Origin of the sequence: Pseudomonas sp. NFACC13-1 (genome assembly GCF_900104425.1) — a bacterium.
GTDB classification, from domain to species: Bacteria; Pseudomonadota; Gammaproteobacteria; order Pseudomonadales; family Pseudomonadaceae; genus Aquipseudomonas; species Aquipseudomonas fluorescens_AA.
Genome location: NZ_FMXV01000012.1, coordinates 114,860 through 172,530 on the forward strand (window position 1 = coordinate 114,860; position 57,671 = coordinate 172,530).

A 57,671-nucleotide genomic window follows, 5' to 3' on the forward strand; every position below is an offset into this window, starting at 1 on the left:
GGTGTACGGCGGCATGGGCATGCCCAAGGCCGTTTCGGCCCAGGTCGAGGAAATGGTCAACTCCGCCAGCCTGTCCTTCGGCCTGTACCCGATGCTGACCGCCGGCGCCTGCCTGTCGATCAATGCCCATGCCAGCGAAGAACTGAAGGCGGCGTACCTGCCGAACATGTACGCCGGCGTCTGGGCCGGTTCCATGTGCCTGACCGAGCCTCACGCCGGTACGGACCTGGGGATCATCCGCACCAAGGCCGAACCTCAGGCCGACGGTTCCTACAAGGTCAGTGGCACGAAGATTTTCATCACCGGTGGCGAGCACGACCTCACCGAGAACATCATTCACCTGGTGCTGGCGAAACTGCCAGACGCACCGGCGGGCCCCAAGGGTATCTCGCTGTTCCTGGTGCCCAAGTTCATGGTCAATGCCGACGGCAGCCTGGGCGCGCGCAACGCGGCCAACTGCGGGTCGATCGAACACAAGATGGGCATCCAGGCGTCCGCCACCTGCGTGATGAACTTCGATGAAGCCGTGGGCTACCTGGTGGGCGAGCCGAACAAAGGCCTGGCGGCGATGTTCACCATGATGAACTACGAGCGTCTGGGGGTTGGTATCCAAGGCCTGGCCTCCGGCGAGCGCTCCTACCAGAACGCCGTCGAATATGCCCGTGACCGCTTGCAAAGCCGTTCGCCCACTGGTGCGCAGAACAAGGACAAGGTCGCTGACCCGATCATCGTCCACCCCGACGTGCGTCGGATGCTACTGACCATGAAGGCTTCGAACGAGGGTGGCCGGGCATTTTCCACCTACGTGGCGATGCAACTGGACACCGCCAAGTTCAGCGAAGACCCGCTCACCCGCAAGCGCGCCGAAGACCTGGTGGCATTGCTGACCCCAGTGGCCAAGGCGTTCCTGACCGACCTGGGCCTGGAAACCACGGTCCATGGCCAGCAGGTGTTCGGCGGCCATGGTTACATTCGTGAATGGGGCCAGGAGCAACTGGTGCGTGACGTGCGCATCACCCAGATCTACGAAGGTACCAACGGTATCCAGGCGCTGGACCTGGTAGGGCGCAAGATCGTCGGCAGTGGCGGCGCGTTCTACCGGTTGTTCGCCGATGAAATCCGCCATTTCACCGCCACCGCGAGCAGCGACCTGGCGGAGTTCACCAAGCCACTGAACGACGCGGTCGGTACGCTGGATGAGTTGACCGATTGGTTGCTGGAGCGGGCGAAGCACAACCCGAACGAAATCGGCGCCGCGTCGGTGGAGTACCTCCAGGCGTTCGGCTACACCGCTTACGCTTACATGTGGGCGTTGATGGCCAAGGCGGCCTTTGGCAAAGAGAACCAGGATGATTTCTACGCGAGCAAACTGGGCACGGCGCGGTTCTATTTCGCTCGCCTGTTGCCGCGCATTCATTCCCTGAGTGCTTCGGTGAAAGCTGGCAGCGAGTCGCTGTTCCTGCTGGAGCCCGGGCAGTTCTAAAAACTGACAGTGTGTAAGCAAAAGCTTACACGCTGTGCTGGCGTTTTCCCTCTATCGGCAGATTGGATCCAGGGCTAATCTACTTCACATGGACGCCGCGCAGGACGCGCAAAAGTAACAACATGGACACGTAGGATTCTGCCAGGACGGCGGAGTGAAATGGATGTCAGGGAAACAGTCTGCAAAGCCCCGCTTCGGCGGGGTTTTCTTTTGCCTGCGTTTTTTGTTCCTTGGCAGCGTGCCTACACTGAGGCTGCTTCTGGTTGCGTTTCACTGAACCCTGACGAGCGGCTTGGGGTCAATGAGCTATGTGGCAATTTGGCCATCGTCGATCAGGGAGTCATCCATGGATTTCATTCGCATTATTATCGCCATCCTGCTGCCGCCACTGGGGGTATTCCTGCAAGTCGGTTTCGGCGGGGCGTTCTGGCTGAATATCCTGCTGACGCTGTTGGGTTACATCCCTGGCATCGTGCATGCGGTGTACATCATCGCCAAACGCTGAATTCATCGGTCATGAAGTCCCGTGTGGGAGCGAGCTTGCTCACGATAACGGTGTGTCAGTCCACGGAAATATCGACTGGACCACTGCTATCGCGAGCAAGCTCGCTCCCACAGTGTGTTTGGCTTCCTATAGATCGCCCTCCATCACCTTGCGATAGAACAACCACTCATGCTCCAGCGCATGCGCCTGGTTCGCGGCCTTGCGAAAGCCATGGCGCTCATCCGGGTAGTAGTGTGCCTCGACGGCCACGCCGTTGGCCTGTAAGGCACTGACCATGTCGCGGGTCTGCTGCGGGACCACCACGGCGTCCAGTTCACCCTGGAAAAAGATCACTGGCACACGGATGTTCCCGGCGTGCAGCAATGGGGTGCGGGCGCGGTAGCGTTCGACGTCCTGTTGCGGATCGCCGATCAGCCAGTCCAGGTAATCACCTTCGAACTTGTGCGTGGCCCGGCCGAGGGCGACAGGGTCGCTCACGCCATAGAGGCTGGCGCCGGCACGGAAGACGTCATGGAACGCCAAGGCGCAGAGGGTCGTGTAGCCACCGGCACTGCCACCTCGGATGAACGCATGACGGCCGTCGATCAGGCCTTGTTCATCCAGGTAGGCAACCACCGAGCAGGCATCCTCGACATCCACCACGCCCCAGTTCAAATGCAATGCCTGCCGATAGGCCCGGCCATAGCCGCTGCTGCCGCGGTAATTGAGATCGGCAACGGCAAAGCCACGCTGGGTCCAATACTGGATACGCGGATCGAACAGGGGATAACAGGCCGAGGTGGGGCCGCCGTGAATGAACACCACCAGGGGCGGCTTCGCCTGTACATGCATGGCCGGGTAAAAGAACCCGTGGGCCTCGCCTGACCCGGATGGATAACGCAGGGTTCGAGGACGGCTGATCTGTTCGGCGGGCAATGGCGCGACGCCGCCGGCCAGCACCGCGACTTCATGGCCATGCCGCTCGATGGCAACGACCGCCGACGGGCCGGTCGGCGAGGCGGCAATGGCATAGATGAACCGCTCATCCAGCGCCAGGCTGCGAAAGCGGGTATAGGTGCCGGTAAAGTCCTCGCTGGGGTCGTCACCACGGCACAGGCCCAGGCGCCCGAAACCCGCTTCGGTCCAACTCGCCAGGTACGTGTGTTCATCCAGCGGCAGCCAGGTACAGCCACCCAGTTGCCATGGCGCCGGGGCGTGATCGGCTTCGGTGGCGGGCAGTGGTTCCAGACCTTGGGCCGACTCCTTCCAGGGCTGCCAATAACCACCGCGATCACTCAGGCAATAAAGGCGACCGGCCGCGTCGAAGCGCGGTTGCTGAATGGACTCTTGCTGACCGTCGCCAGCCACACAGCGTGGCTCGCCCCAACCCGAAGCATTGCGTTCGGCCAACATCAACCGCGTGGCCGTCCAGGGTTGATGCGGGCGGCTCCACTCAACCCAGACGAGCCGCTGGCCGTCCGGGCTCAGGGTCGGCGAAGCGTAGAAATCGGCGCCTTCAGCCAGTAGATGCCGTTGATGATCCGCCAACCCGATCGACACCAGGCGATGCTGGTTGGCTTGTTCTTCCACCGCCAACACCTCGCCGCCGGCGAAGCCAAGGTCCCCGTAGCGGCACTCACCGGAGGTCAGCGCCACGGGCTGCTCGTCGCTCAGCGCGTGGTGGTACAACTGCTGGTCGGTCTCATTGACGAACAGCACGCCGTCATGGCTCAGGCAGAACGATCCGCCGCCGTATTCATAGACCCGACTGCGCGCGCTGAAGCCGTCCGGTGTCAAACAGCGAGCCTCGGCTTCTTGCCAATGCCAGATCCGGCAGGCGCCGTCCGCGGGGCGGTATTCATTCCAGAACAAGCCCAAGGGCCCGACCTGCAGTTCGGCGAAGTCAGTGCCGGCGGCAACGGCCTGGGCGGCGCTGAAAGGCTCAGCCTTTGGCGATGAGGCGCGAGTTTCGTTCATTGCGAAAGGCCAACTGTTCAATGGTTTGCGTGGCGTGCTCGGCGTCTTCACGCGCCTGGAGAATTACCCCGTGGTGTTCGGACTTGCTGCACACCGGGTCGGCGTTGCTGGCATCCCCCGTGAGCATGAACGCCTGGCAGCGACAGCCGCCGAAGTCCTTTTCCTTTTCATCGCAGGAACGGCATGGCTCGGGCATCCAGTCATAGCCGCGAAAGCGGTTGAAGCCAAACGAGTCGTACCAGATGTGCTGCATGCTGTGGTCGCGTACATTGGGAAACTGCACCGGCAACTGGCGGGCACCGTGACAGGGCAATGCCGTGCCGTCCGGCGTGACGGTGAGGAAAATGCTGCCCCAGCCGTTCATGCAGCCCTTGGGCCGTTCTTCATAGTAGTCCGGTGTGACAAAGATCAACTTGCACGGATTGCCTTCCGCTTCCAGTTTGGCGCGATATTCATTGGTGATGCGCTCGGCGCGTACCAGTTGCTCCCGGGTAGGCAGCAGGCCGACGCGGTTCAATTGCGCCCAGCCGTAGAACTGGCAGGTGGCGAGTTCGACGAAGTCGGCCTCCAGGGCGATACACAGCTCGATGATACGGTCGATCTTGTCGATGTTGTGCCGGTGGGTCACGAAGTTCAGCACCATCGGATAGCCGTGGGCCTTCACCGCCCGGGCCATTTCCAGTTTTTGCGCGAAGGCTTTCTTCGAGCCGGCCAGGAGGTTGTTCACCTGCTCGTCGCTGGCCTGGAAACTGATCTGGATATGGTCCAGCCCGGCCTTCTTGAAGTCGCTGATTTTCTGTTCGGTCAAACCGATGCCGGAGGTGATCAGGTTGGTATAGAAACCCAGCCTGCGCGCCTCGCCGATCAGCTCGGCCAGGTCCTGGCGCACCAGCGGCTCGCCACCGGAAAAACCCAACTGCGCGGCGCCCATTTCCCGGGCTTCGCGAAAGACCTTGAACCACTGCTCGGTGCTCAGCTCCTTGCCCTGCTCGGCGAAGTCCAACGGGTTGGAGCAGTACGGGCATTGCAACGGGCACCGATAGGTCAGCTCCGCCAGCAGCCACAGCGGCAGGCCGACTTCCGGCCTGGGCGGCAGGGCAAGGGTGTCAGGCAAGTTCGATCCAGTGCTGTGCACGGGCGACCTCCATGAATTGCTCGATGTCGTCACCAAGTTCCGGCACGTCGGGAAACTGCTTGGCCAACTCGTCGATGATGGCCGCGACATCCCGTTCGCCGTCGATCAGGCCGCCGATCAGCGCAGCGCTGTCGTTCAACTTGATCATGCCTTCAGGATAGAGCAGCACGTGGCCTTTCTGGGCCGGTTCGTACTGGAAACGATAGCCGGGGCGCCAGCGCGGGGTTTGGCTGCGGTCGAAACTCATAAGGTAATTCCTTTGTGCCAAACCCGTTGGTCGGTCACGCTGTGATAGGGCGGGCGGTTCAATTCGTAGGCCATGCTCATGGCGTCGAGCATGCTCCAGAGAATGTCCAGCTTGAACTGGAGAATCTCCAACATGCGTTCCTGCCCTGCGCGGGTGGTGTAGTGCTGCAAGGTGATCGCCAAGCCATGCTCCACATCGCGCCGGGCCTGGCCCAGGCGGGTGCGGAAGTACTCATAGCCGGCCGGGTCGATCCACGGGTAATGCTGGGGCCAACTGTCCAGGCGCGACTGGTGGATCTGCGGGGCGAACAGTTCGGTCAGCGAGCTGCTGGCGGCCTCTTGCCAACTGGCCCGGCGGGCGAAGTTGACGTAGGCGTCCACCGCGAAGCGTACCCCAGGCAACACCAGTTCCTGGGAACGCAGCTGGTCGGGGTCCAGGCCCACCGCCTGGCCCAGCCGCAGCCAGGCTTCGATGCCGCCGTCTTCGCCGGGCGCGCCGTCATGGTCGAGCAGGCGCTGGATCCACTCGCGACGGATTTCCCGGTCCGGGCAGTTGGCCAGGATCGCGGCATCCTTGAGCGGGATGTTCACTTGATAGTAGAAACGGTTCGCGACCCAGCCCTGGATCTGCTCGCGAGTGGCACGGCCTTCATACATCGCCACGTGATAGGGGTGATGGATATGGTAATACGCGCCTTTGGCACGCAGGGCCGCTTCGAACTCGGTGGGGGACAGGGGGGTGTCAGTCATTTCGGTCTCCGGGGAATAACCGTTGGGTTCTGTGGCGTCAGGGCTGGCCCCATCGCGAGCAAGCTCGCTCCCATACGGGTTGTGCTGTGAATCAGATATCCGGACTACTGTGGGAGCGAGCTTGCTCGCGATAGCGTCCTACCAGTCGCCACGGATACACCGCAGCACACCCCACATTGGTTCCGACCTTCCTACAACTCAATACTCATTCCGTCGTAGGCCACTTCAATCTTTCGACGTACAAGCTCGGCCCGTTCGGGCGAATCTTCATCCAGGATCGGGTTGGTGTTGTTGATATGGATAAGGACCTTGCGCTGTTCGGGCAGTTGCTCCAGCACTTCCAGCATACCGCCGGGGCCGTTCTGGGCCAGGTGGCCCATTTCCCGGCCGGTGCGGGTGCCAACGCCACGGCGCTGCATTTCATCGTCGTCCCACATCGTGCCGTCCACCAGCAAGCAGTTGCTGCCGGCCATGATCGCCAACAATGACTCGTCGACCTTGCCCAGGCCCGGGGCATAGAACAGCTTGCCGCCCGTGCGCAGGTCTTCGACGATCAGCCCGATGTTGTCGCCCGGGTGCGGGTCGAAGCGATGGGGCGAATAGGGCGGTGCGGCGCTGCGCAGGGGCAGCGGGGTGAAGCGCAGGTTCGGGCAGGCGGCGATGGTGAAGCTCTGGTCGAGCTCGATGCGATTCCAGCTCAACCCGCCGTTCCAGTGGGTCAGCATGTTGAACAGTGGAAAGCCCGTGCTCAGGTCTTCATGAACCATGTCGGTGCACCAGACTTGATGCGGGCAACCTTCGCGCAGGCTGAGCAGGCCGGTGGTGTGGTCGATCTGGCTGTCCATCAGGATGATCGCGCCAATGCCGGTGTCGCGCAGGGCCCGGCCAGGCTGCATCGGGGCGAAGCCCTGGAGCTGGGCGCGAATGTCCGGGGAGGCGTTGCACAGCACCCAGTTCACGCCGTCATCGGACAGGGCGATGGACGACTGGGTCCGCGCCTGGGCCCGCAGGCTGCCGTTGCGAAAACCTGCGCAGTTGGCGCAGTTGCAGTTCCACTGGGGGAAACCGCCACCGGCGGCGGAACCTAGAATCTGGACGAACATGGCTGCTCCATCTGCAAACCGAAATAAAAACGCCTCGGCTGGCCGAGGCGTAGTGCTGCGTGCTTAATCGCCTGCAGCAATCAGCGGCTGGCGAAGTACATGGTGACTTCGAAACCGATACGCAGGTCGATATATGCGGGTTTGGACCAGGACATGGGAATACTCCTTTGGTGGGTGGGCTTTGGTTCGATGGAACGGTGAAGACTTATACATATAGTCCACCTCCGTTCGGAGATGTTCAGATGCTTAGGCGCCTATGTTACTAAATCTGACAAATTCGTTCGCCGCGATTCTCGAAGAAAGCTCGTTACAGCGCCTGCAATGATCACTGCGCCGCTTGCCAGTGTCCTGGCGGGCAAGCGCCGTTGCTCAGGCAATGCCATCCCCCTTGCGCATCGAGCAAACCCTGGGCGGCAACCTCGAGCTGGGCGCGTTCCAGGCACAGGATGGCAGCGGACAGTTGCTCAAGATAATCCGACGGACGGCTGGCCAGCTTGCCCTGCCAGAGCAATTCGGCGGCTTGGGCGAAGGGCAGGGCACTGCTCTGGAGTTGGGCGGCGAGTGCCTGCCGCTGACGGACAAGGGACGCATCATCAAGCTGCTGGATCAGCGCCGGTAACCCGGCCAGGAACTGCTCGAGGTGGGTGATCAGTTCCGCCATCGAGAGGCTGGGCGATTGGACGCCGAACAACACCCCTGTTTGCCCATCGACCTGCTTCAAGCCGCTGAACACCGCATAACCCACCTGCAACTCGACGCGCAGGCGCTGGTAGAACGGCGTCTGGCACAACTGTGCCAGCCACCGCCAGGCGGCTTCGTCGGCCAGCGCCGAGGTGGCGGTCGGGCAAAACAGCAACACGGCCGATTCTTCACCGTGGGTCTGGAGCCTATGCCAGACGCGTTGCCCGTGCGGCGCCGTCGCCAGGCTGACGTCCTCGCCGGCAATGCCCGGCACACGGGCCAACGCCGGGCCAAGCGCCCCTTGGGTGGCGGCCGACAGACCGATGGACAGCCCGCCCCAGCGGGCCGTTGTCCAAACGCTTCGATCGCTGTCGGGCATTGGCAACGTTGATGTTTGCCGGCAATGATCCGGCAGCGCCTTCAACAGCTGTCGAATCGGCATCGACGGTGTTTCGTCACCGGCCTGGGCCATTGGCAGTGGTTGGGCAAGCTTCGCCAGAACGTGTTCGAGCACCAACGGCATCGGTGGCTGCAAGCCGACCAGTTTCAACAGCCATTGCTGGGTGGACGCTTCGAAACTGACGTCCACGCCGGCCTGCCGAGCCTCTTCGCGTACATCCTGCAGGTGCCGGTCGAGCCTGGATTGAACGTCGGGCGGCGCCTGGGTCGTCAGTTGCCAGCGCAGGTACACCGCGCCTTCACGACCGTTGTCTGGCAGCGCCTGGCTGAACTGCATGGGCGAGCGTTCCCGCCGGCCTCGGGAGCGATCCTGGGCGAAGGTTCGCAAGCCGCGGTGGGCGCTGGTCTGGCCGCGTATCAGCCCGGCGCGAGGCGCTTCGCTTGGTGTTTGCAGGAACGGATTGGGCGCGGGCAGTTGCCAGGGTTCCACGACGTTATCGGCGGGGTGCAGTTGCCTGAGGATTTCTCTGAGCCTCACGAGGTCGTTTGCCAGCAGTGGCGTGTCACGTCCTTCACAATCCCAGCGGGCCAACTGCAGGGCCGAACCTGTCTCCTGCCGTCGCTGCAACAATGCGGTGAACTCCTGGCGCAACGGCGCCCAGTCATCCTGGGCGGCAAAGAATCCCAACCAGTCGTGCAGCAACGGCTGGATTTGCGCGGCTGTAGGAGCGTTGCCGTGCTTGAATTCGATGTGCAGCAGCCCTTGTCCGGCAAACTCATACAGCGCAGTGGCCTTGAGGCTGTCCGCCAGGTCGCGCTGACGCAACGTGGCGAGCAGGCCGCCCGGTTTGCTGGAGTTCAGCCACGTACAGAGAAATTCCAGGGCTTGAGGGGAGGCGGCGGGCAACGCTTCGAAGGCGAACAACAGGTCGAGACAACCTTCCCGGGCCTGTTGATAACGCGTCTGGGTCGATGCCATCAGCCTTGGCGGCAACGATCCAGCGACCGCTTCACCGGCCGATACATGGCTGCCGAACCGTTGCGCCAGCGCTTTCAAGGCGTCGATGCTTTGTGGGCCGACCAAGCTCAACGTCATCTGGCCGCTCTGGTAAAAGCGGCGATAGAAGTCGTGCAATGCGCTCTGGAATTCGGCGTGCCCCACGGCGAGGCTGTCGCGATTGCCGGCGTGAAAACCCCGCAGTGGATGGGACGCTGATACGCCGTCATACAAGGCAAGCTGCCGTTGGGCGGCCGCATCCCGGGACCAGGCGATGAACTCCGCGTGCAACACTTCCCGTTCCCGCAACTGCTCGGCTTCATCCAGGCGTGGCTGGGCGAGCATGTCCCACAGCCGCTCCAGTCCGTCGGCGAAGGTGGCGGGAGGGAGTTCGAAGAAAAAATCCGTGGTGCGTTCACTGGTGCGCGCATTGACCTGACCGCCGTGCCGCTGCACGTAGGCCATCAGATTCTCTCCGGCGGGAAACCGTTCGGTACCGAGGAAGAACAGATGTTCGAGCAAGTGCGCCATGCCCGGCCAGGCCAGGGGGGCGTCATGGCTGCCAGCGGCGACGCGCAGTACCGCGGCGCTGCGCTTGAGGTCCGGGACATGACGCAATGTCACCCGCAAGCCGTTGGCCAGGGTTTCGGTGTGGGGGCGGAGGGAATCGGGGACCGGCATGGGCGCTTCCAGAACAAGGATGCGCCCATGCTAGCGGATCAGGGCCCTTTCTCAATCCTCATCAGTGTTTGTGCAGGTCGTCGTAAAGCTCGGGGCGGCGATCGTGCAGGTAGTTGTAGGCCGCGCGGGAGTTGTCCAGCAGTTGTCGATCCAGTTCACCGACGATCAAGGCCTCGTCCAGCCCCGCCAGCGCCGGGCGACTGCCATTCGGTGCGGCGATGCTGCTTTGGCCGCAATACTGCAATTCGGCTTCATGGCCGCAGTAATTGGCGTACGCCACGAAACACTGGTTCTCGATGGCCCGGGCGCGCACGGTGACGTCGGCGATGAACTCGTAGGGTTGCATGTTGGCGGTTGGCACCAGGATCAGCTCGGCACCGGCCAGGGCCAGGCGTCGGGCGTTTTCCGGGAATTCCAGGTCGTAGCAGATCAGCAGGCCGAGCTTCCAGCCGTTTAGTTCGACGATGGGCAGCGCTGAGTCGCCGGCGCTGAACATGGCGTGATCAAGGTCGCCGAACAGGTGGCTCTTGCGGTAGTTGGCCAGGCGCTCGCCCTGGGCGTCGATCAGTTGCACCGCGTTGTAGATCTGCCCGTCTTCGTCACGTTCCGGGTAGCCATAGACAATCGCCAGGTTGGCTGCCTTGGCGATGCGGCCGATCTGCTGCGCCCATTCGCCGTTGTAGACCTCGGCCAGTACATTCACCGCATCGACGCCGATGTTGTAGCCGGTCATGAACATCTCCGGCAGCACCAGCACATCGGCGCCCCTGGCTTCCAGCGCCACCTGGTGCAAGCGGTGCAGGTTGCCGGCCGGATCCAGTGGCAGCGGTGGGCATTGGTAAAGGGCTACGCGCATCGAAAACTCCTTTTATTCAGGCAGGGCGATCGGACCGATCTCGTGGAACACATCACCTGGACCCGGGTTCTCGGCGTGAGTTTCACCGCCGAAGTGCTTCATGATGCCCCACACGGCATTGAGTGAGGTCTGTACTGCGCCTTCGACCCAGGCGGGTGTCCATGAGACGTCATCGCCGGCGATAAAGATCCCGCGTTGTTCGGCCGGCATGTCGTCTTGCACGAAATGCGCGTACATGCGCTGGTTGTAGCGATAGTGGCCAGGCAGGGCGCCCTTGAAGGCACCGAGGAAGTGCGGGTCGGCTTCCCAGGATACGGTGATCGGATCGCCGATGATCCGTGCGGCGATGTCCACCTTGGGGTAGATCTTCTTCAGGGCATCGAGGGCCAGCTTTACGCGTTTTTCCACCGGATGCGGGAGCATTTTCAGCGCATCGCTCATCCAGGAATACGACAGGCAAATCACCCCTGGCTTGTCATCGCCGTTGTCAAACAGGTAGGTGCCACGGGTCAGGCGGTCGGTCAGGGTCATGCTCATCAGGTCGCGCCCGGTTTCCGGGTCCTTGTCCTTCCAGAACGGTCGGTCGACCATCACGAAGGTCTTCGACGATTGCATGTAGCGGGTGCGGTCCAGGGCCATCCACATTTTTTGCGAGAACAGTGCTTCTTCACACTCGATCTGGGTGGTCAGCAACCAGCTCTGGCACGTGACCAGCACGGCGGCGTACTCGCGGGTGTTTTCCCACACGTCCGTCACGCTGAACCGGCCATCGGCGGCACGGGCAATGCGCTTCACGCCACTGCGTGGGGCGCCCAGGTGCAGCGAATTCAGGCTGGTACCTTCCGGCCAGTGCGCACAGCGTTCGGGCACGTGATTCCAGATGCCGTGGGGCACCTGCTCGACGCCGCCGACCACCAGGTGCTGATGGTCGTCGCAGTTGGTCATCACGACGCGGAAGATTTCCAGCATCGAATTGGGGAAGTCCGAGTCCCAGCCGCCCGTGCCGAAACCGACCTGGCCGAACACTTCGCGGTGCTGGAACGAGAGCTTGGCGAACGCCTTGGACGTGGCGACGAAGTCGTAGAAAGTGCGGTCGTCCCACAGCGGCACCAAGGTGTTCCACAATTTCTTGAGGCGTGGCACGTCGCGGTCGCGGATCGCCTGCTGGATGTCGCCGAAGCGCGAACCATCCTCCAGCGCATCGGCCCAGGCGTCGGCGACTTCCTGGAACAATGCGGGAAGGTCCGCCAGTTTCTGTGCGTAATAGGTCTGGCCTTCCAGGTCGATGACCGTGCTGCCGGACGCCGGGGTCAGCGGGTTGGGGAACGGTCTGGTCTCCAGGCCCAGTTTGTCGACGTAATGGTAGAACGCGGTGGATGACACCGGAAAACGCATGCCGCCCAGCTCGGCAATCACCCCTTCGGCGCCGTTGAACGCCTGTGAGCGCAGGCGCCCGCCCATTTTCGACGCCTCGTAGACCACGGGCTTGAGCCCCAGCTTCATCAGCTCGTACGCCGCCACCAGCCCGGCGATCCCGGCACCGACAATCGCCACTTCCGTACCGTGGTTGTGGGCGGGAATGCTGCCCAGGCCCGCCGGGTGCTCGATCCAGTCGTCAAAGGCGAAAGGAAAGTCCGGCCCGAAAATGGTGATGGGCTTCTTACCGTCTGCTGGGTGGCGATTGCTCTTGTTCATGGCGGACCTTGATGGACGACTCGACGCGGTGCTCGCGTCTGAGTATAGGAAAGATGCCAGCCATTCTAGGGAGGGTAGAACACGTTAATAAGACACAATATGTCGTCGTTTTGAGTGTAATGCAGTCATTTTGATATTTCATGCAATCATAATGACGAACACCGTTCCATGTGGGAGCGAGCTTGCTCGCGATAGCGCCGGTTCAGTCAGCACTTTCATGGACTGACAGACCGCTATCGCGAGCAAGCTCCCACAGACACTCTCCTTAACAATTGCTTGTGCGATCAACAGGAGCAGATACCCGCCCAAACTCCTATGATTATTCCCTTGAGGTTATATAGCCTGGGTGGCATATTTGAATGAAATGGGACGTTGAATATACCGACGAATTTGAGATGTGGTGGGACCGTCTCTGTGAGTCAGAGCAAGACTCTGTACAGGCCTCGGTAATGCTGCTCGGCGACACCGGGCCGTATCTGGGCTTTCCTCACACCAGTGATATCAAGGGTTCGCGTCATGGCAACCTTCGTGAGTTACGAGTGCAACACGCAGGTAGGCCTTATCGTGTGCTCTATGCGTTTGATCCCCGCCGCTGCGCCATCCTGCTGATCGGGGGAGACAAAACCGGCCAGGGCCGTTGGTATCAGGAATATGTGCCTTTGGCCGAACGCCTCTATGACGAGCATTTGGAAGTATTGAAGAGAGAGAGCTTTGACAATGGCTAAGAAATTTTCCGACTTGATGGCGCGTCGGTCGCCTGACTCCCAGGCTCGTGCACAGTCTTTGTACCAGACGTTGCGTGCAGAAATGCCGTTGCACGAGTTGCGCCAGGCGCAGGAGTTGAGCCAGGAGGCCTTGGCCAAGGCACTGCATATCAACCAGGCGGCAGTCTCGAAAATGGAGCGCCGGACGGATATGTACATCAGCACGTTGCGAAATTACATCCGGGCCATGGGGGGGGAATTGGAGATTATCGCGACCTTTCCAGAGGGGCAGGTCAGGATCGAAAATTTCTCCCATCCAACACCGTAACTGGCGATATTCCCTGTGGGAGCGAGCTTGCTCGCGATAGCGTCGGTTTAGTCAGCACTTTCATGGACTGACAGACCGCTATCGCGAGCAAGCTCGCTCCCACAAGGTAAGTCGCATGTATAAGCGCTAGACCGGCTGCCCTCGATCGATCTTGCTGCTGAGGATGATCGAGGTGGTGGTCTTCTCCACGCCGTCCACGCTGCCGATCTGGTCCAGCAACTGGTCCAGTTGTTCCGGTGAATCGGTGCGCAGCCAGGCGACGTAGTCGAACTCACCGCTGACCGCGCACAGTTGCTGGACTTGGGCCATGGCGCTCAAGCGTCGCAGCACGTCCTTGCCGGAGCGCGGCTGGACCTTGATGCCAACGTAAGCCTGCAAGCCGCCGTCAATCACCCGTTGGCCCAGGCGCACGCCATATCCGGTAATCACCTTGGTCTTTTCCAGGCGCGCCAAGCGCGAAGTGACGGTTGTCCGGGCGATACCCAACTGCCGGGCCAGCATGGCGACGCTTTCCCGGGCATTGATTTGCAGGGCCGCGATCAGTTGGCGGTCGATTTCGTCGAGGACGGGAGGGCGGGTGTCAGGCAAGGTGGGCTCCGGCGTGGGCATCGGTGGCGAGCATGTTACAGGCTCTCGCGTTCGAAATAGCCAATGGCGGGTAAGGCCAGCGCTCGCCAGGCGGGGGCCAGGTGCACTTGTGAAGACCTGAGCCAGAAACCGTCCTGGCACACCAGCTGTTCAGCGGGCGCTTGCAGCAAAAGGGTCAGAGGCAATGACTGTACCGAACCTGGGTCGTCATTGTCCTCAGCTTCCCAATCGCGCTCAAAACAGCGCACGCGCACTTGATCGTCGTCGAAACCTTCAAACAGGGGGCGGTTACCCAGCCATTGCGGATGCACTCGCAACGTGTGCGCCTGGACATCCAGCAACAGCAATTGCCAGCCTCGATAGCTGCCACACAGTTCAGTCACGTCGGTAGCCATGCAGGTCAGGGCCAGATAGCGACCCTCCGCCGACCAGATCATCGAGGGTGCCAGGTCGGTCAACGCGCAGCCTGATGCTGTCAGCAGGTGGCCGCCAAGCCGAGGCGTCCGCGCCCGCATCCAGCTGTCGGCATATTCCGTCTCGCTGCCGAACAACCAGGCGGCATCCCGTTGGTTGGGGGCGGGCAGGATGAAGTCTCCTTCGGCGTTGGCGACTTGCGGGCGATCCACCAAGCGCCAGGGACGCATTCTGTGCAGTTGCGAATCGCTCACCTGCAGTTCCACGGTGTCGTAGAACAGCCGGGATCGCTCGTCGGGCCGAAAGAATGAAGGGGTGCCACCGACCTGTGGCGCGGGGATGTCGAAGCGTTGCAGCGCGCTGCTCTCCAGGTCTTGATCGAGCCGGCCGGCCACCACCGCTAGGCTCAGCCGGCCCGCGCGGAAATCGAGCAGGCGGGCGACCCACATCGCGGGCCCCTGCAGCAGCTGTCGCGCCTTCAGATTGGCAACCACCCCGTGGGTCGCGACCGTCGTGGCACCGTCGAAGGGCAGCAGGGCCAGGTAACGCCCGCAATCGGAAACCCGATGATCCAACAACCAGCGGCCAGGCAATTGCCAGTCGCCGATCTGACAGCGATAACCGCCCAGCCCATCGGGATTATCGCCAAGCCAGGTCAACCGTGCGCGCACACCGTCCTGCATCGGCTGCGTTTCGATGAATGAATCGCCGCGCTGGCCTTGGCTGTTCAGCGGCATCGCGATGGTCATGCGGGTCAGCGCAAATTCGCCCACCTGCACGCGACCCTGGGCGTCGTGACCGACCTGTGTCTCGGTATCGCCGTGGATGCTGTCCAAGCGGTAGCCATAACGCCCGGAACCCGGTCGCGGGTAGTCAAGGTACGAGCCGATCTGCACATGGCTTGCGTCGAGACCCAGCAACTCGTGCCAATAGAAGGACGGTTCTGCTTCGCTCTTCACCCAAGGCGAGGGCAGGGCGCGCCAGCCCAGGTCGAGCTGCCACAGCCAATACTGGTCGCCGTCCGCATGAGGGGACTGTTCCTGGGCCAGACACACCAGGGCGCGTTGATCGCTGCTCCATACCAACGGCGCATCGGCCGCCATCAACAGGCCGGCCGGTTGCCCGTCGACGCTGATGGCGTAGCGCGGTGAAGCCAGCGGTTCCAGCGGCTGGGCCAGGTCGCGAAAAGTCGCGGGCAAGGCAATGTCGCCCCGCAGGCAGTGCTGGCCGTCTGCGGAGCGCCGCTCGAAGGTATGTTGAACCTGCTCGGGATGCCAGTCGGAGTCCAGCCAGAGGTCGGCGAAGGGGACCAAGTGGGTAACGCTGGCCGTCTGGAACAGCTCATCCAGTCGGATTTCGCGAACGCTGTCGTCCACCAGTGGGCTATGGCGCCCGCTCAACACGCCGAGATCAAAAGCGTCCAACTCCCAGAGTTCGCTGTCGGCACAGCGGTACACCTGGCGCTGTTGACGGTCGAGGACGACCAGCCCCCAGTTCTGCCGGGACGGTACGGTCGCCGCAAAATAGCGCCCGTCGCGGGAGAACAGTGACGAAGAACCAAGGCCTTGCAGGAGCACGCCGTCGGGGAACAGATAGTCGCAATAAGTGGGACCGCCCATGGCGATTTCACTGTGGTTGAACACCCGGATCGGTTCGCCTTCAGGCGTCAGTTGCGGCTCGTTTCCACCCCAGGCACTGGCGCCTTTGCCGGAAACGGGCGCCAAGCCCAGGCGCCGCTCCCAAGTGCTGACGCACGCCAGTCCGCCGCCGATGCTGGCGATAGCCGCCAGGATGCCCCACCACTCAGGCAAGGCCCGACCCACACTGAAACCCAGGCCGAACACGGCGCCGACGATCAACCTGCCACAGACTCGCCCGGCCGACAGAAAACCGAATCGTGCGGCAAGCCCCATCAGCAGGCCGAAGAACAACACCGCCAATAAAGCCAATGGAGGCGGCAATATCGTGACGAAAAAAGCCGGCACCAGCAGGATGCCGAGTTGCCAGAACAGTTCAAGAAACAGTCGGGAGAGGCTGGGGCTGGCGATGATGGGAATCTCGCTTGAGGGGGTTGAACGGGCCTCGCCCGTCATTAATTCCCCAGAGTATTACTTCCAGGTGAGTCGAGGAACAAGGAAAGGGAGCGGCCAGTGGCCAAAGTTGCTATCGCGGTCAAACAACGGCGAGCTTTTGAAGTCGATTCGGGACGGATGTTCCGGTGAAAGGTGAGCACGTTGGCTTCGAGGGCATATCTGCTTTGATTCTTTTGAAGGTTAGGTATACGTTACATATAATCTTTTTTGTCTTGTATACATAACATGGATTATTCCCTCATCATCGTGCGTCTGGGCGAGCAGGTTCGCAAGCGCCGCCTCAATCGCGGCCTGACCCAGGCCAATCTCGCTACCTTGGCAGGCGTTACTCGGCAGAAGGTCATTGCCATCGAAAAGGGTGACCCGTCGGTTGGGATGCTTGCCTATGCACGAGTCCTGGGGGCCCTGGATTGTGAGTTCGCCGTGGTACCGGCTGCGATGCCTACGCTTGAGGAAATCCAGGGAGTGTTCGACTGATGACGACCAGTTGCAAGCACTGGAACAAGTGCTGCCCCGCTCGACTGAATATTGTGAACAGGCGCCGAATGTGGTCGCAGCCATCAGGCAGTGTGCAGAGCCGTTTATGAAGACCTTCGCCTAGGGCGCAAGAGTCAGCAGGCTCAAGAACGCAAAAGCCGCGCAATGCGCGGCTTTTCATATGGTGGGCCCACACGGACTCGAACCGTGGACCAAAGGATTATGAGTCCTCTGCTCTAACCAACTGAGCTATAGGCCCTCAGTAGGCCGCGGATTATAGCGACGGTTTCTCGGCTGTGCTATCCGAAAAATCCGATACGCTCACACGAAGAAACGTTGCGGCGAACTCGTCGGCGCACAGGGGCAGGCTGACGATGTAGCCCTGGATCTGTTCGCAACCTTCTTCGGCCAGGAATTGCTGTTGGGCCAGGGTTTCGACGCCCTCGGCGATGATGCTGAACTGCATGCTGCGGCCCAGGGCGATGATTGCCCGCACGATGGCCACGTCGTGTGGGTCGTCGGGCAGGCCACGGACGAAGGATTGATCGATCTTGAGGATGTCCAGTGGCAGGCGCTTGAGGTAGCTCAGGGAGGAATAGCCCGTGCCAAAATCGTCGATGGCCAGTTGTACGCCGAGGTTCTTCAACTGGTGCAGCACCGTCAGGGCCTCTTCGGCCTGGCTCATGATGAAGTTCTCGGTAATTTCCAGTTGCAATAAACCGGGCCGGAGCTGGTGTTCGCGCAGCAGTTGTTCGATGCGCCCCAGCAGGTTGGGCTGGCGCAGTTGGGCGCCGGCCAGGTTGACCGACAGGGGGCCGAGGCTTTCGTAGGTGCTGTTCCATTCGCACAGTTGCCGGCAGGCGCGATCCAGTACCCAGTCGCCAATTTGCAGGATCATGCCGTTTTCTTCCGCCAACGGGATGAAGTGTTCGGGGGGGACGTCGCCAAATGTCGGGTGATACCAGCGAATCAGCGCCTCGGCCCCCACCAGGCGATTGTCGGCGAGGCTGATTTTCGGTTGGAAGGACAGTGACAACTCGTTGCGTTCAATCGCTCGCCGCAGTTCGTGTTCCAGGGCCACGCGCTCGCTGGCCTGGGCGGTGAGGTCGCGGGTATAGCTTTCCACCCGGTTACGCCCCTTGGCCTTGGAGCGGTACATCGCCGCGTCGGCATTCTTGACCAGCGTGGCGACGTCGCAGCCATCCTGGGGGTAGAGGCTGGTGCCGATACTGGCGCTGATGAAGAACTCATGCTCGCCGGCCTGGAACGGTGCGGTAAAGCAGTTCAACAGCTTCTGGGCGATGTGCTCGGCATCGCTGGGCTGTTGCAGGCCCGGCAGCAGGATAATGAACTCGTCGCCGCCCAGGCGCGCCACGGTGTCGATGTCGCGCAGCTGCTCGCGCAAGCGCACGGCAATGCCCTTGAGCAGCAGGTCGCCGACCGGGTGCCCGAGGCTGTCATTGATGTGCTTGAAGCGGTCCAGGTCCAGAAACAGCACGGCACCCTGGCCGCCGTTTTCCTGCTGGCCGTTGAGAGCCGCCAGCAGGCGGCTTTCGAACAGCGTGCGATTGGGCAGGCCCGTCAGCGGGTCGTGGTGAGCCTGGTAATCGAGCCGGGCCTGGGCGTGCTTGAGGCTGGAGATATCGGCGAAGACCGCGACGAAATGAGTGATCTGTCGGTCGCGGTTGCGCACCGCGCTGATGGTCAGCCAACTGGGATACAGTTCGCCGTTCTTGCGCCGGTTGGATATCTCTCCCTGCCAGTGTCCCTCGGCCGTCAACTGGTGCCACATCGCCGCGTAAAACGCGCTGTCATGCAGGCCGGAAGCCAACAACCGAGGCGTATGGCCCAAGGCCTCGGTTTCGCTGTAGCCGGTGATCTCGGTGAAGGCCCGGTTCACGGCGCTGATGTGCTGTTGCGTATCGGTGATCAGCACGCCTTCGGCAGTGCTTTCGAAAACGGTGGCGGCCTGTTGCAGTTTTTCCTGCATCAGGTGGCGTTCGGTGATATCCCGGGCGATGGTCAGCATGCAGTCTTCGTTGCCGATGGGCAGTGGGCGACTGGACACTTCGCAGAGTCGTATCTGCCCGTCGTTGCGACGGATATGGCAGCTGAAATCCCTGACGAAGCCGTCCCGTTTCAGCAGGTCGAGCATCTGCTTGCGCTCGTTGAGATTGACCCAGATACCCAGGTCCAGCGTGGAGCGGTCTACCGACAGGGCGCTGTTGAAACCGGTAATGCGGCTGAACCCCTCGTTGACCTCAATCAGCAAGCCGTCGCTTTGCCGTGATAGCAGCAGGCCGTCGGGCGAGGCGTGGAACGCTTTGGCGAACTTCTCTTCGGATGTCTGCAATTGCTGCTGGGTTTCCTTGAGCTGGCTGATGTCCCGCACCACCACGACCAGGGCTGGCGTCGTGTCGAGGTCGAAGGGTTCAGCGGAGATCAGCCCGGTGAATACCTGGCCGTTGCTGCGGCGAAAGGGCATTTCCAGGTTGCGAATGCTGCCGGCCTGCAAGCGCTGCAACAGGCTCGGCCCCACGCCTTGGATGCCCCAGATATTCAGTTCGGTTGCGTTGTGCCCCACCACTTCTGCGGCACTCAGGCCGATCTGCTCTTCGAACGCCTTGTTGACCTCCAGCAGGCAACCGTCCAACAGCCGTGCAATCACCAGGATGTCCGGGCACTGGCGGAACACCGAGGCAAATTTCTGCTCCGAAAGGCGCAGCGCTTCCTCGGTGCGCTTGGCTTCGCTGATATCGATCATCAATCCACGTATCAGCGGCTCGTGCCCGTGTTCGATCAGGCTGACAATGTCACGTACCCACAGGCAGCGACCATCGGCTGTGATAACCCGGTAATCGATGCAGTGATCGCGACCCGCCAGCAGTTCATTGTCGCAGTAGGTCTGGGCGCGGATCAGGTCGGCCGGATGAATGATGGTGCGCCAGAAGCCTGGGACCAGCCAATGGGAGAGGGGATAACCCAGCAGGTCTTCGGCATGAGGCGACACGTAGCTGTAAGTGAAATCGCTGACCCTTGCCTCCCAGGCAATGGCCGACAGGCTCTCCACCAGCCCACGGTAATGGTATTCGCTGCTGCGCAGCTCCTGCTCGAGCTCGACGCGGCGAGCGATTTCCGAGCTGAGCCGGCGATTGATGCGAATCACCACCGCCAGTATGCCGACCAGGATCAGTAGCGTAGGCAGGCCGTAAAACAGTAAGTCTGACCAGATCTGGCGATAGTCGTGCATATTGCCGATCCACTTCTGCTGGATCTCGGCGACTTCGGCAGGGTTCATATCCGCCAGGACTTTGTCCAGGATGCCCACCAATACCTTGTTGTCCCGAGGGACGGCCATTGCCAGTTGATAGCGATAAGGCGTTTCCCCGCTGACATAAAGACCTTCGAGCTTGAGTTGGCGCAGGCTCCAGACACTGGAAGCCAGATCGCCCACCACCGCGTCCACTTCATCGGTTGCCAATGCTTGCAGGGCTGAACTGACGTTGGGCAGCGCCACCAGGTTCAGGTCGGGGTGATGGTTGCGCAGCAATTCATGAGGCGCGTAGTTCTCCACCACGGCGATTTTCAGCCCATACAGCTCCTTGAGGCTATGGGGTTGGGCGCCACCCTGATGGGCCAGGATGACAATGGGGAAATCCAGGTAGGGACGGGTAAATGCCAGGTAATTCTGGCGCTCCGGAGTGGACATGATGCCAGGCAACAGGTCGATCTTGCCCTGTACGACCTGCTCCAGCACGGCAGTCCAGCTGGCCGGCTCGATGGGCGTGAGCCTGACGGCCAGCCGTTCACGGATGATCTCGATGTAGTCGGCGGCCAGCCCCTGATAGTGGCCTTGATCGTCGCGAAACTCAAACGGCGGCCATGAGGCGTCGACACCCAGGCGCAGGTCGGGGTGGTCCTTGAGCCAGCGGAGCTCCTCATCGGTGAGCGTCAACGCGCCAGCTGTTGCGGTCCAGGTGATCAATGACAGCAAAAGCGCGGCCGTCAGTCTGGGCATCACTGTCTCGTCATGGCTTGGGGAGGATGTTTCGAGTGTAGACGGGCAACAGGGGGTGGGGAGCGTAACGAAGGGGATTTTATCGGCATATGACAAAACCCCCGGCAGGGCCGGGGGTTTTGAAGGTCACTCGTCGAGGAAGGAGCGCAGATGCTCGCTTCGCGTCGGGTGGCGCAGTTTGCGCAACGCCTTGGCTTCGATCTGGCGAATCCGCTCACGGGTTACATCGAACTGCTTGCCGACTTCCTCAAGGGTGTGGTCGGTATTCATGTCGATGCCGAAGCGCATGCGCAGTACCTTGGCTTCACGGGCAGTGAGGCCGGAGAGTACTTCGCGAGTCGCCTCCTTGAGACTCTCGACAGTGGCGACATCGATCGGAGACTGCATGGTGGAGTCTTCGATGAAGTCCCCCAGATGGGAGTCTTCGTCATCGCCGATCGGGGTTTCCATGGAGATCGGCTCTTTGGCGATCTTCAATACCTTGCGGATCTTGTCCTCAGGCATTTCCATGCGTTCGCCCAGCTCTTCCGGCGTCGGTTCGCGACCCATTTCCTGCAGCATCTGCCGGGAAATGCGGTTGAGCTTGTTGATCGTCTCGATCATGTGCACCGGGATACGGATGGTGCGGGCCTGGTCGGCGATCGAGCGAGTGATCGCCTGACGGATCCACCAGGTGGCATAAGTCGAGAACTTGTAGCCGCGACGATATTCGAACTTGTCCACCGCCTTCATCAGGCCGATGTTGCCTTCCTGGATCAGGTCGAGGAACTGCAGGCCGCGGTTGGTGTACTTCTTGGCGATGGAGATCACCAGACGCAAGTTCGCTTCGACCATCTCTTTTTTCGCGCGACGGGCCTTGGCCTCGCCGATCGACATGCGACGGTTGATGTCCTTGATCTCGGCGATGCTCAGGCCAGTCTCGGCCTCCAGCGCACTGAGCTTCTGCTGGCAACGAATGATGTCCGGCTGCAGGCGGGCAATGGCTTCAGCGTATTTGCTCTTGCCCTTGGCCAGTGCATCGGTCCAGCTTTCGTCGACTTCGTTGCCCGGGAACTGGCGCAGGAAATCAGCGCGTGGCATGCGGGCATCACGCACGCAAAGCTGCATGATCGCGCGCTCTTGCTGACGCAAGCGATCCAGGGCACTGCGAACACGCTCGACCAGGCCTTCGAATTGCTTCGGCACCAGTTTGATCGGCATGAACAACTCGGCCAGCGCCAACAGCTCGGCAATCGCCTGCTTATTGTTGCGGCCGTGCTTCTTCAGCGCCTTGCGGGTGATTTCCATCTGGTCGGCCACGGCGCCGAAACGCTGTGCGGCGATGACCGGATCCGGACCGCTTTCGGCTTCTTCCTCGTCGTCGCTCGCTTCGGCGTCGTCGTCATCGGTGTCGTCGTCGGCCTTGACGGCTTTCGCATCGATCGGCGGCGGCACTTCGGCGGCAGGCGGCGCAATGCCGTCGTCCGGGTCGATATAGCCGCTCAGGACGTCGGACAGGCGGCCACCTTCGGTGGTGACGCGGGTGTACTCGGAGAGAATATGGTCAACCGTGCCAGGGAAGTGCGCAATTGCGCCCATCACTTCACGGATGCCTTCTTCAATACGCTTGGCGATTTCGATTTCGCCTTCACGTGTGAGGAGCTCTACCGTACCCATTTCACGCATGTACATGCGCACGGGGTCCGTGGTGCGACCAATGTCGGTCTCGACCGCTGCCAACGCTGCGGCCGCTTCTTCAGCGGCCGCCTCGTCGGTATCGGCGTCGGCCAGCATAAGGGCATCCTTATCTGGAGCAACCTCGAATACGTTGATCCCCATGTCATTGATCATGCGGATGATGTCTTCCACCTGTTCCGGATCTGAAATATCCTCCGGCAGGTGGTCGTTGACCTCCGCGTAAGTCAGGTAGCCCTGCTCACGACCCAATAGGATCAACTCTTTGATACGAGACTGCTGTTGCGCTTTTCCGGACATAACACCCTATCCACTGAAGGTCTTGGCGGGCAAAAAACAAGCCGAGGATTATACCTGAGCTGTGACCTCACGCGCCAGTTGAGGTCGGGTTTGATGCGCAAACATTGCGGCTGAGTAAGTCGCGCAATTGGTTTTTCTCTTCGCTGGTCAACTCGCTCTGGCGAGCTTTTCGCAGAAGTTGTTCCAGATTTCGCTCGCGTTGGCGGGCGGACAAGCTAGTAATGGTGTCGAAAAACTGTTGTTCAAGGTTGTCTCCATCAATCAGCCATTCCTTCTCGGCCAAGGCCTTCAAGAGGCGTCCCTGCTCGGTACCGTGCCACCGTGCGATCAACTGGAAAGAGTTTAGCTTGGGGTTCTTCTGCACGGCTTCAAGGAGAGCGACCAGCAATTGCGTATTGCTGTGGTCCTCGGCGGCGAAGTGCCCTGCGTCCTCTACTTTTTCCGCCAGTTGCGGGTGATGCAGCAAGGTGCGCAAGGCGGCCAGTGTCGGGGGTTCGACGGCGGCCGGCACGCGCGGGGCACGTGGCTGGTCGCGATCGCCGCGCTTGCCGTTCTTGTCCCAGGGTTTCTTGTCCCATTTCTTGCCGCCGCTGCCGGGTTTTTTCGGCGTCCATTCCTGCTGGGGGGCGTAATCCTGCTGGGGTTGATGATAGTCGGCGAAATCCGGCATCGCGTCGTAATCGATGCCCGGGTCATACGCCGGCGGCGCCTCCTGGGGGGCGTTGTGCACCAGTTGATTGACCGCTTCGCTATTGAGCCCGGTGATTTCGGTCAGGCGCTGACGCATGAGTGTGCGCAGATTGGCGCCGGGCACCTTGTCGATCAGCGGCGCCGCGAGGGTGGCCATGTGGGCCTTGCCTTCGAGGGAGCGTGGATCGGCTTCTTCGGTCAACTGCTGGAAAAAATAGTCGGCCAGCGGTTGTGCGTGCTGGTTGATCCGCGCGCGGAACGCGTCGGTGCCTTCGGAGCGCACCAGGGTGTCCGGGTCCTCGCCCTCGGGCAGGAACAGGAAGCGTGCCCGCCGGCCGTCCTGCAGGCACGGCAAGGTAGCCTCCAGTGCGCGCCAGGCGGCGTTGCGACCGGCCTGGTCGCCGTCGAAGCAGAACAGCACATTGGGCACGACGCGAAACAGGCGCTTCATGTGCTCTTCGCTGGTGGCTGTGCCCAGGGTCGCGACGGCGTTGCGAAGGCCTTGCTGGGCCAGGGCTATCACGTCCATGTAGCCCTCGACGACGATGATTTCGTCGAGGTTGCGGTTGTTCTTGCGCGCTTCGTACAGGCCGTAGAGTTCCTGGCCCTTATGGAACACCGGGGTTTCCGGGGAGTTCAGGTACTTCGGCTTGTCATCGCCCAGCACCCGGCCACCAAAGGCGATGATCCGCCCGCGCGTGTCGCGGATCGGAAACATGACCCTGTCGCGAAAGCGGTCGTAGCGCTTGCCGGTTTCGGCGTTTTCGATCAGCAGGCCTGCGTCGATCATGGCACGCTGCTGCAGCGTATCGGTGCTTAGATGCTTGTACAGGTTGTCCCAGCCGGGCGGGGCGAAGCCGAGGCCGAAATCCCGGGCGATTTCGCCAGTCAGGCCGCGGCCCTTGAGATAATCCACCGCGGCCTTGCGCGCCGGATGGCTCTTGAGGGCCTGGCGATAGAAATCGGCCGCCGCTGTCAGCAGTGGGTAGAGCGGTGAGTCGGTCGGTTGGCGCGGCTTGTGCGGTCGACCGCTTTCCTCGCGGGGAATTTCCATGCCGGCGGCTTTGGCCAGTTCTTCGACGGCCTGGGGGAAGTCCAGATTGTCGTGGTCCATGAGGAAGCCGAGGGCATTGCCGCCCGCGCCGCAACCGAAGCAGTAGTAGAACTGCTTGTCGGGACTGACGCTGAAAGAGGGCGTTTTCTCTTTGTGAAACGGGCAGCAGGCCGTGTAGTTCTTGCCTGCTTTCTTCATTTGCAGGCGAGAGCTGACCACGTCGACGATGTCGGTGCGGTTCAGGAGGTCGTCAATAAAGCTCTGGGGAATCAGCCCGGCCATGGCGTTCTCATCATCACTGCGCGAAATATGGACCCGAAATCGGCAGGCGTAACCGGGTCTGGGTTTGAGACACGCTGAATCGGTGGCTCGACCGGGTCGTCTGCATCATCGCTGTCGGGAAGTGTATCTGCCGATAATCCACTGACGTTAATAACTATCAGTATTCGACTGTTTGAATGTGTTGCGCTGAGTCCGGTAACGGCCGGTCAGGCCACGGATAGCTCATGAAGCGGGCACGCAGGCGGGTGCCTTGGGCTGATCGTCGTTAGAGGAATCAGGGTGTGCTCGTCGGTAGCCTTGGAAGGCTCGTCAGGAAAGACGTGCACCGCTGGCAAAAGAGCCAGGTCTGACGCGGTGAAGCGGTTGTCTTGGTCGCGTCTGCGGCTTTGACGGTGAAGCATCAAGCGTTATTCCGCAAATGCCATAAGCCCGGCTTGAAGGCCGGGCTTGGCAGAAGCTTGCTACGGACGTCTGTGTATTAGTACAGGCGTACGGCGCGGCGCTGTTCGCGCTGAACTTTCTTGGCGTGACGCTTAACAGCGGCTGCTGCCTTGCGCTTACGCTCAGAAGTCGGCTTCTCGTAGAATTCGCGGCTACGAACTTCAGCCAGAACACCGGCTTTTTCGCAGGAGCGCTTGAAACGACGCAGAGCTACGTCGAAGGGTTCGTTCTCTTTTACTTTGACGGCTGGCATCCAGAGCTACCTTCATTCATTACCGGGGTCAACATCCTCGCGGCAAAAGAGCACTTGAAGACGTCGGTTTTTAAGGGTTGCGGATGTTAACCCCTCAACGCTCGGAATGCAAAGCCTCTGATCGAAAACCGCTGGTCGGGGCACAACGCGGCGACTATTATGCGCGCCTTCGAATTCAGCCTCTACAAGGCGCAAACCCATGCTAGTACTGGGATTAGAAACCTCCTGCGACGAAACCGGTGTCGCACTTTACGACAGTGAGCGCGGCTTGCTGGCCGATGCGCTGTTCAGCCAGATCGACCTGCACCGCGCCTACGGCGGGGTGGTGCCTGAACTTGCCTCCCGCGATCACGTCAAGCGCATGCTGCCCTTGATCCGCCAGGTCCTGGCCGAAGCCGGCTGCATGCCGACCGAGATCGACGGCATCGCCTACACCGCCGGCCCGGGGCTGGTGGGCGCGTTGCTGGTTGGCGCTTCCTGTGCCCAGGCGCTGGCCTTTGCCTGGGGGATTCCGGCCCTGGGTGTGCATCACATGGAAGGCCATTTATTGGCACCGATGCTGGAGTCGCAACCGCCCCAATTCCCGTTCGTCGCTTTGTTGGTATCGGGCGGCCATACACAGCTCATCCGGGTCGACGGCATCGGCCAATACGAGCTGCTTGGCGAAACCCTCGACGATGCCGCCGGTGAAGCATTCGACAAGACGGCGAAAATGATGGGGCTCAATTATCCCGGTGGGCCGGAAATTTCCCGGCTTGCAAGCCAAGGGGCCGATGGACGCTTCGTGTTCCCGCGGCCGATGTGCGACCGTCCCGGCCTGGATTTCAGTTTCAGCGGGCTGAAGACCTTCGCCCTGAACACCTGGCAGCAGTGCGTCAGCGCCGGGGACGACAGTGAGCAAGCCCGTTGCGACATCTCGCTGGCGTTCCAGCAGGCCGTGGTGGAGACTTTGACCATCAAGTGCAAGCGTGCCCTGAAGCAGGCCGGGCTCAAGCGCCTGGTGATCGCCGGGGGCGTGAGTGCGAACAAGGCCTTGCGCACATCGCTGGAGAAAATGCTCGGTGACATGAAGGGCGACGTTTACTACGCCCGGCCGGAGTTCTGCACAGATAACGGCGCGATGATTGCCTTTGCCGGCTGCCAGCGTTTACAGGCGGGCCAGCAGGAAAGCCTGGCAATCAGCGTGCAGGCGCGCTGGCCCATGGAGCAGTTGGCCCCCCTGTGAAACGGCCTTTAAAAATGCCGTTCGCGCCCGGCGAACAGGTCGCGTAGATTGCCCCGGTGGCGCCAGACGATCAGTGCGACCAGCACGGTCATTGGCAGCAAGGCCGCCGGCTCCTGCCAGGCCAGCAATGGCAGGGTCAACGGTGTGGCGATCAGCGCGGCCAGGGAGCTGGTGCGGGTCAGGTAGAACGTCAGCAGCCAGGCACAGACAGCCAGCAGGGCGGCGGGCGGATACAGGCCCAGCAGCATGCCGGCGGCGGTGGCGACGCCCTTGCCGCCACGGAAGCGGAAGTACAGCGGGAACAGGTGGCCGATGACGGCGCAGACCCCGATCCAGGCCTGTTGCTGCAACGAGAGCCCTGCAAGGCTGGCGATCAATACCGGGACAAGGCCTTTGCAGAGGTCGCCCAGCAGGGTCAGGATGGCGAGCTTGCGTCCGGCCAGGCGCAGCATGTTGGTGGCGCCGGCATTGCCTGAGCCACTCATTCGCGGATCCGGGCGACCGGTCAGGCGGCTGAGCAAAATGGCGAAGGACAGCGAGCCGAGCAGGTAGGCGAGAATCGCCAGTAACCAAAACATGCTAACTATTCCGGGCGAGGACGCCCTGATTCTAACGGGGCATCGCGCCCTTGTCGTGCTGCGGAGAAGAGTGCTTGGACAGAGTGTTTATCGAGGGCCTGGAAGTCGACACGGTAATCGGTGCCTACGACTGGGAGCGAGGTATCCGACAGTGCCTGCGGCTTGACCTGAGTTTCGCCTGGGACAACCGCCCGGCGGCCGCGGGCGATGACCTGACCCTGGCGCTCGACTATGCCAGCGTGTCGTCGCGCATCCAGGCGTTTGCCGAGCAGGCGCAGTTCCAGTTGGTCGAGACCTTCGCCGAGCGACTGGCCCAGGAGCTGATGGACGAGTTCAAGATCACCTGGCTGCGTCTGAAAGTGACCAAGCCTGGCGCCGTACCGGCGGCCAGCGGCGTTGGCGTGGAGATCGAGCGCGGATGTCGCTGACTCAGGTTTTTCTCGGGCTCGGCAGCAATATCGAGCGCGAAACCCATTTGCGCGCCGGTCTTGAGGCCTTGGCCGGCTTCCTCGTGGACATGCGCTGTTCGGCCGTGTTCGAGAGCCAGCCAGTGGGGATCAAGAGCGGGCCGTTCTTCAATTTTGTCGTCTCGGCCTTCACGGACCTGCCGCTGATGGAGTTGGATCGTCGCCTCAAGTTCATCGAGGCGGACAACGGTCGTTATGCGCCAGACCGCAAGGGACTGCCACTGGATATCGACGTGTTGTTGTATGGCGAACAGGTCGGCAACTTCGATGGGCTGATCCTGCCGCGTGCGGAAATCCTCAAGAACGCCTTCGTCCTGTGGCCTTTGTCGTTGATCGCGCCGGATCGGATTCACCCGGGCGTGGGCAAGCGCTTTGCCACGTTGTGGGAAGAAGCGCAGATCGACCAGGTGCTGGCGCCGGTGGCTTTCGAGTGGCGCGGCCAGCAGCTTACGCCATCGAATCTGCGCTGAAGCGCCTGCCGCTATCGCGAGCAGGCTCGCTCCCACATTAGAATTTCAGTGGACACCTATCTTGTGTTCAACCGAAATCCACTGTGGGAGCGAGCCTGCTCGCGATGACGGCGTTACATCCAGCCGAAATGCGAACTGACCCGAAAACGCCCGTCAGCTCGCCGCTTCCTTATAGGCTTTCAACGCCTTGAGCCGCTCACGCTTGATCGCCTCACCCAGCTCCGGCCCCTTGAAGCCTTTCTCCAGCAAAGGCTGCACCGCCACCGCGCGGGCCGCTGCTGCGGCGCCACGCAGATAGTCAGCCTGTGGATAACTTCGCTGCTCAAGCCCCTTGCGCCCCCGAGCGTCCATCTCGCAGGCCGCGATGAATTCCTCGAAGCGCTGGGGCCGACGGTACACATCAAAACTTTTTAGCAGCTCAAGCAGAGTAGATGCCTTCAGTTCAAGCGCGCGATGACTATGTGTGTGGTATTGGCCCACCAATAGCGCCAGTTCCTGACAGTCGCGCGGCGCCTTGAAGCGCTCGCTGACGGCTTTGATCAGCTTCAAGCCCGTGTGCTCATGAGCGATGTGTCGCGGCCATTCGTGCTGGGGCGTCAGGCCTTTACCCAAGTCATGGAGCAGGCAGGCCCAGCGGACCGTTAGCGGCTGTTGATGCCGTGCTGCCTGTTCCAGCACGCTCAGGGTATGGACACCGGTATCGATTTCCGGGTGATGGGCTTCAGGTTGTGGCACGCCGAACAGCGCGTCGACTTCGGGCATCAAGATCTTGAGGGCTGTGCAGTCGCGTAAGACCTGAATAAATACCTGTGGTTGCTTTTCCATCAGCGCGCGGGAAATTTCTTTCCAACTGCGCTCGGCCGTCAACGCCTCCAGTTCGCCGGACTCGCTGAGCTGGCGCATCAGTTCAAGGGTTTCGCCCGCCACCTTGAAACCCAGCGGCGCATAACGGGCGGCAAAGCGGGCAACCCGCAGAACTCTGAGCGGATCTTCGGCGAAAGCGGGGGAAACGTGACGCAGCACCCGGGCTTCCAGATCGCGCTGGCCGTGGTACGGATCGGTCAGGTTGCCATGTTCATCTTCAGCCATGGCGTTGATGGTCAAGTCCCTGCGGACCAGATCTTCTTCCAGGGTGACTTCAGGGCTGGCATGGAACACGAAGCCGCCATAGCCGCGGCCGCTCTTGCGCTCGGTGCGGGCGAGGGCGTATTCCTCGCCGGTCTTCGGGTCGAGGAATACCGGAAAGTCGGCCCCCACGGGGCGAAAACCCTTGGCGAGCATTTCCTCGGCGGTGGCTCCCACGACGACCCGATCGACGTCGGTGACGGGAATGCCCAGCAGGCGATCGCGTACGGCGCCGCCAACTTTATAGATCTGCATAAAAAACCTCCGTTGGTCCGACAGGATAACCTTTGCGTCAGACGTCCGGAGGCGAAAACGGGATCAAAGATGAATGACGGCCAGGTCCAGGCGGCCATAATCGCCTTCGGCTTGTTCGCCTTTGGGAGGGACATGGTGGGTTTTCATCACTTGGTCGCCTTGCAGGGTTTCCAAGTGGATGTCGAAGCCCCAAAGGCGATGCAGGTGCTTGAGCACTTCATCGGTGGAGTCCCCCAGTGGTTTGCGGTTGTGCGCCTGGTGCCGCAGGGTCAGCGAACGGTCTCCGCGGCGGTCGATGCTGTAGATCTGCACATTGGGCTCGCGATTACCCAGGTTGTACTGCGCCGCCAGGGTTTCGCGGATGATGCGATAGCCGCTCTCATCGTGAATGGCAGGTACCACCAGGTCATCCTTCTGGTCGTCATCCAGGATGCTGAACAGTTTCAGGTCGCGGATCACCTTGGGCGAAAGGTACTGCAGGATGAAGCTTTCGTCCTTGAAGCTGCTCATGGCGAATTTAATGGCGGACAACCAGTCTGAACCGGCGATTTCCGGGAACCAGCGACGATCTTCCTCGGTAGGGTTTTCGCACATGCGCCGAATGTCGCGGTACATGGCGAAACCCAGTGCGTAAGGATTGATGCCGCTGTAGTACGGGCTGTCGAAGCCAGGTTGGAACACCACGCTGGTGTGTGACGTCAGGAACTCCATCATGAAGCCGTCGGTGACCAGGCCTTCGTCGTACAGGTCGTTCATCAGCGTGTAGTGCCAGAACGTGGCCCAGCCTTCGTTCATTACCTGGGTTTGGCGCTGTGGATAGAAGTACTGGGCGATCTTGCGCACGATGCGCACGATTTCCCGCTGCCATGGTTCCAGCAGCGGCGCATGTTTCTCAATGAAATAGAGAATGTTCTCCTGGGGCTCGGCAGGGAAACGGGCATTGTCTTTTTCGTTGTACTTGTCCGCGCCCTTGGGAATGGTGCGCCAAAGATCGTTGATCTGCTTTTGCAGGTGTTCTTCGCGGTCCTTCTGGCGCCGGCGTTCTTCTTCGGCGGAAATCGGATACGGTCGTTTGTAGCGGTCCACGCCGTAGTTCATCAGGGCATGGCAGGAGTCCAGCAGGTCCTCCACCGCGTCGATACCGTGGCGCTCCTCGCATTGCATGATGTACTGCTTGGCGAACACCAGGTAATCGATGATCGAACTGGCATCGGTCCATGTGCGGAACAGGTAGTTGCCCTTGAAGAAGCTGTTGTGCCCGTAGCAGGCATGCGCCACCACCAGGGCCTGCATGCAGATGGTGTTTTCCTCCATCAGGTAGGCGATGCAGGGGTCGGAATTGATCACGATCTCATAGGCCAGCCCCATCTGGCCGCGGCTGTAGGATTTCTCGGTGCTGAGGAAGTGCTTGCCGTAGGACCAGTGGTGATAGCCCAGCGGCATGCCGACCGACGCGTAGGCGTCCATCATTTGCTCGGCGGTGATCACCTCGATCTGGTTCGGGTAGGTGTCGAGGGCATAACGGTCCGCGATACGGCTGATTTCGCGGTCGTAGGCCTTGATCAGCTCGAATGTCCATTCGGAGCCGGTGGAAATGGGCTGGCGTTTCTGCTCTTTTTTGGCGGTCATGTCACTAACCTGCGCTGGAAGAGTTCACGGAAGACCGGGTAGATATCCCCGGCCGAGACCAGTTGCTGTTGGGCGAATGTGTCGGAAAATGCTTCGGCAATCCGTTCGTATTCGTACCACAACGCCTGATGTTCCCGTGGAGTAATTTCCACATAGGTGTAGTACTGGACGAACGGCATGATCTGGTTGATCAGGATGTCACGGCAGATCGGTGAATCGTCGTTCCAGTTGTCACCGTCCGACGCCTGGGCCGCATAGATGTTCCATTCGTTGGCGGGGTAGCGTTCGGCCATGATTTCCTGCATCAGCTTCAGGGCGCTGGAGACAATGGTGCCGCCGGTTTCCCTGGAGTAGAAGAATTCCTCCTCGTCCACTTCCCGGGCGCTGGTGTGGTGGCGGATGAACACTACATCGATCTTGTCGTAGTTCCGCTTCAGGAACAGGTACAACAGGATGAAGAAACGCTTGGCGATGTCCTTGGTGGCCTGGGTCATGGAGCCGGAAACGTCCATCAGGCAAAACATCACCGCCTTGGAGCTGGGGTTTGGCTGTTTCACCAGCAGGTTGTACTTGAGGTCGAACGTATCGAGGAACGGAACGCGGTGGATGCGTGCGCTGAGTTTCTCGATTTCCGCTTCCAGGTCCTGAATGTCGCCGAAATTGTCGGGTTCTTCACGTTTAAGACGAGCCAGTTCTTCCTTGGCTTCGCGCAGTTTGGCCCGGCTGCTGCCCGACAGCGCGATGCGTCGGGCATGGGCCGAACGAAGGGTGCGGATGATGTTGATGCGTGATGGGTTGCCTTCATTGCTGATACCGGCACGCACGGTCTTGAAGGTGTCGGTACCGGTCAGGTTGCGCTTGACCAGGTTCGGCAGCTCCAGGTCCTCGAACATGAACTCCAGGAACTCTTCCTGGGTGATCTGGAAGACAAACTCATCCATGCCTTCGCCGGAATTGCCGGCCTTGCCAGGGCCCTTGCCGCCACCGCCGCCCTGGGGCCGGGGGATGTGCTCGCCACTGGTGAATTCCTTGTTACCAGGGTGTACGACGGTCTGTTTTCCGCCGCGACCATGGTGAAGCACCGGCTCGTCGATGTCGCGGCCGGGGATGCTGATCTGTTCGCCGTGTTCCATATCGGTAATGGAACGCCGGCTGACCGCCTCTTCGACGGCCTTCTTGATGTGGTCACGGTAACGCCGCAGAAACCGCTGGCGGTTCACCGTGCTCTTGTTCTTGCCATTAAGGCGTCGGTCGATCACATAGCTCATAGGCCCCTCCAGGGGAGCTTCAAGTCGTAAGCCTCAAGCCGTAAGGGGCGTGGCGCCGAGCCCTGGGCTCGACGCCACTCCCTTGCAGTTTGTAGCTAGAAGCTTGCCGCTGCTTACTGCGATTTCCGGACCCGCAGGTACCACTCGGAAAGCAGTCGTACCTGTTTGTCGGTGTAGCCACGTTCGACCATGCGTGTGACAAAATCGTTGTGTTTTTGCTGGTCCTCCTTGCTGGCCTTGGCGTTGAAGCTGATGACGGGCAGCAGGTCTTCGGTGTTGGAGAACATTTTCTTCTCGATGACCACCCGCAGCTTTTCATAGCTGAGCCAGGTTGGGTTCTTGCCGTTGTTGTTGGCCCGGGCGCGCAGTACGAAGTTGACGATTTCGTTGCGGAAATCCTTCGGATTGCTGATGCCCGCCGGTTTCTCGATTTTTTCCAGTTCCTCGTTGAGGGCCACGCGATTGAGTATTTCGCCGGTTTCCGGGTCGCGGTATTCCTGGTCCTGGATCCAGAAGTCTGCGTACAGCACGTAGCGGTCGAAGATGTTCTGGCCGTATTCGCTGTAGGACTCCAGGTACGCCGTCTGGATTTCCTTGCCGATGAACTCGATGTAGCGCGGGGCCAGGTATTCCTTGAGGAAGCGCAGGTAGCGCTCGCGGGTTTCGGCCTGGAACTGTTCCTGTTCGATCTGCTGTTCCAGCACATACAGCAGGTGAACCGGGTTGGCGGCAATTTCGTGGGGGTCGAAGTTGAAGACCTTGGACAGGATCTTGAACGCGAAGCGTGTGGACAGCCCGTTCATCCCTTCATCGACGCCGGCGTTGTCGCGGTATTCCTGGATCGACTTGGCCTTCGGATCGGTGTCCTTGAGGTTCTCACCGTCGTACACACGCATCTTCGAATAGATATTGGAGTTTTCCGGCTCCTTGAGACGCGACAGCACCGTGAACTGGGCCAGCATCTTCAGGGTGTCGGGGGCGCAATGAGCCTTGGACAGCGAGCTGTTGAACAGCAGCTTGTCGTAGATCTTCACCTCGTCGGTCACTCGCAGGCAGTACGGCACCTTGACGATATAGATCCGGTCGATGAAGGCTTCGTTGTTCTTGTTGTTGCGGAAGGTATGCCATTCCGACTCGTTGGAGTGCGCCAGCAGGATGCCGGTGAACGGAATGGCCCCCAGGCCCTCGGTGCTGTTGTAGTTGCCTTCCTGGGTGGCGGTCAGCAGCGGGTGCAGCACCTTGATAGGTGCCTTGAACATTTCGACGAACTCCATCAGGCCCTGGTTGGCCCGGCACAGCGCGCCCGAGTAACTGTAGGCGTCGGCGTCGTTCTGTGGGAATTCTTCCAGCTTGCGGATATCGACCTTGCCCACCAGGGCCGAGATGTCCTGGTTGTTTTCGTCCCCCGGCTCGGTCTTGGCTACCGCGATCTGGTTGAGGATCGAGGGGTAGAGCTTGACCACCCGGAACTGGCTGATATCACCGCCGAACTCGGCCAGGCGCTTGGTCGCCCATGGCGACATGATGGTATTGAGGTAGCGGCGTGGAATACCGAAGTCTTCCTCGAGGATCGCGCCGTCCTCTGTGGCATTGAACAGCCCCAGGGGCGATTCGAACACCGGCGAGCCCTTGATGGCATAGAAGGGCACTTTCTCAATCAGTTGCTTGAGTTTTTCGGCCAGGGACGATTTACCGCCACCCACGGGGCCGAGCAGATAAAGGATTTGTTTCTTCTCTTCCAGGCCTTGGGCGGCATGGCGGAAATAGGACACGATCTGTTCGATGCATTCTTCCATCCCGTGGAAGTCCGCAAAGGCCGGATAGCGGCGAATCACCTTGTTGGAGAAGATGCGCGAGAGCCTCGAGTTGGTCGAGGTATCCAGCAGCTCCGGTTCTCCGATGGCCAGCAACAGACGCTCCGCAGCCGACACATAGGCACTGCGGTCCTGCTTGCAGAGTTCGAGGTATTCCTGCAGCGAGTATTCCTCTTGCCGCGTGGACTCGAAACGTTGCTGGAAGTGGCTAAAAATGCTCATGACGTCACCTCGCTCGATACGTGGAGCCGGTGTCGGATCAATCAGTCGATGCTGGACAGCCGCTGGGAACCCAGTTGCCGTTTACCCCCCAGAATGCTTTCAAGAATGCAGGCTCCTGAAAGCTGACTCCCGATGACCCGCGCGCCGGTGTACCGGCTCTCCCCTGTTTTGGATGGCCTGAGGCTAAGGATAGTTCGGAATCGCGGAGGTAAAGGTGGAATACGTAATTAGTTGTGGCAGACCGTTCGTCTGCCATCGCTCAAGCCCATGGTTCACGCGGGCTTGGCCGGGATAAAAAATTATTCGGCGGCGCCTTGCGCTGTTTCTGCAGGATACGTCACGCGCCACAACTCAAAACCACCGTCCAGGCTGTAGACGTCGGTGAAGCCCTGGCTGATCAGATAGGCGGCTGCGCTCTGGCTGGAGTTGCCGTGATAGCAGACCACGACGGTCGGCGCATCGAGGTCGGCGGCACGGATGAAGTCGGCGATGGAATGGTTATCCAGGTGCTTGGCGCCACTGATGTGCAGAGCCGCAAACGTGGCTGGGTCGCGAACGTCGACGACGACCGCGCCTTGCTCGCGCAGGGCATGGGCTTGTTCGGGGGGGATGCGTTTGAATTCGGTCATGAGGGACTCCTGTAGCTTGAGCGCAACGCCGGTCAAACGGCGGTGCCGGCCGGCAATGGTGCAGCGGTCGGGTGATGGATTCTGGCGTGGCCCTGTTCGTCGCAATCGCAACGCAGTTGCTCGCCCGTGTCGACGTTCATCAGCGTCATGGCGCTGCCCCACACGCAGCCGGTATCAAGGGCGAAGACGCCGGGTTCGTCGCATTGACCTCCCAGTGCCGCCCAGTGCCCGAAAATGATTTTCAGGTGACGGGTCTTGCGCTCGCTGTGCTTGAACCAGGGGGCGTAGCCGGGGGGGGCGGTCTCGATGCCTTCCTTGCCCTTGAGGTCGAGCTTGCCGTCGCGGGTGCAGAAGCGCATGCGCGTGAAATAATTGGTGATGACGCGAAGGCGAGCGCTGCCGGTGAGGTCGTTGTCCCACTTGACCGGCTCGTTGCCGTACATGCCATCCAGGTAGGGCGCGAACAGATTGTCATCGCGCAGGGCCTGTTCCACCTCGCCGGCGCACTTGAGCGCCTTGCGCAGGGACCACTGGGGCGGGATGCCGGCATGGACCAGCGCCAGGTTGCGTGGCTCGTCGTAGTGCATGAGCTTTTGCTGGCGCAGCCACTCCAGCAGTTCAACGCAATCGGGAGCGTCGAGGATTTCCCTCAAGGTGTCGGATTTTTTCAGGCGCTCGATGTTCTGCCAGGCGGCCAACAGGTGCAGGTCGTGGTTGCCGAGCACGCACACCAGCGACTGGCGGATGCCGTAGAGAAAACGCAACGTCTCAAGGGATTGCGGGCCACGGTTGACCAGGTCACCCACCAGCCACAGCGTGTCTTCCCGGGGATCGAAGGCGACGCGTTCCAATAGGCATTTGAGCGGATCGAGGCAGCCTTGCAGGTCGCCGACCGCATACGTGGCCATTAGTGCAGCGCTCCGGGCACGGCCAGGCGAAAGGGCTTGATGACAGCGTCGAAGCGCGTGCCGTCCTCGGCCAGCATCTGGTAGGTACCCTGCATGGTGCCGACCTTGGTGGTCATCACGGTCCCGCTGCTGTAGCTGTGGCTTTTACCGGCGTCGATCAACGGCTGCTGGCCGACAACGCCTTCACCGCGCACTTCTTCGACATGGCCGTCGCCATCGGTGATGACCCAGTGCCGCGACAGCAGCCTGGCCGGCAAGGAGCCGTTGTTGCGCACGGTAATGCTGTAGGCGAAGGCGAAGCGGTCATGCTCGGGTTGCGACTGTTCTGCCAGAAAACGGGTGGTGACGCTGACGTCGACCTGGTAACGAGGATCAGACATGCAAATAAGGCCTTAAAAACGAAGCGGGACGCGGGCGCGACTCAGGAGATCAGTCTAGGCCAAGTATCGGGTAGTAGACCAGACTGGCGTACTGCCCGATAGCGCTTGTCACCCGTTCAGTTGGCGTCGGCTTGCGGGGCGACCTGTTCGCTGAGCTTGTCGGCCAGGCGTACGAACGCCGCCAGGTCCAGTTGCTCGGGGCGCAGGCTGCCGTCGACGCCGGCGGCTTCGATTTCAGCGCTGCTGAGCAACAGTTTCAAGGTGTTGCGCAAGGTTTTGCGGCGTTGGTTGAACGCTTCGCGCACCACCCGCTCCAGCAAGCGATGATCCTTGGCCGGGTGCGGCAGGACGGCATGAGGTACCAGGCGGACAATGGCCGAATCGACTTTCGGCGGCGGGTTGAATGCCCCTGGGCCGACGTTGAACAGGTGTTCGACCCGGCAATGGTACTGGACCATGATCGACAGGCGACCCCAATCGCCACCGCCAGGGCCGGCGGCGAGGCGCTCGACCACTTCCTTCTGCAGCATGAAGTGCATGTCGCGGATCAGGCTGGCGTTGCTCAGCAGATGGAAGATCAGCGGTGTGGAGATGTTGTACGGCAGGTTTCCCACCACCCGCAGGCTGTTCGGCGCGGCATTCAGGCTATTGAAGTCGAACTTCAGCGCGTCGCCCTGGTGCAGGTTGAAATTGCTCTTGCCGGCGAACTGCTGGTTGAGGATCGGGACCAGGTCCTTGTCCAGTTCCACCACGTCCAGTTGCGCGCCGCTGTCGAGCAGGCCCTCGGTCAGGGCGCCCTGGCCCGGCCCGATTTCCAGCAGGCGGTCATCGGGCTTGGCCCGGATGGAGCGCAGGATACGATCGATCACGCCGGCGTCATGCAGGAAGTTCTGGCCGAAGCGCTTGCGCGCGCGGTGTTGGTATTGCTCGGTCATAAATGGGTCTCGGCCATCTGGTAGGCGGTTTCCAGGGCGACTTGCAGGCTGCCGGTATCGATCTTGCCGCTGCCGGCCAGGTCCAGGGCGGTGCCATGGTCCACGGAGGTACGGATGATCGGCAGGCCCAACGTCACGTTGACTGCCGCGCCGAAGCCTTTGTACTTCAGCACGGGCAGGCCCTGGTCGTGGTACATCGCCAGCACCGCATCGCAGTGCTCCAGATATTTGGGGGTAAACAGAGTGTCGGCAGGCAGCGGGCCACGCAGGTCCATGCCCTCGCTGCGCAAGCGCTCCAAAGTGGGTTCGATGATGTCGATTTCTTCACGGCCCAGGTGCCCGCCTTCGCCGGCATGGGGATTGAGCCCGCAGACCAGGATGCGTGGCCGGGCGATGCCGAATTTTTCCTGGAGGTCGGCGTGCAGGATGCGCGTGACCCGCTCCAGGCGTTCCGGGGTGATGGCGTCGGCGATGTCCCGCAAGGGCAGGTGAGTGGTCACCAGCGCCACACGCAGGCCGCGGGTGGCGAGCATCATCACCACTTGCGTGGTATGGGTCAGGTCCGCCAGGAATTCGGTATGTCCGGAAAAGGCAATCCCGGATTCATTGATCACGCCCTTGTGCACCGGAGCGGTGATCATGCCGGCGAACGCCCCGTCCAGGCAGCCTTGGCCGGCGCGGGTCAGGGTTTGCAGGACGAACGCGGCGTTGGCCTTGTCCAGTTGCCCGGTGACGACCGGGGCGCCCAAGGGCGTATCCCAGACATACAGGCTGTTGGCGGGTGCCGGGGCATCCGGCCAGGCCTGCGGCGTCACCGGCAACAGGTCGACGACCACCCCCAGTTGCGCGGCCCGTTCAAGGAGCAGGTCGCGACTGGTGATGGCAATCAGAGGATACGGCTGGGGGTGCGAGGCGAGCAGCAGGCACAGGTCGGGACCGATGCCGGCTGGTTCGCCGGGTGTCAGCGCGAAACGCTTGGGTTTCACTGCGCTGCCTGGTCTGCACCAGGAAGTTTGATTTCAACGTAGGCTTCGTCGCGAATCTGACGCAGCCAGGTTTGCAGCTCTTCGTCATATTTGCGATTGCGCAGTACGGTCATTGCCTGCTGTTCGCGCGCCTGGGTGGTGCTGTCGGTGGCGCGACGGCCAAGGACTTCCAGTACGTGCCAGCCATAGGGGCTCTTGAACGGCTTGGACAGTTGGCCTTGCGGGGTACTGGCCATGACCTGGCGGAACTCGGGAACCAGTGCATTCGGGTCAACCCAGTTCAGATCGCCGCCGTTGAGGGCCGACCCCGGGTCTTCGGAGAAACTCTTCGCCAGTTCGGCGAAGTCTTCGCCCGCTTCGATGCGGTCGTAGAGTTTTTCCGCCAGGCGCTTGGTCTCGGCTTCGCTGCGAATCTCGCTTGGCTTGATCAGGATGTGGCGAACATGCACTTCGTCACGGACCTGGGTTCCGCCACCGCGCTTTTCCAGCACTTTCAGGATAATGAAGCCGCCTGGGGTGCGTGCTGGCTGGGTGATGTCGCCCACGGCCATGGCACTCAGTTCACGGTCGAACGGAGGCGGCAGTTGAGCGGGCTTGCGCCAGCCCATGTCGCCGCCTTCCAGGGCGTTGTCGCTGCCCGACTTGGCGATGGCCATCTGGCTGAAATCAGCGCCTTGCTTGAGCTGCTGGTAGACATCCATTGCCTGGCGATAAGCGCTCTGGATGGCTTCGGAGTTGGCGCTTTCCGGGGTAGGAATCAGGATGTTCGCCAGGTGCAGCTCTTCGGAAAGCTGCATCTTGCCCAGGTCGGAGGCGAGGAAATTCTTCACTTCCTGCTCCGACACCTGGATACGTTCGGCGACACGGCGCTGGCGCACACGGCTGATGACCATTTCGCGACGGATCTGATCGCGGGCGTCCTCGTAGGAGAGGCCGTCACGAGCCAGGGCGGCGCGGAACTGGTCGATGCTCATGTTGTTGCGCTGGGCAATGGTGCCAACGGCCTGGTTCAGCTCTTCATCGGTGATGCGAATGCCGGAACGTTCGCCGATCTGCAGTTGCAGGTTTTCGACGATCAGGCGTTCGAGCACTTGCTGGTCCAGTACGCCTGGTGGCGGCAGGCCTCCACCGCGCTTGGCGATGGTTTGCTGCACTTCATGGACGCGCTGGTCCAGTTGGCTCTGCATGACCACGTCGTTGTCAACGATGGCCACGACCTTGTCGATGGACTGTACCGCGGCGTTGGCCGCGGTACCCAGGAACAGCGCGCCCAGCATCAGCGGGCGCAGACAATCAGAAAGCTTGTTCTTCACGTTCACGATAACCTTGGATGCCTTTGTCGAGGAAACTCTCTACCTTGGCGCCGGTGAGGCCGCCGAGTCCCTTCAGAACAATTTGTAGGAAGACGCCGTGGTCGCCTTTTTCGTTTTCAGGGGCGGCTTGACTGAACTCTTCATAGTCGACCCAGTAACGGTTGATCAGGCGCAGTTTCCAGCAGCAGTTGTCGTATTCGAAACCACCGAAGGCTTCCAGGGTACGGTTGCGGTTGTAGTCATACTGCCAGCGGCTGATGGCGTTCCACTGCGGCACGATCGGCCAGATGACCGAGAAGTCGTGCTGCTTGATCTTGTAGTAGTCCTTCACGTAGCCAGGGGTGCCCGGAGTGCCGTAGTCGCCGCCGCCCACTTGCCACGTACCCGTGTTCTGGTCGTAACGGACCAGGTCGTTGCGATAGCGATAACCGGCGTTGATGACCTTGTTCGGGTTGTCTTCCGGCTGGTAGTGGAACATCGCACTGCCCGAGCGCGGGCTGTGGGTGTCCGGGTCCCAGTTGTAGTCGGCCGTGGTACGCCAGTCGCGGTTCCAGCGGTATTCGTATTCCAGGGCGTAAGGAGAGACGCTGGAGTGCGCATCTTCACGCGTCTTGTAGTCGATACCCGGCAGTTGGACTTCGCGGTCCTTGAAGTAGAAGGCCTGGCCGACGCTGATGCGCTGGCGCTCGAAGCCGTCTTCCTGAATCCAGCGGTTGGTCACGCCCAGGGACAACTTGTTTTCGTCGCCGACACGGTCGGAGCCGCTGAAGCGGTTGTCCCGGAACAGCGAGGAATAGTTGAAGGTGCTTTCGCTGGTATCGAAGACAGGAATGTCGCTCTGGTCTTTCTCCGGTACGTAGAGGTAGTACAGGCGTGGCTCCAGCGTCTGGCGATAATTCTTGCCGAACCACTGGGTATCGCGGTCGAAGTACAGGCCGCTGTCGATGCTTGCGATTGGTACGCCACGGCTCTGGTTGCGGCTATAGGTACCGTTCAGACGGTCGCCTTCCGCAGTTTGAGCGGCGATATCTGCCTTGCCACGATTATCCAGGTCGAGGTCATACTGAGTGTACTGATACTTGAGCGACGGCTTGATAAAACCATAGCTCGTACTCATTGGCAGGCTCATGACAGGGGCCAGATTCATCCGGTCGCCGGTAGCACGGGCCAGGCCGCGTACGTTGGTATCGAGGAATGCCTGGCTGGAATCGCCATTCTCGTCCGTGTAATTGCCAGTTCTCAAATCACGATCGAACCGCACGAACTCAGTGTTATAGGCGAAATCCAAGCCACCCGGATGCTGCGGCAACGCACCGTTGAAGGTGATCTGTGGCAAGCGGTCATAAGGCGTGATGTTCGAGATCGTGGCCATCTGATAGGCCTGGACGTTCAAGCGCGCCGTATACGTGTCGCCGCGATAGCTGACCGCACCCTGCTGGTTCACATAGTCCCTGGACTCGACACCGATCTGGTCGGTCTGCAAGTCCTGGAAGTAGTACGGGTCGCTGATCTTGGTGTAGTCGACTTCCGTCAGCACGCGGGAATCGAGCCCGCCCTTGTGCTGCCAGTTGTACATGTAGCGAGTCTTGCTGTAGTCGGTCTGCTTGGCGCGTTCGTCTTCTTCGTCGTTGAGGTACGCCGCGCCGAACTGACCTTCGCTGGACTTGGTCAGGTAGCGGAACTCGCCTTCCATCAACAGGCCACGCTTGCCCATGTAGCGCGGGTACAACGTGGCGTCGTAGTTCGGCGCCAGGTTGAAGTAGTACGGAGTGACCAGCAGGAACCCGGTATCGCTGCCACTGCCGATGGTCGGCGGCAGGAAGCCGGACTGGCGACGGTCGTCGATCGGGAAGTAGATGTACGGCGTGTACAGGACCGGGAAGTCCTTGACCCGCAGCGTCACGTTGGTCGCGGTGCCGAAGCCGGTGGCCGGGTTCAGGGTGATGTTGTTGCCCTTGAGCGTCCAGGCGTTGCTGCCCGGTTCGCACGTGGTGTACGTACCATCCTTGAGGCGGATGATCGCGTTCTCGGCGCGCTTGGCGTACAGCGCGTTACCGCGGATGCGCGACTTGTGCATCACGTATTCGGCGTTGTCGACCTTGGCTTCGCCAGTGTCCAGCTGTACATCGGCGTGGTCGCCGACGATCAGCGCACCGTTGTCGCGAACCCGCACGTTGCCGCTCAGCTCGCCACGGTTCTCGGCCTGGTACAGGCTGGCCTCGTCGGCCTCGACCTGCATGCTGCCCTGGCGCATGACCACGTCGCCGGCCAGGGTCGCCACTTGCTGTTCCTGCTCATAGCGGGAAGCCTTGGCGCCGAGGAACGTCGGGGCATCGCTCTTGGCCGTCTTGTCGTTCATGCCGGGACGAGAAGGCTCGATATAGGCGCCGGCGCAGTAAGGACCGGTTTCAGCCAGTTGCGCCGGGGTGAGGTTCTCTCGTGGAACCCAATCCAGGTGGCTGTAGTCTGCACTGCGCGACTTCAGGCCGCGGCCCTTGGCTTCGGTAACGAGCATCGGCTTTTCGCCGGCTTCCTCGCCCGAACTGCTGTCGGCTGGCGCCGCGCCGCTGTCGGAAACCGCACTGCCTTCATGCACGGGCCGCGGCGGCAACGCGGCGGCCGGTGTCTTGGGTGCACAGTCCCAGGCACCCGAAGCGGAGACGGAGCAGTCATACTGCTGCGCCGCGACGACGAATGAAGAGGCCAGGGGTTGCAGGGCCAGCAGACTGCCGGTGACCAGCAACGGAAATTTTTTACGAAACGCGGGGGATTTCAATGCCATCTTATTAGTCCGGGCTTCCTGCGTGCCATCTGCCCGCGGTGTGGGCCGCACGCCTCTCGATGGTCTGAAAAAGATGCTGGATAATAAAGCATGACCCGCTTGACGGCTAGCGCCGTCGGAGACCCTTGCAATGCCCGACCAAGATGTACGCTTGCAACACCTGAAAGTTTGGCTCGATGAACAACTGCCGATTCTTTTCACTCAACAGGGCTGGGGCACCGTACCCCCGGCCACGTTGACCGCCGCCAGCAGTGACGCGAGTTTCCGGCGGTATTTCCGCTGGGAAGGCGAGGGCCGCAGTTTGATCGTGATGGACGCGCCACCGCCCCAGGAAAACTGCAAACCCTTCGTGGATATTGCTTTTTTACTGGCGAAATCCGGCATCAACGTGCCGAAAATTTATGCCGAAGACCTTGAGCGCGGCTTTCTTTTGCTCAATGACCTGGGCAAAAAGACCTACCTGGACGTGATCGACGGCGAAAATGCCGACGATTTATTCGGTGATGCCTTGCAAGCCTTGTTGGCTTTCCAGCAACTGCCGATGGTCGCGCCGTTGCCGAGCTACGATGTCGCGTTGCTGCGTCGGGAGCTGGAATTGTTTCCCGAGTGGTACGTCAAGCGCGAGCTGGGCATCGAATTCGATCCGGCCCAGCAGCAACTCTGGCAACAGGCCAGCGAACTGTTGATCGACAGCGCCCTGGCCCAGCCCAAAGTGCTGGTGCACCGCGACTACATGCCGCGCAACCTGATGCTCAGCGTACCGAACCCCGGTGTGCTGGACTTTCAGGATGCGGTCTATGGCCCGGTGACCTACGACGTGACCTGCCTGTTCAAGGATGCCTTCCTCAGTTGGCCCGAGGCGCGTGTGCGCGGTTGGCTGGAGCGTTACTGGCAGCAGGCTGGCGCCCTTGGCATTCCCGTCCAGCCGGACCTCGAGGATTTCCTGCGGGCCAGCGACTTGATGGGTGTGCAGCGTCACCTCAAGGTCATCGGGATCTTCGCGCGCATCTGCCACCGTGATGGCAAACCACGTTACCTCGGCGATGTGCCGCGTTTCTTTGCCTATATAGAAGCGGTCATTGCCCGGCGTCCTGAATTGGCACCGCTCGATGAGCTGCTTGGCAGCCTGCGGCGGTCGGCCGGAGCAACGGCATGAAGGCGATGATCCTGGCGGCGGGCAAGGGTGAGCGCATGCGCCCCCTGACCCTCACCACGCCAAAGCCGCTGATTCGCGTGGGGGGCGTTCCCTTGATCGAATACCACTTGCGGGCGCTCGCCAAGGCCGGGTTCAGCGAGATCGTGATCAATCACGCCTGGCTCGGCCAGCAGATCGAGGATCACCTGGGGGACGGTTCGGGTTTTGGCGTGAGCATCCGGTTTTCACCCGAAGGCGAGCCGCTGGAGACCGGGGGAGGGATTTTCCGGGCCTTGCCGTTGCTGGGCGATGACGCGTTTGTGGTGGTCAATGGCGATATCTGGACCGACTACGATTTCAGCGCGTTGCGCAGGCCGCTCAAAGGGCTGGCGCACCTGGTGCTTGTCGATAATCCAGGGCATCACCCGGACGGCGATTTCATCCTGGCCGACGGAAAGGTTCACGATGGGCGAACGCCTGCCGACAACCTGACCTATAGCGGCATCGCCGTCCTGCACCCGCGGTTGTTCGACGGTTGCACAGACGGTGCCTTCAAGCTCGCACCGCTGTTGCGCACGGCCATGGCCGAGGGGGGCGTGAGTGGCGAGCACCTGAAAGGGCATTGGGTCGATGTCGGCACCCATGAGCGTTTGGCGCAGGTCGAAACCTTGATAGAAGCGAGCGGTTGATATGTGGTGGCCAGGGACTCTGATTGGAGCCGGGGCGGGCTTTGCCATCGCCAGCATTCCGGGGGCCATGCTTGGCGCGTTGTTGGGGCAGGCGCTGGACCGGCGCCTGAACCTGCAGGGCTGGGCGCAAGTACGCGAGCGCCTGGGCGGCCGCCCGGCGTTGCGCAACGATGAATTGTTGTTCGTATTGCTCGGGCGCCTGGCCAAATGCGATGGGCGCGTGGTCGACGGCCACATCCAGCAGGCTCGCCAGGAGATGCGGGCGTTGGACTTGAGTGAATCGGCACAGCGCCGGGCGATCGCGGCGTTCAACCGGGGCAAGTCCGGAAACGATCGGTTGCGCGGTTACATGCGTCGCCTGGCCGTCCAGCCCCATGCGGCTGAAGGGGTATTGCGCGCCTGTTGGCGGATGGTCTGGGCCGATGGGCGTGCCGGGCTCGCCGAGCGGGAGCTGGTGGCCCAATGGGGTCGCTGGTTGGGCTGGACGCCGCAACAGGTCCAGGCGCTGGCGGCTGATTACGAACCGCAGAAACTGTCGCGGCCCAACGCCGGCGTGACCTATCAGGAGGCCTTGCGCTTGCTGGGGGTTTCGGCCACCAGCGAACCGTCGCAGATCAAGCGTGCCTACCGGCGACTGCTCAGCCGTCATCACCCGGACAAGATTGCCGGCAGCGGGGCGACGCCCTTGCAGGTGCGTGAAGCCACCGACAAAACCCGAGAGCTGCATAACGCCTATCGATTGATTCGCGAGCGGCGGGATTTTCGCTAGCTTCCGGGGGAAAAGGGGCCGCCAGTCAGCCTCACTCCCCCGGCTTCTGCGGATTCAACCAACCCCGGACCCGACGGAACAACTGCTCCTGCTCCGCCGACGGGTTCGGCAGGGCCTTGAGGGATACCTGGCTGAAGGTCGAACCTTTCAAGCGTTTGCTCGCCTGCAGGCGCTCCAGCGCCGCGTTGCGATCCAGCGGTTTGTCCATGTAGAAAATATCGGCGGTCGCCAGTTTCAAGGTCGGGGTCAGTTCGGCCAGGCCGGGCTTGGCAGTGACCGGCGTCTGCGCAGCCACCATCACGAAGCGCTCGACTTGCGAGGGTTGCTTTTCACTCAAGTAACGCGCGGCCCAGTAGGCGCCGGTGCCATGGCCCAGTAGCACGATACGGCGTGCGCTTTGCTGTTCGGCGTAGGCCAGCGCCGCATCGATGCGGGCGAAGATGCGCTCGGCGTCGGCCTTGGCATGTTCTTCATCGGTTTGCGCAACGACCGGATCCACCGCATCGGCTTCGCCGCTGGCGACCTGTTCGATCGGCGCCGAAGTGGTCGCGTCCGGTGCCGCGGCAGCGGTGTCGGCTGGTTTGGTCTCGGGCGCGGCTTCCTCCACGCGAGGAGCAATGACATCGCTTTGCAGGTCCGGCAGGGTGATACTCAGGCTGCTCCATTCAACATCGGGCAACTTTTTGCGTAATGGGCCGACGACTTGAGGCCAGTCAGCGGTTTCGCCGGCACCGGGGATGATAATGACCGCGCCTCTGGGGTCACTGGTATTGGCCGGTTTCCACAGTGCCAGGAAAGTATCGCTGCCGGTCTGCAACTGTTGCTGTTCCTGGGGCGGGACTTTTCGTCCAAGTGCGGCCGCTTCTTCCTGGCTACGCTCGAGCAGAGGCTGGCGCTCGACAGGTTTTTCCCCGGCGGGTTGCTCGGCGGCGGGGGCCGTTTCGCTGGCCTGGACAGAAAAGGCACTTGGCAGGATCAGCGATAGGCACAATGCTGGCAACGCCAGGCGATAAACAGAGGGCATCGGATATTCCATGACCAGAAGTATTTCCGGCAGCCTAATGGGTTGGTCAGTATTTGTCAGTGCATGAGACTTCAATGATGCGTTTTTGCTGCCTGTGGGTTATCGGCTGTTTATGGCTTCCCTTGATGGCGTGGGCCGCGCCCGCGCCGTCGGCGCCAGGGGTGCAATTGAATGCAGAACAGCGCCAATGGCTGGTGCAACATCCGCAGTGGCGGGTCGGCCTGGTCTTGCAGGCGCCCTATGCGCAATACGACCGGCGCTTGCAGCGTTTGTCCGGCACCAATGTCGAGTTGATGCAATGGCTGGGCAAGGCGTTGAACGTCGAGCTGACCTGGCGCAACTTCCAGGACGTGGCGCAACTGGAAGCCGCGGTGCGTGCCGGCGAGGTGGACATCGCTCCGGGCCTGACCCAATCCCCGGGCGGGCTCAAGCTCTGGCAGTTTTCCGATCCCTACATGCGCGTGCCGCAATTGATCGTCGGCGCGCAGAAAGGCGCCGAGGGGGTGGAGTTGGAAAAGCTCGACGCCCAGGCCCGCGTCGCGGTGCGCATGCCCAGTGCCACGGCCGATTACCTGCGCAGCAACTACCCGACGTTGAACCTGCAAGGCGTGCCGATGGAGCGCGAGGCCCTGCAATTGCTGCTGACCCAGCAGGCCCGGTACGCGGTAGTCGACGAGGCGCAACTGGGTCGGTTGATGGTCGAGCCCGAATTCTCCGAGCTGGCGGTGGTAGGCGACATTGGCCTGCCGCAGTTGCTACGGGTCGCCACGCGCCGGGACTGGCCGGAGCTGGCAGAAATCATCGACAGAGGTTTGCAGGCAATCCCGGCCAAGGAGCTGGAGCAACTGCACAGCCGTTGGCTCAAGCCAAAATACCCGCGCCTGACCGAGACCCCGGGTTTCTGGCAGAACCTGACCCTGTTGATCCTGGCCCTGCTGCTCAGCAGTGTCGCCATCGTGTTCTGGCAGCGCCGCCAGCAACGCGCACTGGAGCGCCGCCTGCGTGCTGCCCGGGAGGACATCGCCCAGCGTGCGGCCAGCGAAGAAGCCTTGCGCCTGACCCAGTTCTCCATCGATCAAAGCACGGTCGGCATCCTGTGGGTCAATTGGGACAGCCACGTGCGGTATGCCAACCGAGCGGCTGAAACCATGCTCGGCTACGCCTCGGGCGCCATCATCGAGCGGCCCTTGATCGACTTCGAGCCGGGCTTGCACATGGACCGCTGGTTGAACCTGTGGAAGCGCGCCCGGGCCAGTGAAGAGGGGCCGCTGAGCTTCGAAACCGAGTGCGTGCGAGCCGATGGCAGCATCCTGCCGACCGACGTTTCCCTGAGCTTCCTGCGTTTTCGCGACGCCGAATACCTGGTGGTCTACCTCAATGATGTCACCGAGCGTCGCCGTGCGCTGGCGGCGTTGCGCGAAAGCGAGGCGCGGCTGCAAGGCATCGCCGCCAATGTGCCGGGCCTGGTCTTTCGCCTGGAGCGGGCGCCGGTGACCGGCCAGATCGACTTTGCCTACATCAGCGAAGGCAGCGAAAGCCTGGTGGGTTATTCCCCTGCAACCCTGGCCCGCAGCGACACCGGGCTGCGCAGTCTGGTGCATCCGCAGGACAAGGCTGATTATCACCGCACCCAGGACCAGGCGCTGGATACCGACAGTGACTGGTCATGGCAGGGCCGCATCCTGACCCGCGAAGGCCAGGAGCGTTGGGCCGAGATCAAGGCGATCACTCGGCGTCTCGAAGATGGCGCCTATGTCTGGGACGGTATCGTCTGGGACATCACCGACAGCAAGCGCATCGAACTGGAATTGGCCCGTTCCCGGGAGCAGTTGCGCGAGTTGTCGGCGCACCTGGAAAGTGTACGGGAAGAGGAAAAAGCGCGTATTGCCCGGGAAGTCCACGATGAGCTGGGCCAGATGCTGACGGTGTTGAAGCTTGAAACTTCCATGTGTGAATTGGCCTACGCGCAACTCGACCCGGGCCTGCATGAGCGGCTTAACAGCATGAAGCGCCTGATTGCTCAGTTGTTCCAGTTGGTGCGGGATGTGGCGACGGCGTTGCGCCCGCCAATCCTGGATGCCGGCATCGCCTCGGCCATCGAATGGCAGGCCCGGCGCTTCGAGGCGCGAACGCAGATTCCTTGCCTGGTGCAGGTACCGGACAACCTGCCGCCCCTGAGTGACGCCAAGGCCATCGGCCTGTTCCGGATTCTCCAGGAGGCGTTGACCAACGTGATGCGCCATGCCCAGGCGCATACTGTGGAGTTGACGCTGGTTCAGCAAGGCGCTGATTTATGTCTGACCGTCAGCGACGACGGTGTAGGATTTATTGCCGATACGAGCCGACCAACGTCCTTTGGCCTGGTCGGCATGCGTGAACGGGTGCTGATCATGGGTGGACAGTTGACCCTGGAAAGCGAGCCGGGGGAGGGCACCACCCTGTCGGTGCGGGTGCCGTTGAATGAGGCCTGATGGTTTGGGTTGCCTGGGCTGACGCTATCGCGAGCAAGCTCGCTCCCACATCGATCAAGGTGTACCTGTGGGAGCGAGCTTGCTCGCGATGAGATCCTGAATCTGGAGAGCAATGTGATCCGTGTACTGGTAGCCGAAGACCACACCATCGTCCGCGAAGGTATCAAGCAGTTGATCGGCCTGGCCAAGGATCTGCTGGTGGTGGGGGAGGCGAGCAATGGCGAGCAGTTGCTCGAAACCCTGCGCCACGTGCCCTGCGAAGTGGTGCTGCTGGATATTTCCATGCCGGGCGTCAACGGCCTGGAGGCGATCCCGCGGATCCGTGCGTTGAACAATCCGCCAGCCATCCTGGTGCTGTCGATGCATGACGAGGCGCAAATGGCCGCCCGTGCCCTGAAGGTCGGCGCCGCAGGCTACGCAACCAAGGACAGCGATCCGGCCCTGCTGCTCATGGCGATTCGCAAGGTCGCGGCCGGCGGGCGCTACATCGACCCGGACCTGGCCGACCGCATGGTCTTCGAAGTCGGCCTGACTGACACGCGACCGCTGCACTCGCTGCTGTCCGAGCGTGAATTCTCGGTTTTCGAACGCCTGGCCCAGGGCGCCAACGTCAATGACATCGCCCAGCAACTGGCCCTGAGCAGCAAGACCATCAGCACCCACAAGGCGCGGCTGATGCAGAAACTCAACATCACCTCATTGGCGGAGTTGGTGAAATATGCGATGGAGCACAAGTTGCTCTGAGCTTCAGCACGCCCTCTGCGGGAGCGAGCTTGCTCGCGATGGCGGCGGCACATTCAATATTGATGTTGGCTGACACTCCGCTATCGCGAGCAAGCTCGCTCCCACAGGGTTTTGTCTCGGCATATCCATTTGCGACACACCCCGACAGCGCCTTTTGCCCCTGCTTGCAGCTTGGCGCTTAAAACGCGCCGTTGCATTTACCCAATCCCGCCATCCTTGTAGGGCAATCCCTACCCCGACTCTTCCATCCGGCTGAGGCGATTCTCTCCTGCGCCCCGATTTGCGCGGACCCCAGGGTCCACTAGGCTTGATCCACAAGCAGTCATCAAAACAAAAGGTGCGGGTATGAGCCAGGTCGATTCAAGCGCGGGGGCCAGCGATGTGCTGGTCAGCTTTCGTGGTGTGCAGAAGAGCTACGACGGCGAGAACCTGATCGTCAAAGACCTCAACCTGGACATTCGCAAAGGCGAATTCCTGACCCTGCTCGGGCCTTCCGGCTCCGGCAAGACCACCAGCCTGATGATGCTCGCCGGGTTTGAAACCCCAACCGCCGGCGAGATCCTGCTGGCCGGGCGCTCGATCAACAATGTGCCGCCGCACAAGCGCGACATCGGCATGGTGTTCCAGAACTACGCCTTGTTCCCGCACATGACCGTCGCCGAGAACCTTGCGTTCCCGCTGACCGTGCGAGGCCTGAACAAGAGCGACGTGAGCGATCGGGTCAAGCGTGTCCTGAGCATGGTCCAGTTGGACAGCTTCGCCCAGCGCTACCCGGCGCAATTGTCCGGCGGCCAGCAGCAACGGGTGGCCCTGGCCCGGGCGCTGGTGTTCGAGCCGCAGTTGGTGCTGATGGACGAACCCCTGGGGGCGCTGGACAAGCAATTGCGTGAACACATGCAGATGGAAATCAAACACCTGCACCAGCGCCTTGGCGTGACCGTGGTCTACGTGACCCACGACCAGGGCGAAGCCTTGACCATGTCCGACCGCGTGGCGGTATTCCACCAGGGCGAAATCCAGCAGATCGCCCCACCGCGCACCCTGTATGAAGAGCCGAAAAACACTTTCGTCGCCAACTTCATCGGTGAAAACAACCGTCTCAACGGTCGCCTGCACAGCCACACCGGCGATCGTTGCCTGGTGGAGTTGGCGCGCGGCGAGAAAGTCGAGGCCCTGGCGGTGAATGTCGGTCAGCCCGGCGAGCCGGTGACCCTGTCGATTCGTCCGGAGCGGGTGAGCCTCAACGGCGTCAGCGAACAATGTGTCAACCGCTTCTCAGGGAGGGTGGCGGAATTCATCTATCTGGGCGACCACGTCCGGGTTCGCCTGGAAGTCTGTGGCAAGAACGACTTCTTCGTGAAGCAACCGATTGCCGAGCTCGATCCCGCGCTCGCCGTCGGCGACGTGGTTCCGCTTGGCTGGCAAGTCGAGCATGTGCGTGCGCTCGATCCCCTTCTAGAGGCGAATTGATCGCCCCCTGCTGTACCAACACCAACCCTGCACGTGGAGAGAACAATAAATGTTGAGATCCCTGAAGTTCACAGCCCTGACACTGGGCATGATGGGTGCGGCAAGCGCGATGGCGGCGGGCCCGGACCTGACCGTGGTGTCTTTCGGCGGGGCGAACAAGGCGGCTCAGGTCAAAGCCTTCTACGCACCGTGGGAAGCGGCCGGCAACGGCAAGATCGTGGCTGGCGAGTACAACGGCGAAATGGCCAAGGTCAAGGCCATGGTCGATACCAAGAGCGTTTCCTGGGATTTGGTGGAAGTCGAGTCTCCGGAATTGTCCCGTGGTTGTGACGAAGACATGTTCGAGCAACTGGACCCGGCCCTGTTCGGCAAGACCGAAGACTACGTCAAGGGCGCCATCCAGCCTTGCGGCGTAGGTTTCTTCGTGTGGTCGACCGTGCTGGCTTACAACGCCGACAAACTCAAGACCGCGCCGACCAGCTGGGCAGACTTCTGGGACACCAAGCAATTCCCGGGCAAGCGCGGCCTGCGCAAAGGCGCCAAGTACACCCTGGAATTCGCCCTGATGGCCGACGGCGTAGCGCCGAAAGACGTCTACAAAGTGCTGGCCGGCAAGGATGGCCAGGACCGTGCGTTCAAGAAGCTCGACGAGCTCAAGCCGAATATCCAGTGGTGGGAAGCCGGCGCCCAGCCGCCGCAGTACCTGGCTTCCGGTGACGTGGTCATGAGCTCGGCCTACAACGGCCGGATCGCTGCGGTACAGAAAGAAAGCAACCTGAAAGTGGTGTGGAACGGCGGTATCTACGACTTCGACGCCTGGGCCATCCCGCGCGGCCTGGACAAGACCCGCGCCGAAGCGGCGAAGAAATTCATCGCCTTCTCGGTTGCACCGCAGCAGCAGAAGACCTACTCGGAAAACATCGCCTACGGTCCGGCCAATACCCAGGCTGTGCCGTTGCTGGCCAAGGATGTCCTGAAAGACATGCCGACCACCCCGGAAAACATCGCCAACCAGGTGCAGATCGACGTCAGCTTCTGGGCTGACAACGGTGAGCAACTGGAGCAGCGCTTCAACTCCTGGGCGGCCAAATAACCCGACGGTCTGAAGCTGGATGAGATCCCTGTGGGAGCGAGCTTGCTCGCGATAGCGGTTTGTCAGGCACATCAATGTTGAATGTGCCGTAGCCATCGCGAGCAAGCTCGCTCCCACAGGTTCTTGCTCCAATCGGGTGTTTCAAAAGAACAGAGGCGGCCCGCCGCCCCTGTAACGATAAAAAGATTTGCGGAGTTCGCCATGGCCATCGCCGTTCCACTGAACGCGGGCACCAGCCCCACCCTCAAGCAACGGCTCAAGCGCGCCGAGCGGGTCAACCGCTGGAAGGCCCAGGCCTTGATCGCGCCGCTGGTGCTGTTTCTGTTGCTGGTGTTCCTGGTGCCGATCGTGGCGCTGCTGTTCAAAAGCGTCAGCAACCCGGAAGTGGTGGGCGCCATGCCACGCACGGTCGCTGCCGTCGCGGCCTGGGACGGACGCGGTTTGCCGGGCGAGCCGGTGTACAAGGCTGCCAGTGAAGACCTGGCCGAAGCCCGTAAGAATCAGACCCTGGGCGACTTGTCCAAGCGCCTGAACATGGAACTGGCCGGCTATCGCAGCCTGCTGACCAAGACTGCTCGGGCGTTGCCGTTTGCCACCGAGCCGGCTTCCTATAAAGAAGCCATGGAAAACCTCGATGAGCGTTGGGGCGACCCGGCGTACTGGCAGGTGGTCCGCCGTAACACCAGCAACGTCACCCCGTACTACCTGCTGGCGGCCGTCGACCACCGCATCGATGACCTGGGGGAACTGGCCCCGGCGACTCCCGACCAGGCGATTTACCTGGATATTTTCACCCGTACGTTCTGGATGGGCCTGGTCATCACCGCGATCTGTCTGGTGCTGGCCTATCCGCTGGCCTACCTGCTGGCGAACCTGCCGTCGCGCCAAAGCAACCTGTTGATGATCCTGGTGTTGCTACCGTTCTGGACCTCGATCCTGGTGCGCGTCGCCGCGTGGATCGTGCTGCTGCAGTCGGGCGGCCTGATCAACAGTGGCCTGATGGCCATGGGCATCATCGATAAGCCCCTGGAACTGGTGTTCAACCGCACCGGTGTCTACATCTCCATGGTCCATATCCTGCTGCCGTTCATGATCCTGCCGATCTACAGCGTGATGAAGGGCATCTCGCCCACCTACATGCGGGCGGCGATTTCACTGGGCTGCCATCCGTTCGCCAGTTTCTGGCGGGTGTATTTCCCGCAGACCTATGCCGGTGTCGGCGCCGGTTGCCTGTTGGTGTTCATCCTCGCCATCGGCTACTACATCACGCCGGCGCTGCTGGGCAGCCCGAACGACCAGATGGTCAGCTATTTCGTCGCGTTCTACACCAACACCAGTATCAACTGGGGCATGGCCACGGCGCTCGGCGGGCTGCTGTTGCTGGCGACCGTCGTGCTTTACCTGATTTACAACCGGCTGGTGGGCGCCAGTCGCCTGCGCCTGAGCTAAGGGGAGATCGAAATGCTGAGTCCTTACATGTCTCCCGTCGAACGGGTGTGGTTCTACACCTTGCGCACGCTCTGCGGGCTGATCCTGTTGTTCCTGATCCTGCCGGTGCTGGTGATCATTCCGCTGTCGTTCAACTCCGGCAGTTTCCTGGTGTACCCGCTGCAAGGTTTCTCGCTGCAGTGGTACCACGATTTCTTCGCCTCGGCCGAATGGATGCGGGCGCTCAAGAACAGCATCATCGTGGCCCCGGCGGCGACGTTGCTGGCGATGATCTTTGGCACACTGGCCGCCATCGGCCTGACTCGCGGTGACTTCCCGGGCAAGGCGCTGGTGATGGCCCTGGTGATTTCACCCATGGTAGTGCCGGTGGTGATCATCGGCGTGGCCAGCTACCTGTTCTTCGCACCGCTGGGGATGGGCAACAGTTTCCTCTCGCTGATCGTGGTCCACGCCGTGCTGGGTGTACCGTTCGTCATCATCACGGTGTCGGCGACCTTGCAGGGGTTCAATCACAACCTGGTCCGCGCCGCCGCCAGCCTCGGGGCTTCGCCGCTGACGGCGTTTCGTCGGGTGACCCTGCCGTTGATCGCCCCGGGCGTGATATCCGGGGCCCTGTTCGCCTTCGCGACGTCGTTCGATGAAGTGGTGGTGACCCTGTTCCTGGCCGGTCCCGAGCAGGCGACGTTGCCCCGGCAGATGTTCAGCGGCATTCGCGAAAACCTCAGCCCCACCATCGCCGCGGCGGCGACGCTGCTGATTGCTTTCTCGGTGATCCTGCTGCTGACCCTGGAGTGGTTGCGTGGGCGTAGCGAGAAGCTGCGCACTGCCCAGGTCTGAAGTCGTACCATCGATCTAATTGTGGGAGCGAGCCTGCTCGCGATAGCGGTGTGTCAGTCGATAGGAATGTCGGCTGTGCCACCGTCATCGCGAGCAGGCTCGCTCCCACAATGGGGTTGCGGTGTATTCATAAGCTGAATGGCAGACAACCCTCAATACCGAGCTATTCTTGTGCCAGCCCACACTCGAACAAGAGGCCGCGCACATGAGTCTTTCCTCATTCAAGATCGCCCATAAACTGATCACCGGTGCCGCTGCCATCGAGCAACTGGCCGCCGAGTTGACGCGCCTGGACGTCGACAACCCGCTGATCGTGACCGATGCGGCGTTGGTCCAGTCCGGCACCGTGGAGCTGGCCCTGCAACATCTGGGTGGACGCGACTACGAGATTTTCGACCGGGTCATGCCGGACCCGGAAATCGCCATCGTCGAGGATTGCATGCAAGCCTACCGCGATGGTGGTCATGATGGCCTGATCGGACTGGGCGGCGGCAGTGCCATCGACATTGCCAAGTGCGTGGGCGTCTATGCCGGGTACCACGGCGAGTTGCAAGATATGTTCGGCGTCGATCAGGTGCCGCGCAAAGGCCCACCCATGATTGCCATCCCCACCACCGCCGGTACCGGTTCGGAGGTCACCAACGTGGCGATCCTTTCCGACAAGGCCGCGCAGCTGAAAAAAGGCATCGTCAGCGATTTTCTGTTGCCGGACGTGGCGCTGGTCAGCCCACAGATGACCCTCACGTGCCCCCGTGGCGTAACGGCTTCCAGTGGTGTCGACGCGCTGGTCCATGCCATCGAGGCCTACCTGTCGCTCAATGCTTCGTCGATCACCGATGCCCTGGCTATCGGCGCGGTCAAGCTGATCAGCCAAGCGTTGCCCAAGGCCTATGCCAACCCCGCCCATCTGCAAGCCCGCGAGGACATGGCCACGGCCAGCCTGATGGCCGGCATGGCCTTCGGCAATGCCGGGGTTGGCGCGGTGCACGCGCTGGCCTATCCGTTAGGTGGGCGCTTTCACGTCTCTCACGGCGTCGCCAATGCATTGTTGCTGCCGTATGTCATGGCGTGGAACAAAATGGCGTGCGTCGAGCGTATGCGTGACATCGCCGAAGCCATGGGTATCAGGACTGGCCATCTGAGCGATATAGAGGCCGCCGACGAAGCCGTGGAAGCCATGGTCGCCTTGTGCGCCGCCGTGGAAATACCCAAGGGCCTGAGCACCCTGGGCGTGACCGAGGACGTGATTCCGTCCATGGCCCTGGAGGCCGTGGGGATCGAGCGGCTGATGCGCAACAACCCACGCAAGCTGACCGCCAGCGACATCGAGAAGATCTACCGCGCGGCGTATTGATCGACGGTCACGGTGGGCGCGCCAAATCTTGAGGTATACAATGCGCGCCATCGTGATTTCGCTCAAAAAAGGTGCATCATGCAGCCCTTCGCTATTGCTCCGTCGATTCTCTCCGCCGACTTCGCCCGCCTGGGCGAGGAAGTGGACAACGTTCTGGCCGCCGGGGCCGACATCGTGCACTTCGATGTCATGGACAACCACTACGTACCCAACCTGACCATCGGCCCGATGGTCTGCGCGGCGCTGCGCAAGTACGGCATCACCGCGCCGATCGACGCGCACCTGATGGTCAGCCCGGTGGACCGGATCGTCGGTGACTTCATCGAAGCCGGTGCCACCTACATCACCTTCCACCCAGAAGCCACGCTGCACATCGACCGCTCCTTGCAGTTGATCCGCGAGGGCGGTTGCAAGGCCGGCCTGGTGTTCAACCCGGCGACGCCCCTGGACGTGCTCAAGTACGTGATGGACAAGGTCGACATGATCCTGCTGATGAGCGTCAACCCCGGCTTCGGCGGCCAGAAGTTCATCCCGGGTACCCTCGACAAGTTGCGCGAAGCCCGGGCGCTGATCGATGCCTCGGGACGTGACATCCGCCTGGAAATCGACGGTGGCGTGAACGTGAACAATATCCGTGAAATCGCCGCGGCCGGCGCCGACACGTTCGTCGCGGGCTCGGCGATCTTCAACGCCCCCGACTACAACGAGGTGATTGCAAAAATGCGCGCCGAACTGGCCCTGGCGCGCCCATGAGCGGCTTCGAGCAGCTGTTCCCCGGCACTTTGCCGCGCCTGGTGATGTTCGACCTCGATGGCACATTGATCGATTCGCTTCCAGATCTCGCGGCTGCCGTGGACCACATGCTGCTCGCGCTCGGACGTCCACCCGCTGGCCTTGACGCGGTGCGCCAGTGGGTTGGCAATGGCACTCCAACACTGGTGCGCCGAGCCCTGGCCAATCACATCGATGCCCAAGGTGTCGATGACGCCGAGGCCGAGCGGGCGTTGGCATTGTTCAACGAGGCCTACGAAGGCAGCCACGAATTGACCGTGGTCTATCCCGGCGTGCGTTCCACCCTCAAGTGGTTACAGAAGCAAGGCGTGGAAATGGCGCTGATTACCAATAAGCCGGAACGCTTTGTCGCGCCTTTGCTGGATCAGATGAAGATTGGTCGCTATTTTCGCTGGATCATCGGTGGCGACACCTTGCCGCAGCGAAAACCCGATCCGGCGGCGCTGTTTTTTGTCATGAAAATGGCGAATATCCCAGCTTCTCAATCGTTGTTTGTCGGTGACTCGGTCATCGACGTGCAAGCGGCAAAAGCAGCGGGCGTAAAATGCGTGGGGTTGAGCTATGGATACAACCCTGGACGGCCCATCGCCGAAGAGTGTCCAGCTCTAGTCATCGACGATTTGCGCCTGTTAATTCCCGGTTGCCTGGACCCGGCCGCTGAGATAACGTTGCCCGACGCTGTTCAATCCTCTTCTGGAAGCGCCATCGTGGTGGTCACTCGCAAACTCTGGATGAAAGTCATGAAGGCCCTGGCCCGCTGGCGTTGGCGCGCCTGACGTGATCCTGGCCGGTTATCCGGCGCGTTTGCATACCTGACTGTCAGCTCCTCTTGCCACGAGGCACCCCATGATCCGTGAAGAATTCCTGCGTCTAGCCGCTGCCGGCTACAACCGCATCCCCCTTGCCTGCGAAACCCTGGCCGACTTCGACACGCCGCTGTCGATCTACCTCAAGCTGGCCGACCAGCCCAACTCCTACCTGCTCGAATCGGTGCAGGGCGGGGAAAAGTGGGGCCGTTATTCCATCATCGGCCTGCCGTGCCGTACGGTGCTGCG

General features: G+C 61.4%; 49 protein-coding genes and 1 tRNA gene (2 of these 50 running past the window's edge). 21 read left to right on the forward strand and 29 right to left on the reverse strand.

From position 1 onward, the window contains the following. Together BLQ55_RS16480 and BLQ55_RS16485 are read left to right on the forward strand one after the other, a co-directional pair. Window positions 1-1,483: the 3' portion of an acyl-CoA dehydrogenase C-terminal domain-containing protein gene (locus BLQ55_RS16480; RefSeq protein WP_092255184.1), read on the forward strand. It extends 296 nt beyond the left edge of the window; only the last 1,483 of its 1,779 coding nucleotides appear in the window; its start codon lies off the left edge, out of view; it ends in the stop codon at window positions 1,481-1,483. Window positions 1,484-1,829: 346 nt separating this feature from the next. Next, window positions 1,830-1,988, forward strand: a complete 159-nt coding sequence (locus tag BLQ55_RS16485; protein WP_003177654.1) for a YqaE/Pmp3 family membrane protein — start codon at window positions 1,830-1,832, stop codon at window positions 1,986-1,988. Between the two features lie 126 nt (window positions 1,989-2,114). On the opposite strand, the gene BLQ55_RS16490 is transcribed toward BLQ55_RS16485, so the two are convergent. From BLQ55_RS16490 to BLQ55_RS16530, 9 genes are all read right to left on the reverse strand, one after another. Continuing rightward, window positions 2,115-3,944 carry a S9 family peptidase gene (locus BLQ55_RS16490; protein WP_092255186.1) on the reverse strand — a complete coding sequence of 610 codons (1,830 nt, stop codon included), beginning with the start codon at window positions 3,942-3,944 and terminating at the stop codon, window positions 2,115-2,117. Beyond that, window positions 3,910-5,079: a pyrroloquinoline quinone biosynthesis protein PqqE gene (pqqE, locus tag BLQ55_RS16495; protein WP_092255188.1), complete on the reverse strand. Its 1,170-nt coding sequence runs from the start codon at window positions 5,077-5,079 to the stop codon at window positions 3,910-3,912. The genes BLQ55_RS16490 and pqqE overlap by 35 nt, the downstream gene beginning before the upstream one ends. Further along, window positions 5,051-5,326, reverse strand: coding sequence for a pyrroloquinoline quinone biosynthesis peptide chaperone PqqD (gene pqqD / locus BLQ55_RS16500; protein WP_060740339.1), 276 nt, complete (start codon window positions 5,324-5,326; stop codon window positions 5,051-5,053). Before pqqD ends, pqqE begins: the two co-directional genes overlap by 29 nt. Beyond that, on the reverse strand, window positions 5,323-6,075 hold the full coding sequence (gene pqqC / locus BLQ55_RS16505; RefSeq protein ID WP_092255190.1) for a pyrroloquinoline-quinone synthase PqqC: 753 nt from the start codon (window positions 6,073-6,075) through the stop codon (window positions 5,323-5,325). Before pqqC ends, pqqD begins: the two co-directional genes overlap by 4 nt. 191 nt (window positions 6,076-6,266) lie before the next feature. Next, window positions 6,267-7,178, reverse strand: a complete 912-nt coding sequence (pqqB, locus tag BLQ55_RS16510; protein WP_092255192.1) for a pyrroloquinoline quinone biosynthesis protein PqqB — start codon at window positions 7,176-7,178, stop codon at window positions 6,267-6,269. 80 nt (window positions 7,179-7,258) lie between these two features. After that, window positions 7,259-7,333: a pyrroloquinoline quinone precursor peptide PqqA gene (gene pqqA, locus BLQ55_RS16515; protein ID WP_003177660.1), complete on the reverse strand. Its 75-nt coding sequence runs from the start codon at window positions 7,331-7,333 to the stop codon at window positions 7,259-7,261. A 170-nt stretch (window positions 7,334-7,503) separates the two neighbouring features. Continuing rightward, entirely contained in the window at window positions 7,504-9,936 is a 2,433-nt protein-coding gene (pqqF, locus tag BLQ55_RS16520; RefSeq protein ID WP_092255194.1) for a pyrroloquinoline quinone biosynthesis protein PqqF, read from the reverse strand. Between the two features lie 61 nt (window positions 9,937-9,997). After that, on the reverse strand, window positions 9,998-10,792 hold the full coding sequence (locus BLQ55_RS16525) for a carbon-nitrogen hydrolase family protein (protein WP_092202694.1): 795 nt from the start codon (window positions 10,790-10,792) through the stop codon (window positions 9,998-10,000). 12 nt (window positions 10,793-10,804) lie between these two features. Then, window positions 10,805-12,487: a flavin monoamine oxidase family protein gene (locus BLQ55_RS16530; RefSeq protein WP_092255196.1), complete on the reverse strand. Its 1,683-nt coding sequence runs from the start codon at window positions 12,485-12,487 to the stop codon at window positions 10,805-10,807. A 359-nt stretch (window positions 12,488-12,846) separates the two neighbouring features. Here BLQ55_RS16530 and BLQ55_RS16535 point away from each other — a divergent pair, with 359 nt between their 5' ends. Both BLQ55_RS16535 and BLQ55_RS16540 read left to right on the forward strand, forming a co-directional pair. Beyond that, window positions 12,847-13,212 carry a type II toxin-antitoxin system RelE/ParE family toxin gene (locus BLQ55_RS16535; RefSeq protein ID WP_092202690.1) on the forward strand — a complete coding sequence of 122 codons (366 nt, stop codon included), beginning with the start codon at window positions 12,847-12,849 and terminating at the stop codon, window positions 13,210-13,212. Continuing rightward, on the forward strand, window positions 13,205-13,519 hold the full coding sequence (locus tag BLQ55_RS16540) for an XRE family transcriptional regulator (protein WP_092255198.1): 315 nt from the start codon (window positions 13,205-13,207) through the stop codon (window positions 13,517-13,519). The genes BLQ55_RS16535 and BLQ55_RS16540 overlap by 8 nt, the downstream gene beginning before the upstream one ends. A gap of 126 nt (window positions 13,520-13,645) precedes the next feature. On the opposite strand, the gene BLQ55_RS16545 is transcribed toward BLQ55_RS16540, so the two are convergent. Continuing rightward, on the reverse strand, window positions 13,646-14,107 hold the full coding sequence (locus tag BLQ55_RS16545; RefSeq protein ID WP_060743121.1) for an Lrp/AsnC family transcriptional regulator: 462 nt from the start codon (window positions 14,105-14,107) through the stop codon (window positions 13,646-13,648). 35 nt (window positions 14,108-14,142) lie between these two features. Next, window positions 14,143-16,614, reverse strand: coding sequence for a hypothetical protein (locus tag BLQ55_RS16550; protein ID WP_256326593.1), 2,472 nt, complete (start codon window positions 16,612-16,614; stop codon window positions 14,143-14,145). 225 nt (window positions 16,615-16,839) lie between these two features. Between BLQ55_RS16550 and BLQ55_RS16555 the strand changes: the two genes are divergently transcribed. Further along, window positions 16,840-17,091 carry a helix-turn-helix transcriptional regulator gene (locus tag BLQ55_RS16555; protein WP_170847605.1) on the forward strand — a complete coding sequence of 84 codons (252 nt, stop codon included), beginning with the start codon at window positions 16,840-16,842 and terminating at the stop codon, window positions 17,089-17,091. Window positions 17,092-17,273: 182 nt separating this feature from the next. Here BLQ55_RS16555 and BLQ55_RS16560 read toward each other — a convergent pair. From BLQ55_RS16560 to rpsU, 5 genes are all read right to left on the reverse strand, one after another. After that, a tRNA-Ile gene (locus BLQ55_RS16560) sits at window positions 17,274-17,350 on the reverse strand. Between the two features lie 15 nt (window positions 17,351-17,365). Next, on the reverse strand, window positions 17,366-21,109 hold the full coding sequence (locus BLQ55_RS16565; RefSeq protein ID WP_092202686.1) for a bifunctional diguanylate cyclase/phosphodiesterase: 3,744 nt from the start codon (window positions 21,107-21,109) through the stop codon (window positions 17,366-17,368). A 126-nt stretch (window positions 21,110-21,235) separates the two neighbouring features. Continuing rightward, complete coding sequence (gene rpoD, locus BLQ55_RS16570) at window positions 21,236-23,083, reverse strand: RNA polymerase sigma factor RpoD (RefSeq protein ID WP_060740348.1); 1,848 nt, start codon at window positions 23,081-23,083, stop codon at window positions 21,236-21,238. A 67-nt stretch (window positions 23,084-23,150) separates the two neighbouring features. Next, the gene (dnaG, locus tag BLQ55_RS16575) at window positions 23,151-25,109 is read right to left on the reverse strand and encodes a DNA primase (protein ID WP_092255200.1); all 1,959 of its coding nucleotides are present in this window, start codon (window positions 25,107-25,109) and stop codon (window positions 23,151-23,153) included. A 478-nt stretch (window positions 25,110-25,587) separates the two neighbouring features. Then, a complete protein-coding gene (gene rpsU / locus BLQ55_RS16580) occupies window positions 25,588-25,803 on the reverse strand; it encodes a 30S ribosomal protein S21 (RefSeq protein WP_002551877.1) in 216 nt (71 codons plus the stop codon). 199 nt (window positions 25,804-26,002) lie between these two features. On the opposite strand from rpsU, the gene tsaD reads away from it, so the two are divergent. After that, window positions 26,003-27,028 carry a tRNA (adenosine(37)-N6)-threonylcarbamoyltransferase complex transferase subunit TsaD gene (gene tsaD / locus BLQ55_RS16585; protein WP_092255202.1) on the forward strand — a complete coding sequence of 342 codons (1,026 nt, stop codon included), beginning with the start codon at window positions 26,003-26,005 and terminating at the stop codon, window positions 27,026-27,028. Between the two features lie 8 nt (window positions 27,029-27,036). On the opposite strand, the gene plsY is transcribed toward tsaD, so the two are convergent. Then, window positions 27,037-27,606: a glycerol-3-phosphate 1-O-acyltransferase PlsY gene (plsY, locus tag BLQ55_RS16590; protein WP_060740351.1), complete on the reverse strand. Its 570-nt coding sequence runs from the start codon at window positions 27,604-27,606 to the stop codon at window positions 27,037-27,039. 74 nt (window positions 27,607-27,680) lie between these two features. Here plsY and folB point away from each other — a divergent pair, with 74 nt between their 5' ends. After that, window positions 27,681-28,034 carry a dihydroneopterin aldolase gene (gene folB / locus BLQ55_RS16595; RefSeq protein ID WP_039590767.1) on the forward strand — a complete coding sequence of 118 codons (354 nt, stop codon included), beginning with the start codon at window positions 27,681-27,683 and terminating at the stop codon, window positions 28,032-28,034. Continuing rightward, on the forward strand, window positions 28,025-28,543 hold the full coding sequence (gene folK, locus BLQ55_RS16600; RefSeq protein ID WP_092202680.1) for a 2-amino-4-hydroxy-6-hydroxymethyldihydropteridine diphosphokinase: 519 nt from the start codon (window positions 28,025-28,027) through the stop codon (window positions 28,541-28,543). The genes folB and folK overlap by 10 nt, the downstream gene beginning before the upstream one ends. Before the next feature lie 153 nt (window positions 28,544-28,696). Here the strand turns inward: folK and BLQ55_RS16605 are convergent, their stop codons facing one another. From BLQ55_RS16605 to BLQ55_RS16655, 11 genes are all read right to left on the reverse strand, one after another. Further along, entirely contained in the window at window positions 28,697-29,923 is a 1,227-nt protein-coding gene (locus BLQ55_RS16605; RefSeq protein ID WP_092255204.1) for a multifunctional CCA addition/repair protein, read from the reverse strand. 63 nt (window positions 29,924-29,986) lie between these two features. Continuing rightward, complete coding sequence (locus BLQ55_RS16610; RefSeq protein ID WP_092255206.1) at window positions 29,987-31,552, reverse strand: SpoVR family protein; 1,566 nt, start codon at window positions 31,550-31,552, stop codon at window positions 29,987-29,989. Continuing rightward, on the reverse strand, window positions 31,549-32,820 hold the full coding sequence (locus BLQ55_RS16615) for a YeaH/YhbH family protein (protein WP_003206179.1): 1,272 nt from the start codon (window positions 32,818-32,820) through the stop codon (window positions 31,549-31,551). Before BLQ55_RS16615 ends, BLQ55_RS16610 begins: the two co-directional genes overlap by 4 nt. 113 nt (window positions 32,821-32,933) lie before the next feature. After that, window positions 32,934-34,856, reverse strand: coding sequence for a PrkA family serine protein kinase (locus BLQ55_RS16620; RefSeq protein ID WP_053125937.1), 1,923 nt, complete (start codon window positions 34,854-34,856; stop codon window positions 32,934-32,936). Between the two features lie 299 nt (window positions 34,857-35,155). Continuing rightward, window positions 35,156-35,485, reverse strand: a complete 330-nt coding sequence (glpE, locus tag BLQ55_RS16625; protein WP_092202673.1) for a thiosulfate sulfurtransferase GlpE — start codon at window positions 35,483-35,485, stop codon at window positions 35,156-35,158. A gap of 32 nt (window positions 35,486-35,517) precedes the next feature. Beyond that, window positions 35,518-36,393, reverse strand: a complete 876-nt coding sequence (locus BLQ55_RS16630; protein ID WP_092255209.1) for a symmetrical bis(5'-nucleosyl)-tetraphosphatase — start codon at window positions 36,391-36,393, stop codon at window positions 35,518-35,520. Continuing rightward, window positions 36,393-36,773, reverse strand: a complete 381-nt coding sequence (gene apaG, locus BLQ55_RS16635; protein WP_053125932.1) for a Co2+/Mg2+ efflux protein ApaG — start codon at window positions 36,771-36,773, stop codon at window positions 36,393-36,395. Before apaG ends, BLQ55_RS16630 begins: the two co-directional genes overlap by 1 nt. 116 nt (window positions 36,774-36,889) lie before the next feature. Next, window positions 36,890-37,708 carry a 16S rRNA (adenine(1518)-N(6)/adenine(1519)-N(6))-dimethyltransferase RsmA gene (rsmA, locus tag BLQ55_RS16640; RefSeq protein ID WP_092202669.1) on the reverse strand — a complete coding sequence of 273 codons (819 nt, stop codon included), beginning with the start codon at window positions 37,706-37,708 and terminating at the stop codon, window positions 36,890-36,892. Then, on the reverse strand, window positions 37,705-38,694 hold the full coding sequence (gene pdxA / locus BLQ55_RS16645) for a 4-hydroxythreonine-4-phosphate dehydrogenase PdxA (RefSeq protein ID WP_092255212.1): 990 nt from the start codon (window positions 38,692-38,694) through the stop codon (window positions 37,705-37,707). Before pdxA ends, rsmA begins: the two co-directional genes overlap by 4 nt. Further along, window positions 38,691-40,007 (reverse strand): peptidylprolyl isomerase SurA, encoded by a 1,317-nt coding sequence (surA, locus tag BLQ55_RS16650; protein ID WP_139197104.1) that lies wholly within the window; start codon window positions 40,005-40,007, stop codon window positions 38,691-38,693. Before surA ends, pdxA begins: the two co-directional genes overlap by 4 nt. Next, window positions 39,988-42,789, reverse strand: coding sequence for an LPS-assembly protein LptD (locus BLQ55_RS16655; protein ID WP_092255215.1), 2,802 nt, complete (start codon window positions 42,787-42,789; stop codon window positions 39,988-39,990). The genes surA and BLQ55_RS16655 overlap by 20 nt, the downstream gene beginning before the upstream one ends. A 130-nt stretch (window positions 42,790-42,919) precedes the next feature. Between BLQ55_RS16655 and BLQ55_RS16660 the strand changes: the two genes are divergently transcribed. From BLQ55_RS16660 to BLQ55_RS16670, 3 genes are read left to right on the forward strand one after another with little or no spacing between them, the layout of a single operon-like run. Next, window positions 42,920-43,945: an aminoglycoside phosphotransferase family protein gene (locus BLQ55_RS16660; RefSeq protein WP_092255218.1), complete on the forward strand. Its 1,026-nt coding sequence runs from the start codon at window positions 42,920-42,922 to the stop codon at window positions 43,943-43,945. Then, window positions 43,942-44,613, forward strand: coding sequence for an N-acetylmuramate alpha-1-phosphate uridylyltransferase MurU (gene murU / locus BLQ55_RS16665; RefSeq protein WP_092255221.1), 672 nt, complete (start codon window positions 43,942-43,944; stop codon window positions 44,611-44,613). The genes BLQ55_RS16660 and murU overlap by 4 nt, the downstream gene beginning before the upstream one ends. Before the next feature lies 1 nt (window position 44,614). Next, window positions 44,615-45,382, forward strand: coding sequence for a TerB family tellurite resistance protein (locus tag BLQ55_RS16670; RefSeq protein WP_092202657.1), 768 nt, complete (start codon window positions 44,615-44,617; stop codon window positions 45,380-45,382). Window positions 45,383-45,413: 31 nt separating this feature from the next. Here the strand turns inward: BLQ55_RS16670 and BLQ55_RS16675 are convergent, their stop codons facing one another. Then, complete coding sequence (locus tag BLQ55_RS16675; RefSeq protein ID WP_092255224.1) at window positions 45,414-46,406, reverse strand: alpha/beta hydrolase family protein; 993 nt, start codon at window positions 46,404-46,406, stop codon at window positions 45,414-45,416. A gap of 74 nt (window positions 46,407-46,480) precedes the next feature. On the opposite strand from BLQ55_RS16675, the gene BLQ55_RS16680 reads away from it, so the two are divergent. From BLQ55_RS16680 to trpE, 10 genes are all read left to right on the forward strand, one after another. Next, the gene (locus BLQ55_RS16680) at window positions 46,481-48,877 is read left to right on the forward strand and encodes a PAS domain-containing sensor histidine kinase (RefSeq protein ID WP_092202653.1); all 2,397 of its coding nucleotides are present in this window, start codon (window positions 46,481-46,483) and stop codon (window positions 48,875-48,877) included. A 114-nt stretch (window positions 48,878-48,991) separates the two neighbouring features. After that, window positions 48,992-49,621 (forward strand): response regulator, encoded by a 630-nt coding sequence (locus BLQ55_RS16685; protein WP_003177702.1) that lies wholly within the window; start codon window positions 48,992-48,994, stop codon window positions 49,619-49,621. A gap of 345 nt (window positions 49,622-49,966) precedes the next feature. Then, window positions 49,967-51,091, forward strand: coding sequence for an ABC transporter ATP-binding protein (locus BLQ55_RS16690; protein WP_072342484.1), 1,125 nt, complete (start codon window positions 49,967-49,969; stop codon window positions 51,089-51,091). A gap of 49 nt (window positions 51,092-51,140) precedes the next feature. Further along, on the forward strand, window positions 51,141-52,184 hold the full coding sequence (locus tag BLQ55_RS16695; protein WP_042730717.1) for an ABC transporter substrate-binding protein: 1,044 nt from the start codon (window positions 51,141-51,143) through the stop codon (window positions 52,182-52,184). 201 nt (window positions 52,185-52,385) lie between these two features. Beyond that, window positions 52,386-53,633 carry an ABC transporter permease gene (locus BLQ55_RS16700; protein WP_060740368.1) on the forward strand — a complete coding sequence of 416 codons (1,248 nt, stop codon included), beginning with the start codon at window positions 52,386-52,388 and terminating at the stop codon, window positions 53,631-53,633. Between the two features lie 12 nt (window positions 53,634-53,645). Beyond that, window positions 53,646-54,470, forward strand: a complete 825-nt coding sequence (locus BLQ55_RS16705; protein ID WP_060740369.1) for an ABC transporter permease — start codon at window positions 53,646-53,648, stop codon at window positions 54,468-54,470. A gap of 205 nt (window positions 54,471-54,675) precedes the next feature. Beyond that, window positions 54,676-55,824 (forward strand): iron-containing alcohol dehydrogenase, encoded by a 1,149-nt coding sequence (locus BLQ55_RS16710; protein WP_092255228.1) that lies wholly within the window; start codon window positions 54,676-54,678, stop codon window positions 55,822-55,824. A 78-nt stretch (window positions 55,825-55,902) separates the two neighbouring features. Further along, window positions 55,903-56,577 (forward strand): ribulose-phosphate 3-epimerase, encoded by a 675-nt coding sequence (rpe, locus tag BLQ55_RS16715; RefSeq protein ID WP_092169726.1) that lies wholly within the window; start codon window positions 55,903-55,905, stop codon window positions 56,575-56,577. After that, window positions 56,574-57,392: a phosphoglycolate phosphatase gene (locus tag BLQ55_RS16720; RefSeq protein WP_092205526.1), complete on the forward strand. Its 819-nt coding sequence runs from the start codon at window positions 56,574-56,576 to the stop codon at window positions 57,390-57,392. The genes rpe and BLQ55_RS16720 overlap by 4 nt, the downstream gene beginning before the upstream one ends. 70 nt (window positions 57,393-57,462) lie before the next feature. Then, on the forward strand, window positions 57,463-57,671 hold the start of the coding sequence (gene trpE / locus BLQ55_RS16725; RefSeq protein ID WP_060740373.1) for an anthranilate synthase component I. The gene runs 1,273 nt beyond the window's last position; 209 of the gene's 1,482 nt are visible here — the first part of the coding sequence; its start codon is at window positions 57,463-57,465; its stop codon lies off the right edge, out of view.

Coding starts and splice junctions, on each gene's coding strand:
- BLQ55_RS16485 (WP_003177654.1), top strand. CDS start 1,830: ATGGATTTCATTCGCATTATTATCGCCATCCTGCTGCCGCCACTGGGG.
- BLQ55_RS16490 (WP_092255186.1), bottom strand. CDS start 3,944: ATGAACGAAACTCGCGCCTCATCGCCAAAGGCTGAGCCTTTCAGCGCC.
- pqqD (WP_060740339.1), bottom strand. CDS start 5,326: ATGAGTTTCGACCGCAGCCAAACCCCGCGCTGGCGCCCCGGCTATCGT.
- pqqC (WP_092255190.1), bottom strand. CDS start 6,075: ATGACTGACACCCCCCTGTCCCCCACCGAGTTCGAAGCGGCCCTGCGT.
- pqqB (WP_092255192.1), bottom strand. CDS start 7,178: ATGTTCGTCCAGATTCTAGGTTCCGCCGCCGGTGGCGGTTTCCCCCAG.
- pqqF (WP_092255194.1), bottom strand. CDS start 9,936: ATGCCGGTCCCCGATTCCCTCCGCCCCCACACCGAAACCCTGGCCAAC.
- BLQ55_RS16525 (WP_092202694.1), bottom strand. CDS start 10,792: ATGCGCGTAGCCCTTTACCAATGCCCACCGCTGCCACTGGATCCGGCC.
- BLQ55_RS16530 (WP_092255196.1), bottom strand. CDS start 12,487: ATGAACAAGAGCAATCGCCACCCAGCAGACGGTAAGAAGCCCATCACC.
- BLQ55_RS16535 (WP_092202690.1), top strand. CDS start 12,847: ATGAAATGGGACGTTGAATATACCGACGAATTTGAGATGTGGTGGGAC.
- BLQ55_RS16540 (WP_092255198.1), top strand. CDS start 13,205: ATGGCTAAGAAATTTTCCGACTTGATGGCGCGTCGGTCGCCTGACTCC.
- BLQ55_RS16550 (WP_256326593.1), bottom strand. CDS start 16,614: ATGACGGGCGAGGCCCGTTCAACCCCCTCAAGCGAGATTCCCATCATC.
- BLQ55_RS16555 (WP_170847605.1), top strand. CDS start 16,840: ATGGATTATTCCCTCATCATCGTGCGTCTGGGCGAGCAGGTTCGCAAG.
- BLQ55_RS16565 (WP_092202686.1), bottom strand. CDS start 21,109: ATGCCCAGACTGACGGCCGCGCTTTTGCTGTCATTGATCACCTGGACC.
- rpoD (WP_060740348.1), bottom strand. CDS start 23,083: ATGTCCGGAAAAGCGCAACAGCAGTCTCGTATCAAAGAGTTGATCCTA.
- dnaG (WP_092255200.1), bottom strand. CDS start 25,109: ATGGCCGGGCTGATTCCCCAGAGCTTTATTGACGACCTCCTGAACCGC.
- rpsU (WP_002551877.1), bottom strand. CDS start 25,803: ATGCCAGCCGTCAAAGTAAAAGAGAACGAACCCTTCGACGTAGCTCTG.
- tsaD (WP_092255202.1), top strand. CDS start 26,003: ATGCTAGTACTGGGATTAGAAACCTCCTGCGACGAAACCGGTGTCGCA.
- plsY (WP_060740351.1), bottom strand. CDS start 27,606: ATGTTTTGGTTACTGGCGATTCTCGCCTACCTGCTCGGCTCGCTGTCC.
- folK (WP_092202680.1), top strand. CDS start 28,025: ATGTCGCTGACTCAGGTTTTTCTCGGGCTCGGCAGCAATATCGAGCGC.
- BLQ55_RS16605 (WP_092255204.1), bottom strand. CDS start 29,923: ATGCAGATCTATAAAGTTGGCGGCGCCGTACGCGATCGCCTGCTGGGC.
- BLQ55_RS16610 (WP_092255206.1), bottom strand. CDS start 31,552: ATGACCGCCAAAAAAGAGCAGAAACGCCAGCCCATTTCCACCGGCTCC.
- BLQ55_RS16615 (WP_003206179.1), bottom strand. CDS start 32,820: ATGAGCTATGTGATCGACCGACGCCTTAATGGCAAGAACAAGAGCACG.
- BLQ55_RS16620 (WP_053125937.1), bottom strand. CDS start 34,856: ATGAGCATTTTTAGCCACTTCCAGCAACGTTTCGAGTCCACGCGGCAA.
- glpE (WP_092202673.1), bottom strand. CDS start 35,485: ATGACCGAATTCAAACGCATCCCCCCCGAACAAGCCCATGCCCTGCGC.
- BLQ55_RS16630 (WP_092255209.1), bottom strand. CDS start 36,393: ATGGCCACGTATGCGGTCGGCGACCTGCAAGGCTGCCTCGATCCGCTC.
- apaG (WP_053125932.1), bottom strand. CDS start 36,773: ATGTCTGATCCTCGTTACCAGGTCGACGTCAGCGTCACCACCCGTTTT.
- rsmA (WP_092202669.1), bottom strand. CDS start 37,708: ATGACCGAGCAATACCAACACCGCGCGCGCAAGCGCTTCGGCCAGAAC.
- BLQ55_RS16655 (WP_092255215.1), bottom strand. CDS start 42,789: ATGGCATTGAAATCCCCCGCGTTTCGTAAAAAATTTCCGTTGCTGGTC.
- BLQ55_RS16660 (WP_092255218.1), top strand. CDS start 42,920: ATGCCCGACCAAGATGTACGCTTGCAACACCTGAAAGTTTGGCTCGAT.
- murU (WP_092255221.1), top strand. CDS start 43,942: ATGAAGGCGATGATCCTGGCGGCGGGCAAGGGTGAGCGCATGCGCCCC.
- BLQ55_RS16670 (WP_092202657.1), top strand. CDS start 44,615: ATGTGGTGGCCAGGGACTCTGATTGGAGCCGGGGCGGGCTTTGCCATC.
- BLQ55_RS16675 (WP_092255224.1), bottom strand. CDS start 46,406: ATGCCCTCTGTTTATCGCCTGGCGTTGCCAGCATTGTGCCTATCGCTG.
- BLQ55_RS16680 (WP_092202653.1), top strand. CDS start 46,481: ATGATGCGTTTTTGCTGCCTGTGGGTTATCGGCTGTTTATGGCTTCCC.
- BLQ55_RS16690 (WP_072342484.1), top strand. CDS start 49,967: ATGAGCCAGGTCGATTCAAGCGCGGGGGCCAGCGATGTGCTGGTCAGC.
- BLQ55_RS16695 (WP_042730717.1), top strand. CDS start 51,141: ATGTTGAGATCCCTGAAGTTCACAGCCCTGACACTGGGCATGATGGGT.
- BLQ55_RS16700 (WP_060740368.1), top strand. CDS start 52,386: ATGGCCATCGCCGTTCCACTGAACGCGGGCACCAGCCCCACCCTCAAG.
- BLQ55_RS16705 (WP_060740369.1), top strand. CDS start 53,646: ATGCTGAGTCCTTACATGTCTCCCGTCGAACGGGTGTGGTTCTACACC.
- BLQ55_RS16710 (WP_092255228.1), top strand. CDS start 54,676: ATGAGTCTTTCCTCATTCAAGATCGCCCATAAACTGATCACCGGTGCC.
- rpe (WP_092169726.1), top strand. CDS start 55,903: ATGCAGCCCTTCGCTATTGCTCCGTCGATTCTCTCCGCCGACTTCGCC.
- BLQ55_RS16720 (WP_092205526.1), top strand. CDS start 56,574: ATGAGCGGCTTCGAGCAGCTGTTCCCCGGCACTTTGCCGCGCCTGGTG.